Annotated in this window: 51 protein-coding genes, 1 tRNA gene, 1 riboswitch and 1 other annotated feature (1 of these 54 running past the window's edge); of the genes, 49 read left to right on the plus strand and 3 right to left on the minus strand. The window is 41.9% G+C overall.

Annotated elements, in window-relative coordinates; translation table 11 throughout:
- Positions 1-176, plus strand: a 176-nt coding sequence (locus L634_RS32540; RefSeq protein ID WP_157452370.1) for a transposase, incomplete at its 5' end; no start/stop codon positions are given.
- Between the two features lie 160 nt (positions 177-336).
- On the plus strand, positions 337-471 hold the full coding sequence (locus L634_RS34620) for a hypothetical protein (protein WP_269521469.1): 135 nt from the start codon (positions 337-339) through the stop codon (positions 469-471).
- Between the two features lie 20 nt (positions 472-491).
- On the opposite strand, the gene rnhC is transcribed toward L634_RS34620, so the two are convergent.
- The gene (gene rnhC, locus L634_RS0106980) at positions 492-1,430 is read right to left on the minus strand and encodes a ribonuclease HIII (RefSeq protein ID WP_026581833.1); all 939 of its coding nucleotides are present in this window, start codon (positions 1,428-1,430) and stop codon (positions 492-494) included.
- Between the two features lie 443 nt (positions 1,431-1,873).
- Here rnhC and zapA point away from each other — a divergent pair, with 443 nt between their 5' ends.
- The 13 genes from zapA (at position 1,874) to L634_RS0107055 (ending at position 18,048) form a co-directional block, all read left to right on the plus strand.
- The gene (gene zapA / locus L634_RS0106985; protein ID WP_026581834.1) at positions 1,874-2,140 is read left to right on the plus strand and encodes a cell division protein ZapA; all 267 of its coding nucleotides are present in this window, start codon (positions 1,874-1,876) and stop codon (positions 2,138-2,140) included.
- Positions 2,141-2,142: 2 nt separating this feature from the next.
- A complete protein-coding gene (locus L634_RS0106990; protein WP_026581835.1) occupies positions 2,143-2,685 on the plus strand; it encodes a CvpA family protein in 543 nt (180 codons plus the stop codon).
- 170 nt (positions 2,686-2,855) lie between these two features.
- A complete protein-coding gene (gene polX, locus L634_RS0106995) occupies positions 2,856-4,574 on the plus strand; it encodes a DNA polymerase/3'-5' exonuclease PolX (protein ID WP_026581836.1) in 1,719 nt (572 codons plus the stop codon).
- Positions 4,575-4,605: 31 nt separating this feature from the next.
- On the plus strand, positions 4,606-6,963 hold the full coding sequence (locus L634_RS0107000) for an endonuclease MutS2 (protein ID WP_026581837.1): 2,358 nt from the start codon (positions 4,606-4,608) through the stop codon (positions 6,961-6,963).
- Positions 6,964-7,089: 126 nt separating this feature from the next.
- A complete protein-coding gene (locus L634_RS0107005) occupies positions 7,090-7,497 on the plus strand; it encodes a DUF350 domain-containing protein (RefSeq protein ID WP_026581838.1) in 408 nt (135 codons plus the stop codon).
- A gap of 351 nt (positions 7,498-7,848) precedes the next feature.
- Positions 7,849-9,552, plus strand: a complete 1,704-nt coding sequence (locus L634_RS0107015) for a long-chain-fatty-acid--CoA ligase (protein ID WP_026581839.1) — start codon at positions 7,849-7,851, stop codon at positions 9,550-9,552.
- Between the two features lie 406 nt (positions 9,553-9,958).
- On the plus strand, positions 9,959-10,543 hold the full coding sequence (locus tag L634_RS0107020; RefSeq protein ID WP_026581840.1) for a TetR/AcrR family transcriptional regulator: 585 nt from the start codon (positions 9,959-9,961) through the stop codon (positions 10,541-10,543).
- 38 nt (positions 10,544-10,581) lie between these two features.
- Positions 10,582-11,355, plus strand: coding sequence for an enoyl-CoA hydratase (locus L634_RS0107025; protein ID WP_026581841.1), 774 nt, complete (start codon positions 10,582-10,584; stop codon positions 11,353-11,355).
- A gap of 520 nt (positions 11,356-11,875) precedes the next feature.
- Positions 11,876-12,649: an electron transfer flavoprotein subunit beta/FixA family protein gene (locus L634_RS0107035; RefSeq protein WP_026581842.1), complete on the plus strand. Its 774-nt coding sequence runs from the start codon at positions 11,876-11,878 to the stop codon at positions 12,647-12,649.
- A gap of 40 nt (positions 12,650-12,689) precedes the next feature.
- Positions 12,690-13,667 carry an electron transfer flavoprotein subunit alpha/FixB family protein gene (locus L634_RS0107040; RefSeq protein WP_026581843.1) on the plus strand — a complete coding sequence of 326 codons (978 nt, stop codon included), beginning with the start codon at positions 12,690-12,692 and terminating at the stop codon, positions 13,665-13,667.
- Positions 13,668-13,855: 188 nt separating this feature from the next.
- Positions 13,856-14,170 carry a thioredoxin gene (gene trxA, locus L634_RS0107045; protein WP_026581844.1) on the plus strand — a complete coding sequence of 105 codons (315 nt, stop codon included), beginning with the start codon at positions 13,856-13,858 and terminating at the stop codon, positions 14,168-14,170.
- Between the two features lie 316 nt (positions 14,171-14,486).
- Positions 14,487-16,253 (plus strand): excinuclease ABC subunit UvrC, encoded by a 1,767-nt coding sequence (gene uvrC, locus L634_RS0107050; protein ID WP_442852690.1) that lies wholly within the window; start codon positions 14,487-14,489, stop codon positions 16,251-16,253.
- Positions 16,254-16,395: 142 nt separating this feature from the next.
- A riboswitch (Lysine riboswitch) is annotated at positions 16,396-16,575 on the plus strand.
- Positions 16,576-16,818: 243 nt separating this feature from the next.
- Positions 16,819-18,048, plus strand: coding sequence for an aspartate kinase (locus L634_RS0107055; RefSeq protein ID WP_026581846.1), 1,230 nt, complete (start codon positions 16,819-16,821; stop codon positions 18,046-18,048).
- 82 nt (positions 18,049-18,130) lie between these two features.
- Here the strand turns inward: L634_RS0107055 and L634_RS0107060 are convergent, their stop codons facing one another.
- The gene (locus tag L634_RS0107060) at positions 18,131-18,583 is read right to left on the minus strand and encodes a YslB family protein (protein WP_026581847.1); all 453 of its coding nucleotides are present in this window, start codon (positions 18,581-18,583) and stop codon (positions 18,131-18,133) included.
- Positions 18,584-18,932: 349 nt separating this feature from the next.
- Here L634_RS0107060 and L634_RS0107065 point away from each other — a divergent pair, with 349 nt between their 5' ends.
- The 29 genes from L634_RS0107065 (at position 18,933) to L634_RS0107220 (ending at position 52,545) form a co-directional block, all read left to right on the plus strand.
- Positions 18,933-19,541, plus strand: coding sequence for a succinate dehydrogenase cytochrome b558 subunit (locus L634_RS0107065; RefSeq protein WP_026581848.1), 609 nt, complete (start codon positions 18,933-18,935; stop codon positions 19,539-19,541).
- 226 nt (positions 19,542-19,767) lie between these two features.
- Complete coding sequence (gene sdhA, locus L634_RS0107070) at positions 19,768-21,528, plus strand: succinate dehydrogenase flavoprotein subunit (protein WP_026581849.1); 1,761 nt, start codon at positions 19,768-19,770, stop codon at positions 21,526-21,528.
- Between the two features lie 3 nt (positions 21,529-21,531).
- Positions 21,532-22,299, plus strand: a complete 768-nt coding sequence (sdhB, locus tag L634_RS0107075; protein ID WP_026581850.1) for a succinate dehydrogenase iron-sulfur subunit — start codon at positions 21,532-21,534, stop codon at positions 22,297-22,299.
- Between the two features lie 269 nt (positions 22,300-22,568).
- Positions 22,569-23,033, plus strand: a complete 465-nt coding sequence (locus L634_RS0107080; protein ID WP_026581851.1) for an acyl-CoA thioesterase — start codon at positions 22,569-22,571, stop codon at positions 23,031-23,033.
- Between the two features lie 145 nt (positions 23,034-23,178).
- Positions 23,179-23,403, plus strand: coding sequence for a helix-turn-helix domain-containing protein (locus L634_RS0107085; RefSeq protein WP_009333184.1), 225 nt, complete (start codon positions 23,179-23,181; stop codon positions 23,401-23,403).
- A gap of 173 nt (positions 23,404-23,576) precedes the next feature.
- Positions 23,577-24,035, plus strand: a complete 459-nt coding sequence (locus tag L634_RS0107090) for a MarR family winged helix-turn-helix transcriptional regulator (RefSeq protein WP_026581852.1) — start codon at positions 23,577-23,579, stop codon at positions 24,033-24,035.
- 10 nt (positions 24,036-24,045) lie between these two features.
- Positions 24,046-24,840 carry a glutamate racemase gene (gene racE / locus L634_RS0107095; protein WP_026581853.1) on the plus strand — a complete coding sequence of 265 codons (795 nt, stop codon included), beginning with the start codon at positions 24,046-24,048 and terminating at the stop codon, positions 24,838-24,840.
- A gap of 268 nt (positions 24,841-25,108) precedes the next feature.
- Positions 25,109-27,253: a DNA helicase RecQ gene (gene recQ / locus L634_RS0107100; RefSeq protein ID WP_026581854.1), complete on the plus strand. Its 2,145-nt coding sequence runs from the start codon at positions 25,109-25,111 to the stop codon at positions 27,251-27,253.
- Between the two features lie 312 nt (positions 27,254-27,565).
- Entirely contained in the window at positions 27,566-28,639 is a 1,074-nt protein-coding gene (locus L634_RS0107105; protein WP_026581855.1) for a GerMN domain-containing protein, read from the plus strand.
- A gap of 215 nt (positions 28,640-28,854) precedes the next feature.
- Positions 28,855-29,625, plus strand: coding sequence for a ribonuclease PH (rph, locus tag L634_RS0107110; RefSeq protein WP_026581856.1), 771 nt, complete (start codon positions 28,855-28,857; stop codon positions 29,623-29,625).
- A gap of 1 nt (position 29,626) precedes the next feature.
- The gene (locus L634_RS0107115) at positions 29,627-30,238 is read left to right on the plus strand and encodes an XTP/dITP diphosphatase (RefSeq protein WP_026581857.1); all 612 of its coding nucleotides are present in this window, start codon (positions 29,627-29,629) and stop codon (positions 30,236-30,238) included.
- Complete coding sequence (locus tag L634_RS0107120) at positions 30,235-30,753, plus strand: metallophosphoesterase family protein (RefSeq protein ID WP_026581858.1); 519 nt, start codon at positions 30,235-30,237, stop codon at positions 30,751-30,753. The genes L634_RS0107115 and L634_RS0107120 overlap by 4 nt, the downstream gene beginning before the upstream one ends.
- Positions 30,754-30,884: 131 nt before the next feature.
- Positions 30,885-30,961 (plus strand) — tRNA-Arg (locus L634_RS0107125).
- A gap of 452 nt (positions 30,962-31,413) precedes the next feature.
- Positions 31,414-31,674, plus strand: a binding site (T-box leader).
- A gap of 77 nt (positions 31,675-31,751) precedes the next feature.
- On the plus strand, positions 31,752-33,473 hold the full coding sequence (gene ilvB / locus L634_RS0107130) for an acetolactate synthase large subunit (RefSeq protein WP_026581859.1): 1,722 nt from the start codon (positions 31,752-31,754) through the stop codon (positions 33,471-33,473).
- Positions 33,470-33,988 carry an acetolactate synthase small subunit gene (ilvN, locus tag L634_RS0107135; protein ID WP_026581860.1) on the plus strand — a complete coding sequence of 173 codons (519 nt, stop codon included), beginning with the start codon at positions 33,470-33,472 and terminating at the stop codon, positions 33,986-33,988. The genes ilvB and ilvN overlap by 4 nt, the downstream gene beginning before the upstream one ends.
- 60 nt (positions 33,989-34,048) lie before the next feature.
- Complete coding sequence (gene ilvC, locus L634_RS0107140; protein WP_026581861.1) at positions 34,049-35,071, plus strand: ketol-acid reductoisomerase; 1,023 nt, start codon at positions 34,049-34,051, stop codon at positions 35,069-35,071.
- Positions 35,058-36,602 (plus strand): 2-isopropylmalate synthase, encoded by a 1,545-nt coding sequence (locus L634_RS0107145; protein WP_026581862.1) that lies wholly within the window; start codon positions 35,058-35,060, stop codon positions 36,600-36,602. The genes ilvC and L634_RS0107145 overlap by 14 nt, the downstream gene beginning before the upstream one ends.
- Positions 36,603-36,961: 359 nt before the next feature.
- Positions 36,962-38,074: a 3-isopropylmalate dehydrogenase gene (gene leuB, locus L634_RS0107155; RefSeq protein WP_026581863.1), complete on the plus strand. Its 1,113-nt coding sequence runs from the start codon at positions 36,962-36,964 to the stop codon at positions 38,072-38,074.
- A 70-nt stretch (positions 38,075-38,144) separates the two neighbouring features.
- Complete coding sequence (gene leuC, locus L634_RS0107160; RefSeq protein WP_026581864.1) at positions 38,145-39,560, plus strand: 3-isopropylmalate dehydratase large subunit; 1,416 nt, start codon at positions 38,145-38,147, stop codon at positions 39,558-39,560.
- Between the two features lie 16 nt (positions 39,561-39,576).
- Positions 39,577-40,170 (plus strand): 3-isopropylmalate dehydratase small subunit, encoded by a 594-nt coding sequence (leuD, locus tag L634_RS0107165; protein ID WP_026581865.1) that lies wholly within the window; start codon positions 39,577-39,579, stop codon positions 40,168-40,170.
- A gap of 97 nt (positions 40,171-40,267) precedes the next feature.
- On the plus strand, positions 40,268-41,299 hold the full coding sequence (locus tag L634_RS0107170; protein WP_026581866.1) for a tetratricopeptide repeat protein: 1,032 nt from the start codon (positions 40,268-40,270) through the stop codon (positions 41,297-41,299).
- A gap of 159 nt (positions 41,300-41,458) precedes the next feature.
- Positions 41,459-42,745 carry a trigger factor gene (gene tig, locus L634_RS0107175; protein ID WP_026581867.1) on the plus strand — a complete coding sequence of 429 codons (1,287 nt, stop codon included), beginning with the start codon at positions 41,459-41,461 and terminating at the stop codon, positions 42,743-42,745.
- A 667-nt stretch (positions 42,746-43,412) separates the two neighbouring features.
- Positions 43,413-44,678 carry an ATP-dependent protease ATP-binding subunit ClpX gene (gene clpX, locus L634_RS0107180; protein WP_026581868.1) on the plus strand — a complete coding sequence of 422 codons (1,266 nt, stop codon included), beginning with the start codon at positions 43,413-43,415 and terminating at the stop codon, positions 44,676-44,678.
- 174 nt (positions 44,679-44,852) lie between these two features.
- Positions 44,853-46,520, plus strand: coding sequence for an ATP-dependent protease LonB (gene lonB, locus L634_RS0107185; RefSeq protein WP_026581869.1), 1,668 nt, complete (start codon positions 44,853-44,855; stop codon positions 46,518-46,520).
- 508 nt (positions 46,521-47,028) lie between these two features.
- Positions 47,029-49,356 (plus strand): endopeptidase La, encoded by a 2,328-nt coding sequence (lon, locus tag L634_RS0107195; protein WP_026581870.1) that lies wholly within the window; start codon positions 47,029-47,031, stop codon positions 49,354-49,356.
- On the plus strand, positions 49,353-49,934 hold the full coding sequence (gene yihA, locus L634_RS0107200; protein ID WP_026581871.1) for a ribosome biogenesis GTP-binding protein YihA/YsxC: 582 nt from the start codon (positions 49,353-49,355) through the stop codon (positions 49,932-49,934). The genes lon and yihA overlap by 4 nt, the downstream gene beginning before the upstream one ends.
- A gap of 322 nt (positions 49,935-50,256) precedes the next feature.
- Entirely contained in the window at positions 50,257-51,039 is a 783-nt protein-coding gene (locus L634_RS0107210) for a transporter substrate-binding domain-containing protein (RefSeq protein ID WP_026581872.1), read from the plus strand.
- 105 nt (positions 51,040-51,144) lie between these two features.
- A complete protein-coding gene (locus L634_RS0107215) occupies positions 51,145-51,792 on the plus strand; it encodes an amino acid ABC transporter permease (protein ID WP_026581873.1) in 648 nt (215 codons plus the stop codon).
- A gap of 15 nt (positions 51,793-51,807) precedes the next feature.
- Entirely contained in the window at positions 51,808-52,545 is a 738-nt protein-coding gene (locus tag L634_RS0107220) for an amino acid ABC transporter ATP-binding protein (RefSeq protein WP_026581874.1), read from the plus strand.
- 31 nt (positions 52,546-52,576) lie between these two features.
- On the opposite strand, the gene L634_RS0107225 is transcribed toward L634_RS0107220, so the two are convergent.
- Positions 52,577-53,062 (minus strand): LiaI-LiaF-like domain-containing protein, encoded by a 486-nt coding sequence (locus L634_RS0107225; RefSeq protein ID WP_026581875.1) that lies wholly within the window; start codon positions 53,060-53,062, stop codon positions 52,577-52,579.
- A 305-nt stretch (positions 53,063-53,367) separates the two neighbouring features.
- On the opposite strand from L634_RS0107225, the gene hemA reads away from it, so the two are divergent.
- From hemA to hemB, 5 genes are all read left to right on the plus strand, one after another.
- Positions 53,368-54,714: a glutamyl-tRNA reductase gene (gene hemA / locus L634_RS0107230; RefSeq protein WP_026581876.1), complete on the plus strand. Its 1,347-nt coding sequence runs from the start codon at positions 53,368-53,370 to the stop codon at positions 54,712-54,714.
- A 287-nt stretch (positions 54,715-55,001) separates the two neighbouring features.
- Positions 55,002-55,835: a cytochrome c biogenesis protein gene (locus tag L634_RS0107235; protein ID WP_026581877.1), complete on the plus strand. Its 834-nt coding sequence runs from the start codon at positions 55,002-55,004 to the stop codon at positions 55,833-55,835.
- A 53-nt stretch (positions 55,836-55,888) separates the two neighbouring features.
- Positions 55,889-56,824: a hydroxymethylbilane synthase gene (gene hemC, locus L634_RS0107240; RefSeq protein ID WP_026581878.1), complete on the plus strand. Its 936-nt coding sequence runs from the start codon at positions 55,889-55,891 to the stop codon at positions 56,822-56,824.
- Positions 56,821-57,606: a uroporphyrinogen-III synthase gene (locus L634_RS0107245; RefSeq protein ID WP_026581879.1), complete on the plus strand. Its 786-nt coding sequence runs from the start codon at positions 56,821-56,823 to the stop codon at positions 57,604-57,606. The genes hemC and L634_RS0107245 overlap by 4 nt, the downstream gene beginning before the upstream one ends.
- Positions 57,606-57,671, plus strand: partial view of a porphobilinogen synthase gene (gene hemB / locus L634_RS0107250; RefSeq protein WP_026581880.1) — the 5' end (the start) only. It continues 912 nt past the right edge of the window; the window shows 66 of its 978 coding nt (coding positions 1-66); its start codon is at positions 57,606-57,608; its stop codon lies off the right edge, out of view. The genes L634_RS0107245 and hemB overlap by 1 nt, the downstream gene beginning before the upstream one ends.

Genomic DNA, 57,671 nt, shown 5'->3' on the forward strand with positions numbered 1-57,671 from the left:
ATAAAAAGTACAGAAGCCGAAAAATAGATGTCGAGCCCGTCTTTGGACAAATTAAACACAACCGAAAATTCAACCGGTTTTCTCTAAGAGGCCTATCCAAAAACACCACGGATTGGGGTCTTATTTGTGTTGCCCACAATTTAAAAAAGTGGGATGATCTTCTACAAAACAGGTAAAAAGAGTGAAGGTTTAGGAGGATAAATNGGGATATCTCTCCTAATTTTGAATAAGTTACTCGAAATTGAGGACAAAATGATCTCAAAATAAAAAACTGACTCAAAAGAGTCGTCGTTCAACGACCTTTTGAGTCAACCTCTTTTTTATGGGGATATGTGCTTGGCCGATAAAAGTGCCATTTCGGCCGATAAAAACGGAAAATTGGCCGATAAACCTCCATTTTTGGCCGATAAACAAACAATTAGAAGGCCTAATTTCTTCAGCAGCTGCAGTTCTACTGATTATTTAGTATAAAATAGCCAATCTTTCTTAGATTATTTATATTTCCGGCTATACAGCTTCATTGCTTTTTCCGTATTGGCAAAATGGAGTTTCACAAATCCGGACAGGGCTTCACGGCCTTTTTCCCTGATCAGCCGGGCCGCAGCTTCATCAACCTTAGGGCCGGCACCTTTCGTAAGCGGAAATCCGGCTTGTTTGCTTAAATTCTCAAAATGGCGCACAAAAGCATAGCGGGCCAATATGGATGCCGCAGCAACTGCAAGATGTATCCCCTCTGCTTTGGTGCTAAAATAGACCCGCTCCCTCTGTATGGTTTGCTGTTTCTTTAAATAGTTAAAGTAAACCTCTTCCTTGGCGAATTGGTCGATCAGAATGGCTTCGGGCTTTTCAGGGGCAATCTTGCCTAATACATGGCCGATGGCCTGGTTGTGAAGCAAAGCTTTGATTTTCCCCTGTGACATGCCTGATTGCTGCAGCTTGTTGTATTTATCATTATGAAGGGTTAATAGGCTATGCGGTACAATATCCTTAATTTGCTTAGCTATTTCTATAATCTTTTCATCACCGAGATTTTTTGAATCCTTTACGCCAAGCTCCTTTAGTAAAGGAATTTGATCCTTTTTTACATAAGCTGCCACAACTGTTATCGGGCCGAAGTAATCTCCAGTACCCACTTCATCAGAACCAATAACTGAAAGAGAGCCGATATTTTCCGGCAAATTAGCAGCGGCCGGACTAGGCTTCTTGCTTGGCTGCGCACTCTGAGTGGTGTTCCCCCATTTTTTGGCTTCTGTATCACATCCGTTCCCCTGGAACAAGACTTTGCCTGATTTATAGGCAGTGATTGAACAGCCGGGAATTTTTGCGGCAAATATGCTTCCTGGAGGCTGTTTATCGTTCAAATACTTGGCATAATAGGTTTTCATTTCCGATATTTCATTTGCTTTTTTTAAAAGTACCACTTGGCTCATTATCATTTCTCCTCTAACTTAAATTTCGGTGCATTCGTATCACTCTAATTGGAAGGCTCGTTTCTCATAGATTGTTGTTTTACTTATAAATTCTAAGGGGCACTCATGCTTTCCCGCGGGGAGGGATGAGAGCATCCTCGGCTTGGCCTGCGGGATTGCCCACTCCCTCTCTTCTGAGCAGGACTTTGGAAGAGCATCCTCGAAAAAAACCCTCGTCGCACGGATATGCGAATGCCTTTTCGAGGAGTTAATTGCCCTCCGCTGCAATCAACTCATTTGGTTAAACTTGGTTAGCTGCCTGAAAAGCAACAAACTTTACGAAAACAGCCAATTGGAAATAGTTTTACATGAACGGAGCTCTTTTGACATGCTTTGACTTCCCACTCATTTGCGTTCATGTTATGATATTGAGTAGGATTCTTTAAAGAAGGAGGGCATGGACGTTGTCAGATTTACAAAAAAATCGAACAAGTGTAGATATATATGGACAGCAGTATGTAATAGTAGGCTCAGAGAGCTCCAGCCATGTTCGCCTCATTGCTTCGCTGGTTGACGATAAAATGCGTGAAATCAGTTCGAAGAATCCTTCACTCGACATTAGTAAGTTAGCCGTACTAACGGCAGTCAATGCTGTTAATGATTATATAAAGCTGAAAGACCGTCTGGAACGGCTGGAAAACGAATTAAATAGAGTAAAGGACGGAAAATAGCCATGCTGGATCTCGCAATTATCATTATTTTAATTTTTGGCTTTTTTATCGGGCTAAAAAGAGGGTTTATCCTTCAATTAATCCATTTAACAGGATTTATTATCGCTTTTATTGTAGCACGTATGTATTATGAAGAACTTGCTCCTAAACTGACCCTATGGGTGCCATACCCTGACTTTAGCAGTGATTCGGCAATTCAAACGCTTTTTGGGAATGCAAACCTTGAAGATGCCTACTATCGCGCCATCGCATTTGTCGTGATTTTTTTTGCGGTAAAAATATTGCTGCAAATTATTGGGAGCATGCTCGACTTTGTTGCCCATCTGCCGATTTTAAAGCAGCTAAACGTTTGGGCAGGCGGCATTCTCGGGTTTATCGAAGTCTATCTTATCATGTTTATTCTATTATACATAGCCGCTCTGGTTCCAATTGAAGTGCTTCAGGGTCCTATTAATAATTCCTTAATGGCAGAATTAATGGTTAAGAACACGCCTATTCTCTCTGACCAGCTGCAAGATATGTGGGTTGAATATATGGCTGAATAACTTCTCTATTTCTAGAGAAGTTTTCTTTTTGAAGTATAGGAAAGTATAAATTAGAACTTCAATAACTGTCTAGCTGCGGGCAGATGCGCTTTTTATAGGCAGTATTTGAAGTTCGGCGGCAAAATAAGAGATAATACGGATATTATTACCGTTACGGGCAGGTGTTTTGAATGAGTGTAAATAAAAAAGATGTGATCAGGCTTTTAGAAACAATCGCCGTTTATATGGAATTAAAGGGTGAAAACCCTTTTAAAACAGCAGCATTTCGCAAGGCAGCGCTTGCACTGGAATCAAATGATGAAAGTCTATCTGAAATTGAGGATTTTACCAAGCTGTCCGGAATTGGAAAAGGGACAGCATCCGTAATAGAAGAGTACATTCAAGAAGGAAAGTCATCCGTGCTGGATGAACTTAAAGAAGAGGTTCCTTCTGGATTAATCCCTCTGCTTCAGCTGCCAGGTTTAGGAGGCAAGAAGATTGCCAAGCTTTATAAAGAACTGGGTGTGGAAAATGCAGCAGATCTAGAAGATGCATGCCGCAATAAAAAGGTTCAGGGTCTTGCGGGTTTTGGGAAAAAGACAGAGGAAAAGATATTGGCTGCTTTGGAGAATGCTGGATCAAGGCCGGAAAGGCTTCCGCTGGCTTTTATGCTGCCAATAGCAGAGGGCATTGAGGATGCGCTGGCTAATCTGAAGGATATAAAAAAATACTCCAGGGCAGGAAGTTTAAGAAGAATGAGAGAGACAATCAAGGATCTCGATTTTATTATTGCTACTGAAAATCCTGCTTCTGTAAAAGAACAGTTATTAAATCTGCCTGGAATTAAAGAGGTTATTGCTGCAGGAGATACTAAAGTTTCTGTTGTATTTGAGGAATCATATGATATTTCGGCTGACTTCCGTTTAGTGGAGCCGCAAGAATTTGCGACAACTCTCCATCATTTTACCGGCTCAAAGGACCACAATGTCAGAATGCGGCAGCTTGCCAAAGAGCGTGGGGAAAAGATCAGTGAATACGGTGTTGAAAATACCGAAACTGGTGAAATTCTTACTTTTTCAACAGAAGAAGAATTTTATGAACATTTTGGACTTCCTTTTATCCCGCCTGAAGTAAGGGAAGATGGAAAAGAAGTGGATGATTATAAAGAAGATATAGAACTGATATCACTTGAAGATATCAAGGGCGATCTTCATATGCACTCTACATGGAGCGATGGGGCTTATTCAATTGAGGAAATGATTGAAGCCTGCCGTGCCCGTGGCTATAAGTACATGGCTATTACTGATCATTCCCAATATTTAAAAGTTGCTAATGGTTTAACTGCTGAAAGGCTTCGCCAGCAAAAAGAAGAAATTAAGCGCCTTAATGAACAATTCGATGATTTTACGATATTATCAGGAGTAGAAATGGATATACTGCCTGACGGTACGCTTGATTATGATGATGAGCTTCTGGAAGAGCTGGACATTGTCATAGCTTCCATCCATTCTTCTTTTTCACAGCCAAAGGAAAAAATCATGGATCGCTTGAAAACTGCTTTGCAGAATGCCCATGTTGATATTATTGCCCATCCTACCGGAAGATTGATTGGCCGGAGGGAAGGCTATGAAGTAGACATGGATATGCTCATCGAGCTGGCTAAAGAGACGAATACAGCACTTGAGCTGAATGCAAACCCGCATCGGCTGGACCTTGCCTCAGAGCATATCAAAAAAGCGCAGGAAGCTGGCGTCAAGATTGTGATTAATACGGATGCACATAAAATAGACACACTAAACCATATGGAAATTGGCGTTTCCGCGGCCAAAAAAGGATGGATTAAGAAAGAATCTGTCCTCAATGCCATGGAGACAGAAGATCTGCTCAAATTTCTGAAGGAACGCATTTAGGGAAGTTGGGCATTGAAAGGGGAAAATCCTCATGCAAGAACGAGTTTTAAAGATTCTTGAATTCAATAAAGTAAAAGAACAGCTGCTTGAACATGTTTCTTCTTCTTTGGGAAGAAAAAAGGCGGAAAGTATTCTTCCCTCATCAGATTATGAAGAGGTAATCCGCAGGCAGGAAGAAACGGATGAAGCTGTAACAGTCCTTAGAATAAAAGGGAATGTACCGCTTGGAGGCATTTTTGATATTCGCCCGCATGTAAAAAGAGCAGCTATTGGCGGGATGCTCAGCCCTCATGAGCTGACACAGGTTTCAAGCACAATCCATGCCAGCAGGCAAATGAAAAGGTTTATCGAGGACTTTGCAGAAGAAGAAAGCAGCCTGCCAATTTTGCAGGAATATACCGATAAAATCATTGTCCTTGCAGAATTGGAATCATCTATCCGAAATGCTGTTGATGATAATGGTGAAGTGCTCGATGGCGCCAGTGAGACGCTCCGTTCTCTCCGCAATCAGCTGCGGACAAAGGAATCACGTGTCAGGGAACGCCTTGAGAGCATGATCCGCTCATCGAATGCGCAAAAAATGCTTTCTGATGCCATTATTACGATTCGCAATGATCGATTTGTCATTCCAGTAAAGCAGGAGTACCGCGGCCATTATGGCGGCATCATCCATGACCAGAGCTCATCCGGACAGACGTTATTTATTGAGCCGCAATCGATTGTCCAGCTGAATAATGAACTCCAGGGAATCAGGGTTAAAGAGCAGCAGGAAATTGAACGCATTTTGATTGCACTTTCAGGGCTCGTAGCGGAACAAAGCGGTGAATTGGAAACCATTGTAGATGTGCTTGGAGAAATCGACTTTATGTTTGCAAAAGCGAGATACAGCAAACGAATTAAAGCTTCCAAGCCCAAAATAAATAATGAAGGCAGAATTTCTTTGTTTAAGGCACGGCATCCGCTTATTGCTGCTGACGAAGTGGTCCCAAATGATATCGCATTGGGGGATGACTACTCAACCATTGTTATTACCGGTCCAAACACAGGCGGTAAGACCGTTACATTAAAAACGGTGGGCCTTTGTACATTAATGGCTCAGGCAGGTCTGCAGATTCCTGCTCTTGATGGGTCTGAAACAGCCGTTTTTGGTGCAGTTTATGCAGATATCGGGGATGAACAATCCATTGAGCAAAGCTTAAGTACCTTCTCATCTCATATGGTCAATATTGTAGATATCCTGAATCACGTTGATTTTAACAGCCTTGTCCTATTTGATGAGCTTGGAGCAGGAACAGATCCCCAGGAAGGAGCTGCCCTGGCGATTTCCATTCTGGATGAAGTCTATAAACGTGGAGCCAGGGTTATTGCCACTACCCATTATCCTGAGCTCAAGGCCTATGGGTATAATAGAGAAGGAGTTATTAACGCAAGTGTAGAATTTGATATTGAGACGCTAAGCCCAACTTATAAACTGCTTATAGGTGTGCCAGGGCGAAGCAATGCTTTTGAAATATCAAAACGGCTGGGGCTAAATGATAAAGTAATCGATACAGCAAGATCCTATATTGGAGCAGATACAAATCAAGTTGAAAAAATGATAGCTTCTCTTGAAGAAAGCCGAAAGCAGGCTGAGGCTGACCGGGAAGAAGCTCACGATTTATTAAAGAATGCAGAAAAGCTCCACAAAGACCTTCAGAAGCAAATGATTGAATTTTATGAGCAGAAAGATACAATGCACGAAAAAGCAGCAGAGAAGGCGGCAGATATAGTAGAAAAAGCTAAAGCTGAAGCAGAGCAGATAATCCGTGATTTAAGAAAGATGCGCATGGAAAAGCATGCGGAGGTTAAAGAACATGAGCTGATCGAAGCAAAGAAACGGTTGGCTGAGGCGGCTCCCAAGGCTGGCAAAACATCAAATAAAGCCAAACCAAAGAATAATAAACATGTCTTTGAAACTGGTGATGAAGTAAAGGTTCTCAGCTTTGGCCAAAAAGGCCATTTGCTCGAAAAGGTATCCGATAATGAATGGCAGGTCCAAATCGGAATTTTAAAAATGAAGGTTGCGGAAAAAGATTTGGAATACATTAAGAGCCCTAAGCCAGTGGAGACAAAACCAATGGCGACAGTAAAAGGCAAAGATTTTCATGTCAGCCTTGAACTGGATTTACGCGGCGAGCGCTACGAAAATGCACTTCTAAGGGTAGAAAAATATATTGATGATGCCCTTTTGGCTGGATATCCGCGTGTATCGATTATCCATGGCAAAGGTACCGGAGCCTTGAGGCAGGGTGTTCAGGAATATTTAAGGAACCACAGAGCCGTTAAAAAAATAAGATTTGGCGAAGCTGGCGAAGGCGGTACAGGTGTTACGGTCGTTGAATTTAAATAAACGCCTGCTATCAAACCCACTTCAATTTGAGCAGAGGGGACAGGGGCATTTTCCTGACGCTGCTTGATGTCTATCACCTGATGCCTTCCAAAGAAAAAGCCTTAAAATCCAATGGGGAGAATGGAAATGAACCAATTTTGGGAAAATGAATTTATTCAGACAGCTGCATATTACAGTGTTGTTATTCTATGTATGATTGTCTTTTTGGCTATTTTTGAATTGGTTACCAAGTATCGAAACTGGGAAGAAATCAAAAATGGCAATATAGCGGTTGCGATGGCAACTGGTGGCAAGATATTCGGGATTGCCAACATTTTTAGGCATTCTATTTTGCATAATGACACATTATTGACGATGATTACTTGGGGAGTTTTTGGGTTCGTCCTCATGTTAATTGGGTATTTTATCTTTGAATTTTTAACGCCGAAGTTTAAAATCGATGATGAAATTGAAAATAATAACAAGGCGGTCGGTTTTATTTCAATGGTGCTATCCATTGGTTTATCATACGTTATCGGGGCAGGCTTATCTTAAGGAGAGGTATTTACAGTGGAAAAATTAGCTAAAGTTCTCCTGGTTCTTAGCGGAATATTTCTTCTCATAGGAGCCATCTATATATTTTTTATTGCATAATGTTTTAGTGATATAGATTATATAACAAAAACGCCATTGATATATGGCGTTTTTTTGTTGAACAAAATTTACAGGGAATTCCCAAAGCAGTGGACAACCTAAAAAAATAGTCCTTTTCTAAGTGACTGGTTTTATTCTAATTGTCATAGAGTCAGCATTATATTATAATAAGAACGAACAGTTAGAATGTTCTAAAAATTTCAAGGCTATGTCCAGCTTTTCCTTATGGACATTCAATAAAGGAGGGACAAAATGGCAGAAGCAAAACCATGGATAGAACAGTATCCGGCAGAAATCCCCTCAACCTTGTCATATCCCAGCCAGCCGGTACAGGATTATTTAAAACATGCGGCAGATGAATTCCCGGAAAAAATAGCCGTCCATTTTATGGGGAAGGAATTTACTTTCAAATATGTTTATGATTCTTCTCTTAAACTGGCAGCTTATCTCCAAAGCATAGGGATTGAAAAGGGAGACCGAGTCGCGATCATGCTCCCAAACACCCCGCAGGCTGTGATTAGCTATTACGGAATTTTGATGGCTGGCGGCATCGTTGTCCAAACGAATCCATTGTATATGGAACGTGAACTTGAATATCAAATGAAGGATTCGGGGGCAAAGGCAATCATCACGATGGACATATTATTTCCAAGAGTCACTAAGGTAATGCCTCAAACAGATTTAAAACACATAATTGTATCCGCTATCAAAGACTTTCTACCATTTCCTAAAAATTTGGTTTATCCATTTATACAGAAAAAGCAGTATGGCATCTCAGTAAATGTGAAGCATGGAGGAAATAACCATTTGCTTGCAGAAATATTAAAAAGGCCATCAGAGCCTCTTAAAATCCATAAATTTAATTTTGAGGAAGATTTGGCATTATTGCAATATACTGGGGGTACTACAGGATTTCCAAAGGGTGTTATGCTATCGCATAAGAACCTGGTCTCCAATGCAGCAATGTGCAAAGCATGGCTGTATAAATGCAGGCGGGGCGAAGAAGTAGTACTTGGCATTTTGCCGTTTTTCCACGTGTATGGTATGACTACCGTTATGATTTTATCTATAATGGAAGCACATAAAATGGTGCTCCTGCCTAAGTTTGACCCTGAAACGACATTGAAAACCATACAAAAGCAGCGTCCTACATTATTTCCTGGCGCACCTACTATTTATATTGGCTTATTGAATCATCCGGATTTGAAAAAATATGATTTATCATCTATTGATTCTTGCATAAGCGGGTCTGCAGCCCTGCCTGTTGAAGTCCAGCAGAAATTTGAAGAAGTAACAGGAGGAAAGCTTGTTGAAGGCTATGGTTTGACTGAATCGTCTCCGGTAACGCATGCGAATTTCCTGTGGGACCGTCCACGGGTTAAAGGAAGCATTGGTGTGCCTTGGCCGGATACGGATGCAGCTATATTTTCACTGGAAACAGGAGAGCCCCTCCCGGCTGGCGAAGTAGGTGAGATTGCAGTAAAGGGTCCTCAGGTAATGAAAGGCTATTGGAACCGACCCGAAGATACTGCACATACATTAAGGGATGGGTGGCTTTTGACCGGTGACCTTGGATACATGGATGAAAATGGATATTTCTATGTCGTAGATAGAAAGAAAGATATGATCATCGCTGGCGGTTTCAATATTTATCCAAGAGAAATTGAAGAGGTCCTTTACGAGCACCCTGCAGTGCAGGAAGTAGTAGCTGCCGGAATTCCGGATCCGTACCGGGGAGAAACTGTAAAAGCCTATATTGTGCTGAAAGAAGGAGCAAAAGCTACGAAAGATGAATTGAACGAGTTTGCGAGAAAGCATCTTGCAGCCTATAAGGTTCCAAGGCTTTACGAATTTCGGAAAGAACTGCCAAAGACTGCAGTTGGAAAGATATTAAGAAGGACGCTTGTGGATAAGGAAAAAAAGAAGTTAAAGGAAGAAGAGGAAAAGCGGGCTTAATGCAGAGACCGATTCCTATCGGCTCTTTATTTTTGGTGTATAAGACTTGTCCAGGCTTCTTATGAATGTCATAATGTATATTAGGTTTCGGCGGATAATTCTTGACAGGAATAAATTGTCCTACTATTATAAAAATATGAATGATTATTCATTCATTTTAAAACAGGAATTGAAAAAACACCAAGTTAAACGCTCTAGGCTTGCTGATTTTTATTTAAGGATGTGTTAATGCTAAATGTTGATTTAGCACCGTGTTGATTGGAGCGGAAATCAACATTCAAGTTTATCAGAGCCTTATTTAAAGATTTACCAGCGGGGATGGGTCTGTGGCCCATCCACCTGCTGCATAAGAAAATGATGGCACTGCCGTTTAGCTGGTTTTTAATTCTTGAAAGGAGGGAAAAGCTTGAAGAAAACGAAACCCAAATACCGGCAAATTATTGATGCGGCGGTGGTGGTGATTGCGGAAAATGGCTATCACCAGGCACAGGTATCAAAAATTGCAAAGCAGGCAGGCGTCGCTGATGGCACCATCTACTTATATTTTAAAAACAAAGAAGATATCTTAATATCCCTCTTTCAGGATAAAATGGGTTATTTCGTTGAGAGAATCGAGGAAAAAATTGCAGGAAAAGAGAAAGCTGCAGAGAAACTATTAGTGATGGTAGAATCGCACTTTAAGATGCTTTCAGAAGACCGGCACCTGGCAATAGTCACCCAGCTCGAACTAAGGCAATCCAATAAAGATCTCCGCCATAAAATTAATGAAGTCTTAAAGGGATACCTTGCATTAGTTGATAAGATACTGGCTGATGGGAAGGAGAGCGGAGAGTTTTCAAGTGACCTGGATATAAGGCTTGCCCGTCAAATGATCTTTGGCACAATGGATGAAACAGTAACGACATGGGTGATGAATGAGCAAAAATATGATCTGACTGCTCTGGCAGAACCTGTGCATAAATTGCTCATCAATGGGTGCGGAAAAGCATAATCCAAAAGTGCTTTTAGAATATATTGAGGAGGGATAGGATGGAATACTTGAAATGGTCTCACCAGGATATGGTTGCGACAATCACGATTGAACGTCCGCCGGCAAACGCTCTTTCATCCGGCTTGTTAAAAGAGCTTTCAGCTGTTCTGGATGAAATTGAACCAAATGAAGAAATTAGGGTGGTTCTAATTCACGGTGAAGGCAGATTTTTCTCTGCCGGTGCAGATATTAAAGAATTTACGACAATCGAAAGCGGAGAAGATTTCTCCAACCTGTCAACCTATGGCCAGGAACTTTTTGAAAGAATGGAATACTTCCCTAAGCCAATTATTGCGGCTATTCATGGTGCTGCACTCGGCGGCGGATTGGAACTGGCGATGGGCTGCCACTTCCGGCTTGTTTCCGAAACTGCCAAACTTGGGCTTCCTGAGCTTCAGCTAGGCTTGATACCAGGGTTTGCTGGCACACAGCGTCTGCCTCGCTTTGTTGGAACAGCCCGTGCGGCTGAAATGTTATTTACAAGTGAGCCGATTACAGGTCTTGAAGCTGTTCAATATGGTTTGGCGAATCATGCTTATCCGGAAGAGGAGCTGTTGGAGAATGCCTATAAAATGGCAAAGAAAATTGCCAAAAAGAGCCCAGGCTCAATCAAGGCCGCCATTGAACTTTTAAATTACGGGAAAACAGGACAGTTCTACGAAGGCGTAAAAAAAGAAGCTGAATTGTTTGGTGAAGTTTTTATTTCAAAAGATGGCAAGGAAGGAATATCTGCCTTTATTGAAAAACGTGAGCCGAAATTTACCGGACAATAGTATTTTTAAAGATTTTCGCTGAAAGATTACATTCATCCTCATAATCTATTATAATAGACTTGTATGCGGATGATTTAATCTTCAGAAGATTCATTGGTTAAATTTTGGTCTGCGAACGAGCGCCCGCTCAATTTTAAATGCTGTCTTCGTAGAGTTGTTGCTTTTCTATAACTCAATTTAAATTGCTGAGTTGATTGGAGCTTAGGGCACTTGATCCTCGAAAATGCTACCGCATTTCCTTCGTGCGTTGCTGATTCAAGGAAGCTTATTCAATGTCCTGCGGGAGGAGAGGGAAGTGCGAGACCCCACAGGCGAAGCCGAGGAGGCTCGCATTCCTCCCCTCGGAAAGCAAGTGCCCATAGCGGAAATCAACGGGCATAATTCATAAGTAAAACAATCTATAAGAAAAGAGCTGTATTAAAAATAGATGGGCGTTAGCAGCAGATTAACCTTTCTGTATGCCTTGAATATTTTCAATCTTTCGAAGTGAAGAAATGTTTTTATTACTAGGAGGGAAATCATGAACATCTACGTATTAATGAAGAGAACATTTGATACTGAAGAAAAAATTACAATCTCCGGCGGCAAAATCAATGAAGATGGTGCTGAATTTATCATTAATCCTTATGATGAATATGCGATTGAAGAGGCCATTCAGGTCCGCGATGCACATGGCGGAGAAGTCACAGTCGTATCTGTTGGAACGGAGGAAGCTGAGAAGCAGCTTCGAACAGCCCTTGCCATGGGTGCAGATAAAGCTGTTTTAATCAATACTGAAGATGATCTTGAAGACGGTGACCAATTCACAACCGCAAAGATTTTATCAGAATACTTAAAAGATAAAGAAGCTGACTTAATTATCGGAGGAAATGTAGCCATTGACGGCGGCTCAGGACAAGTTGGACCGCGTGTAGCAGAACTTCTGGGCATTTCTTACGTAACGACTATCACAAAGCTCGAAATTGATGGCAGCTCTGCAACTGTAGTTCGCGATGTTGAAGGCGATTCCGAAGTAATTGAAACATCCCTTCCATTATTAGTAACTGCACAGCAAGGTTTGAATGAGCCTCGCTACCCGTCCTTGCCTGGAATTATGAAGGCAAAGAAGAAGCCTCTTGATGAGCTGGAGCTTGACGACCTTGACCTTGATGAAGACGATGTTGAAGCAAAAACAAAGACAATTGAAATCTACTTGCCGCCTAAGAAAGAAGCAGGAAGGGTTCTTGAAGGCGAATTGGAAGATCAAGTTAAAGAGCTTGTAAACCTTCTTCATACCGAAGCTAAAGTTGTCTGATTGTCAATAACTGATAATAATAACGCAGGGGGTAAAACATATGGCTAGAAAAGTATTAGTATTAGGTGAAGTCCGTGACGGTTCATTGCGTAATGTATCCTTCGAAGCGGTAGCAGCAGGGAAAACTGCAGCAGAGGGCGGAGAAGTTGTAGGTGTTTTAATTGGTGATTCTGTAAGCGCTTTAGCGATTGAGATGATCCAGTATGGAGCGGACCGTGTTGTGACGGTTGAAGATGAAAAACTAAACCAATATACTCCTGACGGCTTTTCTCAGGCTTTAATGGCCGTAATTGACTCAGAAAGTCCTGATGGCCTTATTTTTGGACATACTGCATTAGGAAAGGATCTTGCGCCAAAGATCGCTGCCAAGCTGGAATCAGGTTTAATCTCAGATGTTACTAACCTGGAAGAAGCAGGCGGCAACCTGGTGTTTACACGGCCAATCTATTCAGGAAAAGCGTTTGAGAAGAAAATTGTAACAGATGGCCTGCTGTTTGCGACAATCCGTCCAAACAATATTGCTCCACTTGATAAAGATGAATCAAGATCTGGTGACGTTTCATCTGTATCTGCTGATATCAAAGACCTTCGTACCATTATAAAAGAAGTTGTCCGCAAAGCTAGCGAAGGTGTTGATTTGTCTGAAGCAAAGGTTATTATTGCAGGCGGGCGCGGTGTTAAGAGCGAGGAAGGATTTGAGCCATTAAAAGAGCTTGCTTCTGTTTTAAATGGAGCTGTGGGTGCTTCCCGCGGTGCATGTGATGCAGATTATTGCGACTACTCACTTCAAATTGGCCAAACAGGCAAGGTTGTTACTCCAGACCTTTATATTGCATGCGGCATCTCTGGGGCAATCCAGCATTTAGCTGGTATGTCAAACTCAAAAGTAATTGTGGCCATTAATAAAGATCCTGAAGCAAATATCTTCAAAGTGGCGGATTACGGCATTGTTGGCGACCTTTTTGAAGTTGTCCCAATGTTAACGGAAGAGTTTAAGAAACTTAAAGTAAACGCATAAGAATCACCTGATTGGCTATTGAATGGGCGGCTTTGGGCCGCCCTTTATACATAATCACAACTGCAGGCAATGATGAATAATTCGCATAAAATAGGGTATATTACGATCGAGCAAATCGTTAGCAACATAATATAAACGATGATATACTGTCGTTAGTATTTGAGTTGAATTTTTAGGAGGCATATCAAATGGCTATTACACATGCAACTGATCAAAACTTCACTACGGAGACTGGCTCAGGTTTAGTATTGGCTGACTTCTGGGCTCCATGGTGCGGCCCTTGTAAAATGATCGCTCCTGTATTGGAAGAGCTTGACGTTGAAATGGGCGATAAAGTTAAAATCGTAAAAATCGATGTTGACGAAAACCAGGAGACTGCTGGCAAGTTTGGCGTAATGAGCATCCCGACTCTAATCGTTCTTAAAGACGGTGAAGTTGTAGATAAAGTAGTTGGATTCCAGCCTAAAGAAGCTCTTGCTGAACTTCTTTCAAAACATGCATAATGTTTAAAGGGGTCCCGATGTCCAATAAAGGCATCGGGATTTTTTTGTGCAGATTATGATGAGCTCTCATGCATATGTACCCCAATATTTCTTGCTTCTATACTAATACTGTCATACTATACCCCATCTCCATTACACGTTATAATTAGATTGTGATACTTGCCCAGAAGACATAGGGCATTAATAGGAAAGAAGCAGGATGAAAAGTGCGCTTTGAGACGTTAACTTGTCAATTCAGGTCAGGCCTGTTAACCATATCGTTATATAGAACATCCGGGAGGTGAATCAAGTGAATGACACTATCAAAAATAAGCTAATGCTGCTTCCGGCACAGCCTGGCTGTTACTTAATGAAGGATAGGCAAGGCACCATTATCTATGTGGGAAAGGCAAAAATTTTAAAAAACCGCGTCAGATCCTATTTCACTGGTTCGCATGACGGGAAAACCTTAAGGCTTGTCAATGAAATCGAGGATTTTGAATATATTGTAACTTCCTCAGATATGGAAGCGCTGGTTCTTGAGATGAACCTGATCAAAAAGTATGATCCGAAATATAATGTGATGCTAAAGGATGATAAGAGCTATCCGTTTATTAAACTGACATCTGAAAGGCATCCGCGCCTGATTACAACCAGAAAGGTTAAAAAGGATAAAGGAAAGTACTTTGGGCCTTATCCAAATGTCCAGGCTGCAAATGAAACGAAGAAACTTCTCGATAGGATTTATCCGCTCCGCAAATGCTCAACCCTTCCTGACCGAGTGTGCCTTTATTATCATTTGGGCCAGTGCCTGGCTCCATGTGTGAAGGACGTTAGTGAAGAAGAATATAAACAAATGACAGATGAAATTGCCAGGTTTTTAAACGGCGGGTATAAAGATATAAAGAAAGATTTGACTGAAAAAATGGCAGCGGCAGCAGAAGAGCTGGATTTTGAGAGGGCCAAAGAGCTCAGGGACAAAATCGCTCATATTGATGCTACGATGGAAAAGCAAAAAATGACGATGACAGACTTTACCGACCGCGATGTGTTCGGCTACGCGGTTGATAAAGGATGGATGTGTGTTCAGGTCTTTTTTATCAGGCAAGGGAAACTTATCGAGCGGGATGTATCCATGTTTCCGATTTATAATGAGCCTGAGGAAGAAATCTTAACCTTCCTGGGCCAATTTTACTCAAAGGCCAACCATTTTAAGCCGCGTGAGATATTAGCACCAGATTCTGTGGACACAGAAATGGCAGAACATCTTCTGGGTGTAAAGGTCCTTAAGCCGCAGCGCGGCCAAAAGAAAGACCTCGTAAAGCTTGCCTATAAAAATGCGAAAATTGCCCTGCAAGAGAAGTTTTCCTTAATTGAACGGGATGAGGAACGGACAATCAAGGCTATTGAAAATCTTGGACAGCAGCTTGGCATTTATACTCCCCATCGGATTGAAGCATTTGATAATTCCAATATTCAGGGAACCGATCCTGTATCTGCCATGATTGTCTTTATTGACGGCAAGCCTGAAAAAAGGGAATATCGGAAATATAAAATTAAATCCGTCAAGGGCCCTGATGATTACGACTCCATGAGGGAAGTGGTACGGCGCAGATACACAAGGGTACTTAAAGAAGAACTGCCCCTGCCTGATTTGATTATAATTGATGGCGGCAAGGGACATGTGGAAGCGGTAAGGGATGTGCTTGAAAATGAATTGGGCCTTGATATCCCTCTCGCCGGATTGGTTAAGGATGAGAAGCATCGGACATCTCAGCTTCTTTATGGCAGTCCCCTTGAAATCATACCGCTTGCAAGAAATAGCCAGGAATTTTATTTGCTGCAGAGAATACAGGATGAGGTGCACCGGTTTGCCATTACCTTTCATCGCCAGCTTCGCGGAAAAAGTGTTTTTCAGTCCATTCTTGATGAGATTCCTGGCATAGGGGAGAAAAGAAAAAAGCAGCTTCTGAAAACTTTCGGTTCTGTGAAAAAAATGCAAGAAGCTTCCCTTGAAGAGTTCAGGGAAGCAGGGATTCCTGCAAACGTAGCTGAAGAATTGAGGCAGCGTCTAAAGGGGCAAAATGGAAAGCGTTCAACGTAAATTGGATATAGACAGCCAATTTCTGATATGTTATACTAATTGAAACTTTATAACAATATCACTTTATAGCGATAAAGTGTGTGTTCAAAAGGGTTAAAAGAGCAAAATGCTCTTTTTGTCCAGTTTTTGAACTGCATCGTAAAGTGAAGGTAGAGGTGCGAACTTCATCAGTAAAAGCTTGGAGAAGAATGAGCTTCAGTGAAAAGCTTTGAAAGGGAATGTTTGCCGAAGTGGAGAAAATCTCATCATTTTCTTTGCTGGTTCTGCATTGAATAAATGCAGGATTGTCAGGACCATGCCGTCCTGGAGAGCTATCTCACTGTGTTTGCTTATTTTTATTTACATTTGGCTGCACAGCAATGGGATAGTATTATTCCATTGCTTTTTTTATTGCCAAAAAAGGGCTGTGTTACTGTATGGTTACTCCAGCACCTGTGTACGGAGTGAAAGGCTCTGAAGCAGAATAACAAGGCTTATGCAAATAAATAGAAGCAAACTGGTAAAGGGTAATTTACATAGGGACGGCAAACAATACAATAAGATTGTTAGGAAAGAAGGAGAAGCTGTGGGTATCATTGTACAAAAATTCGGAGGCACCTCCGTAGGCACTGTTGACAGAATTCAAAATGTAGCCAATCGGGTGATTGAAGAAAAGAAAAGAGGAAATGATGTGGTCGTGGTTGTTTCAGCCATGGGGAAAACGACTGATCAGCTAGTAGGTATGGCTAAGGAAATTTCTCCTGCTCCAAATAAACGGGAAATGGATATGCTGCTTACAACCGGTGAACAAGTAACCATTTCTTTGCTGGCCATGGCTTTAGGGGCGAAAGGGCACCCTGCCGTTTCATTTACTGGCTGGCAGGCGGGAATTAAGACTGAGCCGGTCCATGGAAATGCAAGGATATTGGACATCAATACCAATAAAATCCAGACAGAATTGAAGGAAGGCAAAATCGTTATTGTTGCCGGATTCCAGGGAATGACGGAGGATGGTGCGATCACGACCCTTGGCCGCGGAGGATCGGATACAACGGCAGTTGCATTGGCAGCTGCGCTTAAAGCAGATAAATGTGATATTTATACAGATGTAACAGGGGTATTTACAACAGATCCCCGCTATGTCCAAAATGCCAGAAAGCTTCATTCTGTGTCCTATGATGAAATGCTGGAACTGGCAAATTTAGGGGCTGGTGTATTGCATCCAAGAGCTGTAGAGTTTGCAAAAAACTATGGGCTTCCGCTTGAAGTGCGTTCAAGCCTTGAAAGAGAATCGGGAACTATTATTGAGGAGGAAGTGAAAATGGAACAAAACCTAGTTGTGCGCGGTGTGGCGTTTGAAGATGATATTACAAGAGTGACAATACTTGGACTCCCTAATTCACTAACTGGATTATCCACCATTTTTTCAGCACTCGCAAAAAATCACATCAATGTCGATATCATTATTCAAAGCATGACAGAAGCGCAAACGACCAACTTGTCATTCTCGATTAAAAATGAAGATTTAACTGATACAGTAAAAGTGCTTGAAAAGAACAGAGACAGTTTGAATTATGATCGCATTGAATGGGAATCAGGCCTTGCTAAGGTTTCGATTGTAGGTTCAGGAATGATATCCAATCCTGGTGTAGCAGCTGAAATGTTTGAAGTGCTATCAGCAAATGAAATTCAGGTGAAGATGGTAAGTACATCAGAAATAAAGGTTTCTGCTGTTATTGAAAACGGAAAAATGCTTGAGGCTGTTGATGCTTTGCATGATGCTTTTGAGCTATCCAGTTCTGCTGTAAAAGCTTAATTGAATGTCAGATGCGTAAGAGTGCATAAACAAAAAGCTTTCAAAAGGCGGCTTTTGAAAGCTTTTTGTCCTGCATATCACATCACATCGGTGTGTCTTTTTTATCCCATTTTACTGTTATATGGATTTTGCCGGTTTTTTTGCGGGGGTGTTCAAAGGCTTCGCAAATGACTTCTTTTTGAAATTCGATTTGCTGGGCTATAAAACCGGCTTCAAGCTGAAATGTGCAGCTATCATTCTTTTTGCAGCGTTCAGCGATCAGAGGACTGGTCAATTCCATTTCAATTTCATTTTTTGTTTCATTTTTTATCGAAAGGCTGCCCCATCCTGCGTTTTGAAAAAACTCGGCAATATGTCCGGCTGATTCAAGAGGATATTTCCGTGCAAGCCTCTTGCCGGCCCAATATAAAATTTCAGGTGCATCATTGCCTAAAAGGTCCTGAAGCAATACTTCCCGTATGAGTTCATAGCCAAATACCGGGACGGACTGTATGTGATCTTCGTTGGTTGATTTCGCAGTTGCTAATTCGCTCATTGGTCTCCCCTCTTTCTATTATTCTATTATATACAATATGAAGAGGGTTTTAATATCCATTCAAGAAAAAATAGAACGATTTGCACAGAAAATATTACTATTTTAATATAGGTGATGCTTAGAAAATACAGAAAAAGAAAGTGCAGTTAAGGTTGATTTAAAGCATTTAATATTTTTTAAAAATTTTATTAATATGGAACATTTTATGTATCCGTTTTCTTGACGCTCTTTTATCTTGGGAGTAAAATGGACATGTCACATAATTGTAAGAAAATGAATAACATTTTCGAGATGATGTCCTGAGCGGGGGCTCAGCATCATTCTTTTACAAATCAGGGGGGGAAAGTTTATGGCAGGTAATCGAGAGTTTTTTAATCGCAGATTGCATTCATTACTTGGAGTTATACCGGTTGGACTGTTTTTGGTTCAGCACCTTGTAGTGAACCATTTTGCAACAGGGGGAGAGGAATCGTTTAATAATGCTGCGCATTTTATGGAAAGTCTTCCTTTCAGGATTTTCCTAGAAACGTTTGTTATTTATCTACCTTTGTTGTTCCACGCAATTTATGGCCTTTATATTGCTTTTACTGCGAAAAATAATACGAGCAGATTCGGGTACTTCCGTAACTGGATGTTTATGCTTCAGCGTGTATCCGGTGTAATCACTTTGATTTTTGTTGCTTGGCATGTTTGGGAAACTCGTGTTGCTGCTGCTTTTGGAGCAGAAGTTAATTTCCAGATGATGGAGAATATTTTATCTAATCCTTTCATGTTCTGGTTCTATATTGTTGGTGTTATCTCTGCAATTTTCCACTTTGCCAATGGCCTATGGTCATTCCTTGTAAGCTGGGGAATCACAGTTTCACCTCGTTCTCAAGTCATCTCTACTTACGTAACGATCGGCATTTTTATCGTATTATCAATTGTTGGCGTACGTGCACTTACAGCATTCATTTAAATAAACATTAAAAGACTATAAGAGTAGATTCGGATAGTAAAAATAAAAGATTTAAGCTTTGAAGTTAGACACCAGTCTAGCTCTTGGCGCAATCGGCTCGGGTTATTAAGCCACGCGCTTCGGAAGGCAAAGAGAACGCCTTCTTCGAGTGCTCATCTTTAGCTTTTTGCCGATAAGCGGGCGCCTTGCGCTTTTCTTTGTACTAGGATTAAGGGAGTGAGTCACGATGGGTAAAGGAAAGGTTATAGTTGTCGGCGGCGGATTAGCCGGATTAATGGCGACAATTAAAGTTGCAGAAACAGGGACTCCGGTTGAGTTATTTTCTTTGGTGCCGGTAAAACGTTCTCACTCTGTTTGTGCCCAGGGCGGTATTAACGGAGCGGTAAATACTAAAGGGGAAGGCGATTCTCCTTGGATTCATTTTGACGATACAATTTATGGCGGGGACTTTTTGGCAAACCAGCCGCCTGTTAAAGCAATGGCAGAAGCAGCACCGGGAATTATCCATTTATTTGACCGTATGGGTGTTATGTTTAACCGTACACCTGAAGGATTGCTGGACTTCCGCCGCTTTGGTGGAACACAGCATCACCGTACAGCATTCGCCGGTGCTACGACTGGCCAGCAGCTGCTTTATGCAATGGACGAGCAGGTTCGCCGCCATGAAGTTGCCGGCTTGGTAACAAAGTATGAAGGATGGGAATTCCTTGGAGTAGTGATTGACGATGATGGAGCTTGTAAAGGTGTCGTTGCCCAGAACCTGACTTCAATGGAAATCAAGTCATTTGCCGCAGATGCCGTTATTATGGCGACTGGCGGACCAGGAATTATCTTCGGAAAATCAACTAACTCCGTCATAAACACTGGTTCAGCTGCTTCAATTGTTTATCAGCAAGGTGTTTATTATGCAAATGGAGAATTTATCCAAATTCACCCAACAGCTATTCCGGGCGATGATAAGCTTCGCCTTATGAGTGAATCAGCCCGCGGTGAGGGTGGACGAGTATGGACATATAAAGATGGTAAACCATGGTACTTCCTTGAGGAGAAATATCCTGCATATGGAAACCTGGTGCCTCGTGACATTGCAACACGTGAAATCTTTGACGTATGTGTTAACCAAAAGCTTGGTATTAATGGGGAAAACATGGTTTACCTGGATCTTTCCCATAAAGACCCTAAAGAGCTTGACATTAAGCTTGGCGGCATCATTGAAATTTATGAGAAATTCCAGGGAGAAGACCCTCGCAAAGTTCCAATGAAAATTTTCCCTGCTGTCCATTATTCAATGGGTGGTCTTTGGGTTGATTATGATCAAATGACGAACATTCCGGGATTGTTTGCCGCAGGTGAATGTGATTATTCTCAGCACGGTGCGAACAGACTGGGTGCCAACTCACTTCTTTCAGCTATTTATGGAGGTATGGTAGCAGGCCCTAATGCCGTAAAATACATAAGCGGTTTGGAAAAGAGTGCAGAGGATCTGCCATCATCTCTATTTGATCGCTATGTTAAGCAGGAAGAAGAGAAATGGAATAATATCATGTCTCTTGACGGAACAGAGAATGCCTATGTGCTCCATAAAGAGCTTGGCGAGTGGATGACAGACAATGTAACAGTTGTTCGTCATAATGACAGGCTTTTAAAAACAGATGAAAAGATCGTTGAGCTTATGGAGCGATATAAAAATATCAACATAAATGACACAGCGAAATGGAGCAACCAGGGTGCAAGCTTTACCCGCCAGCTGGCAAATATGCTGCAATTGGCACGTGTTATCACAATCGGTGCTTATAACCGTAATGAAAGCCGCGGTGCGCACTATAAGCCAGATTTCCCAGAGCGTAATGATGAGGAATTCCTAAAGACGACCATGGCGAAGTTTGTCGATGAAAATTCAGCGCCTGAATTCCATTATGAAGATGTTGATGTAAGCTTAATAAAGCCGCGTAAGCGCGACTATTCCAAAAAGAAAGGGGAGAACTAAGCAATGCAAGAAACCAAAGCAAAAACTGTCCGTTTTATAATCAGCCGCCAGGATTCTCCTGATTCAGCCCCTTATCAGGAAGAGTTTGAGCTTGAATACCGTCCTAATATGAACGTTATCTCTGCCCTTATGGAAATCCGCCGAAATCCGGTTACAGCGAAAGGTGAAAAGACAACACCAATCGCATGGGATATGAACTGTCTTGAAGAAGTTTGCGGCGCCTGCTCTATGATTATTAACGGAAAACCGCGCCAGTCCTGTACGGCGCTGGTCGATCAGCTTGAGCAGCCAATCCGCCTTGAGCCTATGCGAACTTTCCCTGTAGTCCGCGACTTGCAGGTAGACAGAAGCCGTATGTTCGATTCACTGAAAAAAGTCAAGGCGTGGATTCCGATCGACGGAACTTACGATTTGGGACCGGGACCTCGTATGCCTGAAAGAAAGCGCCAATGGGCTTATGAACTATCAAAATGCATGACTTGCGGAGTATGTCTGGAAGCATGTCCGAATGTAAACAGCAAATCTGATTTTATCGGTCCAGCGCCTTTATCACAGGTTCGCTTATTCAATGCCCACCCAACAGGGGAAATGAATAAGGCGGAACGCTTGGAGCAAATCATGGGTGATGGCGGATTGGCAAACTGCGGTAACTCTCAAAACTGTGTGCAGTCTTGCCCTAAAGGGATTCCTTTAACAACATCAATTGCGGCATTAAACCGTGATACAACATTCCAGTCCTTCAAAAATTTCTTTGGAAGCGACAGAATCTAGACTGAAAGCCGAAATGATAAAACAAAATTAATCATTTTTGTACCTGTTGATAGCGGGCTCCCGGAACGCTTGCGGAAAGCGGGCTTTGTGAGTGAAAATCAACAGGCCAGTTAACAGATCAAAGATTATTTAGAAGCCCTCTTTCCTTTTTGGAAAGGGGGTTTTTGTATAACTTTGGAATCCAAAAGGTTTTCAAACAATTCGAAAAACATTATAATGAATGAAAACAGAGTGAGCGCTCATTCATAATTTGCCGGGAGGAATACAACATGGGAAAATTAAGTTATATAGAGGATTTTAAAACATGGGAAGAAGAATTTATTTTTTTTCATCCAGTTAAAGTGCGTTTTTCTGAAACAGATATGTTTGGACATTTGAACAATACCGTTCCATTTATATATTATGAAGAAGCAAGGATTGAGTTCTTTAAAAGCAAGGGCTTTATGCAAAACTGGGTAAAGCAAGAGAATGAAACAATTCCTGTCGTTGCAGATCTTCAATGTGATTTTTTAAGCCAGGTATTCTTTGATGAGGAAATTAAAATATATGTAAAAGCTGCTTCCATTGGGAATTCCTCTGTTGATCTTCACTATATGGCCAAGAAAGCAGATGGTTCAATATGCTTTACCGGCAGGGGAACTATGGTGCAAATATCGAAGAAGACGGGCAAAGGTGTCCCTTGGACTGAGGAAATGAAAGAGTTGCTGAAAAGCGGAGTGAAGGTACGGGCCTAAGGCACAAATGCACATTTTTGAAAATAACTTTCTCCTTTATACAATTATAGTCACTTCAAATCTTTTGCTGACATATGATATGGTGACTAAATATATACCCATCCCACGGTTCATAGCTGGCGAAAGGCAAGGAGGGTTACAATACTTGAAGGAGAATGAATATACTCACAAGCCGTTACTCACCAAACGAGAAAGAGAAGTATTCGAATTGTTAGTACAAGATAAAACAACAAGGGAAATCGCTGGTGAATTGTTTATAAGCGAAAAAACAGTTCGGAACCACATTTCCAATGCCATGCAAAAGCTTGGTGTAAAGGGGCGTTCACAAGCTGTTGTAGAGCTCCTTCGAATGGGAGAGCTAGAACTTTAATCTAGACCGGCTATCCTTCTGGGATGCCGGTTAACACATTTATAATGGGGATTTTTAGTGATGGAATTAATTCTATCTTGAAATTTATGATGAAAAAGGTGAAAATAAATGCACAAGGGCAAAAAAATCGTTTTTTGTATATATCGTAAAAGCTTAAATGGGAGTGTTTATGAATGAAGCTTGAAGATCCTAAAACAAATGAAATAAATGATGTTGTGGCTGACATAGAAAAAGACCTCAGATACATATCTGGCATAATCAAGCAAAAGGGAAGGGAAATCCTTAGTGATTTCACTATTACACCTCCACAATTTGTAGCATTGCAATGGCTTTTTGAAGAAGGTGACATGACCATTGGCGAACTTTCTAATAAGATGTATCTTGCGTGCAGCACGACAACAGATCTTGTCGACCGTATGGAAAAGAACAATCTTGTGAAAAGGGTTAAAGATCCCAATGACCGAAGAGTCGTCCGCATCCACCTGCTTGAAGAAGGCGAGCGGATAATAGAAGAGGTTATTAAGAAACGCCAGGAATATCTGAAAGAAGTTCTTAAGGACTTTTCACATAATGAGGTACTGTTTCTTAAAGAAAATTTAATGAAATTACACCATGATATGCGCGTAGAATGAGGCGGTATGCTTGAAACAACCTATAGGAATTATTGACTCCGGGGTAGGAGGACTAACAGTCGCAAAAGAAATTATGCGGCAGCTGCCAAATGAAGATATTGTTTACCTTGGAGATACGGCTCGCTGTCCATACGGTCCGCGGACTGGAGAAGAGGTAAAGGCTTTCACTTGGCAAATGACTCAATTTTTACTTGGAAAAAACATTAAAATGCTTATTATCGCATGTAATACAGCTACAGCAGTAGCTCTGGAAGAAATTCGCCATGAACTTTCCATACCTGTCATCGGCGTTATTTTTCCGGGGGCGCGAACTGCCATAAAAGTAACCAAGAATCATACAATCGGTGTGATTGGTACAGAGGGTACGGTTAAAAGCAAGGCCTATGAAAAGGCATTAATTCAGATAAACAATCGATCCATTGTGCATAGCCTGGCATGCCCCAAATTTGTACCGCTTGTTGAGAGCGGAGAATATGAAGGGCCGGTTGCGAAAAAGATCGTGGCTGAAACGCTGCATAGCTTAAAGGGCAGGGGGATGGATACACTTATTCTTGGGTGCACACATTATCCTCTTTTAGAACCCATTATTAAAAATGTTATGGGCAAAAACGTAAAAGTAATCAGTTCTGGTGAAGAAACAGCACGAGAAGCCAGTACAATCCTGCATCATCACGGATTATTGAAGGAGAATGCCGAAGGGCCGGAATATACATTCTTCACAACCGGTTCAACAGCGATCTTTTCAAAAATTGCTTCTAAATGGCTTAATTCGCCTGTTAAAAACGTAAAAAAAATTTCGCTTTAAGAGCGATTGACACCTTCTGATCATTTCTTTCGGAAGGTGTTTTATTTATCCCGCATTTGCAGGCAGGAAGCCTCCTATTCTCAAAAATACGGGAGCCCCTAAAGAAATGTTACGAGGGGCAACTGCTTTAAAGGTCGATTGGCAAGACCGCACTAGTGAAAAAACCACCTAATGGATGTTCTTTCGCTTTGTTTATGGTTACAAATTAAAATTGGCTCTGGTATTATGAAGGGTGCAGGACAAAAAATTTAAAAAGTTGGTGATTGATTTGCTGGCACAAGCCGAAACTTATTTGAATGAATACTTTGGCTATACCTCTTTCCGCCCAGGACAAAAAGAGATTATTCAAAATATCATCGGACAAACGAATACTCTAGGAATTCTCCCAACAGGAGGCGGAAAGTCGATCTGCTTCCAAATTCCCGCACTTGTACTCCCCGGAACGGCCATCGTCATATCTCCGTTAATCTCCTTAATGAAAGACCAAGTAGATGCTCTCCTGACAGCCGGCATCCCGGCTGCATATATCAATAGTTCGTTGTCCTCCGATGAATACCATCACATCATGGCAGGAATCCGGCATGGTGAGTATAAACTCGTCTATGTTGCTCCCGAACGGTTTGGGTCACTGGCATTTTTAGAGCTGTTAAACGATGTGCATGTCAGTGCTATCGTCTTTGATGAGGCGCATTGTATTTCGCAATGGGGACACGACTTTAGGCCAAGCTACCGCTCTGTTGTCAGCCAAGTTGAGAGCATGGATCAGAAGCCTGTGGTCGCAGCTTTGACAGCAACAGCTACACGGGATGTAGCGGATGATATACGAAGGCTTTTAAATATAGGCGAGGAAAATACTTTTATTACTGGTTTTGCACGTGAGAATCTGGCATTTCATGTAATGAAAGGTGTAAACAAAAGGGATTTTATCTTACAGACCATTGGAAAACACAAAAATGAAGCGGGCATCATTTACACATCCAGCCGCAAGGAAACAGATCAGCTTTATCAGTTTTTAATAGGAAAAGGCTATTCTGCTTCTAAATATCATGCCGGGCTGAAGGAAGCGGAGCGGAAAAAATCACAAAATGCGTTTGTATATGATGAAGCAGACATTATGATCGCTACCAATGCATTTGGGATGGGGATTGATAAGTCAAATGTCAGGTATGTGATCCATTACAATCTTCCCCGAAACATAGAGGCTTATTATCAGGAAGCAGGAAGAGCAGGAAGAGATGGGGACGAAAGTTTCTGTTATCTGCTGTTTTCCCCGCAGGATATCCAGCTTCAGAAATTCTTAATCGAAGAGAGCAGTATGGATCCTCAGAAAATGGAGCAGGAATATAGCAAATTAAAGGATATGGTAAATTATTGCCATACGGAAAAGTGCCTTCAATCCTACATTGTTGATTATTTTGATGAAAATGCAGGATTCGCTAAATGCGGTAAATGCAGCAGCTGTCTGGATGACAGGACAAGCATGGATATTACGCAAGAAGCTATGATGATTTTTTCGTGCATTAAGAGAATGGGGGAAAGGTTCGGAGTTACGTTAACTGCCCAGGTTTTAAAAGGTTCGAATAATAAACGAATCCGAGACATGAAGTTTAACGAGCTATCCACATTCGGGCTATTAAAAAACCGCAAGGAAAAAGATATTGTGGATATCATGAATTATTTGCTTGCTGAGGGCTTTTTAGCTTTAACAGATGGAAAATATCCAACAGTGAAACTATCAGCTAAAGCCGTTCCGGTGCTGAAGGGACAGGAAAAAATCGGAATGAAGATAAAAGAGCCTGAGGTTGTCCGCGAAGAAGAAGAAAATAGTGAACTCTTTGAGTTGCTTAGAACTTTAAGAAAGAAGCTGGCAGATGAGGAAAGAGTCCCTCCTTATGTAGTATTTGCAGATACCGCTTTAAAAGAAATGAGCCGCTGCTTTCCGATTACGAAGGATATGATGCTAAACATTAAAGGTGTAGGGCAAATGAAGTTTGATAAATATGGTGAGCATTTTATTAAAGAAATCCAGGGCTTTGTTGAAGAAAATAATATATCTATTGAAACCCCTGTGACGGAAAAAACGGCAAAGGAAGACGAACCTTTGGATGATCGCTCAAGCTACCAGATTTCATATGATTATTATCTGGATGGGGTTCCAATAAGCGAAATTGCAAAAAGGCGAAATTTTTCCCCTATAACCATACAAGAACATATTCTTCGTTCTGTAAGAGAAGGCTATAAGATTGATTGGTCGGCCATTTTTGATGAAGCAGAAGAAAAACTGGTCCTGCAGGCAGCGGATAAAGTCGGAAGGGACAAGCTTAAGCCCATTAAGGAAGAACTTCCGGATGGAATCGATTATTTTAAAATAAAAGCCGTCCTCGTTAAAAATGGGATGAAGGAACAGCGGTGAAAGAGTCTGACTCAAAAGGTCGTTGAAAAACGACTCTTTTGAGTCAGTTTTTTGGCCAATTTTATAAAGGAAAAAAGAGGGTGCCCGAAAGTCATACTTTTGGGACACCCTCTTTTATATTTCTGCTAAAGATTGGTTTAGCTTAAACATTTTTGACCTGCAATAGAAAAAAATGCCCATTTGTCTTGCCCATTATTATGCTGTTTGTCCAAATTTGTCAAAAATCTATTATTACTTTTCTTCCGAAAGGCGGTCTAAATTACAAATAGGCTCGTATACATGTAGTACAAACTGTCTCAGGGGGGATTAAATATGTCTATAAATAAAAAAACTACTATAGTTTCAGCTGTACTCGTATCATCCGTTTTATTATCAGGCTGCGGGTTGTTTGGGAGCCAGGGCAAGGAAAAGGTAGATCCGCCAAAAGCGGTAACATACTCGGATGAGGAAGAAAGCGCTGCTGAAGAAACAAACGGCACGGAAACAGAAGCAACAGAGAAAGAAGAGGGTGTCGTGGCAAACCTTAAAACAGAACTTTATTTAATTGATAAAAATGGCTATGTCGTGCCGCAGACTCTTGAGCTTCCAAAAACAAATTCTGTTGCTACACAGGCATTGGAATACCTTGTAGAAAATGGGCCTGTAACAGACATGCTTCCCAATGATTTTAGAGCTGTCCTTCCAGCGGATACAAAGGTGTCGGTAAATATCAAGGATAAAGTAGCGACAGTCGACTTCTCGAAAGAGTTTCAGGAATACGCTCCTGAAGATGAAATGAAAATCCTTGAATCGATTACATGGACGCTGACACAATTCGACGCTATTGATAAAGTCAAACTTACATTGAATGGGCGTGAATTGAAAGAAATGCCTGTAAACGGAACACCGGTCAGCGCAGCATTAAGCAGGGCAAATGGCATTAATATGGATACCGCAGAAGTAGTAGACATAACGAATACAAAGCCTGTTACAGTATATTATCTTGGCGGAGATGAAGAAAACTATTATTATGTTCCTGTCACGAAGCGTGTCAGCAACAAAATGGACAATAACGCCGAAGCTGTTGTAAAAGAATTGGTTAAAGGCCCTAATTATGCATCAAACCTGGTAACAGACTTCCTGCCGGATGTTGAGCTTTTGGAGGCTCCAAAAGTAGAGGACGGAAAGGTCACTCTAAACTTTAATGAAAATGTCTTCAGCAGCAGTGAAGAGAAAATAATTTCCCAGCATCTGTTAAATGCCCTTGTTCTTTCTCTGACAGAACAAAAAGGTATTGAGAGTGTTGCGGTGACAGTTGATGGCGAGGCAGAAATAGTGAGTGAGGACGGCGAAAAGCTGACGGAACCAGTTACACGTCCTGAAAATGTGAATACAGGAAGTTTTTAAAAAAGAAGATTTTGTTATACTATATAGTAACAGGAAAGAGGTAGGCAAAATATTTGCCGCCTCTTCTTTGTTGCAAAAAAACTTAGGGCGCATGAAAGAATCCTCCTGTGAAAGAGGAGCCGGTATATGGAGCCCGCCTATTATTGATATTAGAGGTGTTATGCCCTAATCGCTAACATTTTATTGCTATTGAAAATTGAAGGGGGAATCAGCTCGTGCGTACAGATGGACGAGAACCAATGCAGCTAAGGCCTATACATATTGAAACAGAATACTTAAAGCATCCAGAGGGCTCAGTGCTTATTACGGTAGGAGATACAAAGGTGATTTGTACTGCGAGTATCGATGAAAGGGTCCCGCCTTTTATGAGAGGGCAGGGAAAAGGCTGGATAACTGCAGAATATTCAATGCTTCCAAGAGCGACAGAACAAAGAAATATCAGGGAATCAGCAAAAGGAAAAATTTCAGGGAGAACGATGGAGATTCAGCGCCTGATTGGCAGGGCTCTCCGTGCAGTTGTAGATTTGGAGGCGCTTGGCGAAAGAACGGTATGGCTGGATTGCGATGTTATACAGGCAGACGGGGGTACGCGTACAGCTTCCATCACAGGGGCATTTATTGCAATGGCACAGGCGATGGACAAGCTTTATAGCAATAAAAAGCTTTCTCAATACCCGGTTAATGATTTTCTTGCTGCAACCAGTGTTGGGATTCTTGAAAATAAGCAGGCGGCAGTAGACCTGAATTATATTGAGGACTCTTCTGCACAGGTTGACATGAACGTAGTCATGACGGGCAGCGGTGAATTCGTAGAATTACAGGGGACTGGTGAAGAGGCGACATTTTCTTATACCCAGCTTCATGAGATGCTAAGTGCTGCCCAGGGAGGCATCTCAGAACTCTTTGAACTTCAGAAGGCTGCCCTTGGTGAGGAAATTACGTCAAGCATTCAAAGCAAAAGAAAAAAGCTGGAGGGGAAGGCATAGTATGCAGGAAGTAATTATCGCAACGAAAAATGCTGGCAAAGCAAGGGAGTTTGAGCGGATGTTTAAGCCTCTTGGATACGAGGTTAAAACTTTATTGGACTATCCGGGCTTTCAGGATGTGGAAGAAACCGGCAGCACCTTTGAAGAGAATGCGATACTAAAAGCTGAAACGGTTTCGAAGGAATTAGGAAGAATGGTGATTGCGGATGATTCAGGTTTGATGGTGGATGCGCTTGGTGGAAGGCCAGGCATTTATTCGGCGCGTTATGCGGGTGAAGAAAAGAATGATCAGAAAAACATGGATAAGATTCTAAAGGAAATGGAAAATACGCCTGAAAACAGCCGCCAGGCAAGATTCTACTGCGCTTTGGCAATTGCTGCACCTGGAAGGGAAACATTAACGGTAGCAGGGACTTGTGAGGGCTCCATTTTAAGAGGAAAAAGAGGCACCCATGGGTTTGGCTATGATCCTATTTTCTTTGCAGAGGAGAAAGGAAAAGCAATGGCAGAGCTAAAACCTGAAGAAAAAAGCGAGATTAGCCATCGTGCAAAGGCACTGAAAAAACTGGAAGAAGTACTTCCTGCATTTCTTGCCGGAGCTGAAAAACGATGAAAATTCTGATCGTAAGCGACAGCCATGGATTAACCTCAGAACTGACGCAAATACGCGAAAGGCACTCTGATGTGGATTTGATGATTCATTGCGGTGATTCTGAGCTGCAAGCCGGTGATGAATCTATTAAAGGCTATACTGTTGTAAGAGGAAATTGTGATTTTCATGCTGGGTTCCCGGAAGATGTGATCGAAGAGGCTGGAGGGCTGCGCATATTTGTTACACATGGTCATAGGTATTCTGTTAAATCCAGCCTTATGAATCTCTCATATCGCGCACGTGAAGCAGGTGCAGATATTGTTTGTTTTGGGCATTCCCATTGTCTTGGAGCCGAAGTAGTTAATAACACATTATTTATTAATCCTGGCAGCATCAGGCTCCCGAGAGGAAGAAATGAAAAGACATATGTAATCCTGGAGACAAAAGAAAAAGATATTATTCTTGAGGTTTATGATCTAGCAAATGGAGAAATTCCGGAACTGGCACAAAAATTTTCTCTGGCAAAAACGCTATAATTTGAATATAATAACTGAGGGGAGCAAAGCTTCCCTCGTTCACAAAAAAAATAAAAAAAGTGTTGACTTTGGAATGTTTGTCTAATATAATAAAACTTGTCCTTGAGATAATATCTCAAATTAATTAATACGTCCCAGTAGCTCAGCTGGATAGAGCAACGGCCTTCTAAGCCGTCGGTCGGGAGTTCGAATCTCTCCTGGGACGCCATTTACACACCCAGCAACACTACATATCTTACCGAATTTTACTCACCAATTTTGGTGAGTTTTTTTGTGTCCTTAAATGCTTCCCTCTCCTCCTAAAAAAGCGACCATCAATCTTAATAGGCTAAGAAAATTTTTTAAAAATTTTTGTCCCAAGGAATGTGAATATATCAACAATGTAAGCGGATACAGAAAAACAGACTAATCTAAATTATCAAATAATTCTCGAAAAGGGTGTTGACGGCAGATGAAAATCGGCGTAAGATAGTCCTCAATATAAGAAATTCAAACCTGAATTAAAGAAAAACACTGCTGCTTAAATGGAATTTTGTCAATAACATTTGCAGATTTTTTTAACATAAAAATTCAGTGGTTTAAAGTGTTAAAACATAACTTGCTAAATTGTCACCTGAAAACCTTTGTTTAAAAACAGAATTCATTGAACTTCACTAAATAGGAAAAGCGTGGAAGAGGATAAGTAGTTTTATGACCAGGCATTCACAGAGAGCCGGAGCTGCTGAAAACCGGCAATGCCCTCATAAAATGAACTCACCTCAGAGCGCAGGCCTGAAAGATGATCGTCAAGTAGGGGCTGCCGGGTGTGATTCACCCGTTACCAAAAACGGATGGCAGTTTTGCTATCCATGAGTGCACGCATAAAGCGTGAATCAGGGTGGTACCGTGGAACAGGTTTATCAAAGCCTTTTCATCCCTTAAGCCTAGGATCAATAGGCATGTATGGGGATGGAAAGGCTTTTTATATTGGAGTAAAAACAAGAGGAGGTTATCAACAAATGTTGCAGGAAGCTGCCTTAGCAGAAACAAAAACGGAGACCGAACCGGTTACCGGCGCAGATCTGTTATTAAGAGCCTTGGAGAAGGAAAATGTTGAATTGATTTTTGGCTATCCGGGAGGAGCTGTTCTTCCAATCTACGACAAGCTGTACGATTCAAAAATTCTTCATGTCTTGCCCCGCCATGAACAGGGAGGAATACATGCAGCCGAAGGATATGCCCGCATCTCAGGAAAGCCCGGAGTTGTCATTGCCACTTCTGGACCGGGAGCTACAAATATTGTAACAGGACTTGCGGACGCAATGATGGATTCACTTCCTTTAATTGTTTTTACAGGCCAGGTGGCGACAGGCGTCATTGGATCGGATGCCTTTCAGGAGGCAGATGTCCTTGGGATAACAACTCCTATTACTAAATATAACTATCAAATCCGCAGCATCGAAGATATCCCGAGAGTTGTAAAGGAAGCATTTTATATAGCATCAACTGGAAGGCCAGGACCAGTGCTGATAGATATTCCCAAAGACATCGCAGCTTCTGCAGCAGTAGAGCCAGAAGAGGAGAAAGAAGTTAATTTGCCAGGGTACCAGCCAACAATTAAACCAAATTATTTGCAAGTAAGGAAATTAACAGAAGCAGTAAGCAGATCCAAAAAGCCTGTCATTTTGGCAGGAGCGGGCGTTCTTCATGCAAGAGCTTCTGAGGAGTTAAAAGAGTACGCAGAACAGCAGCAGATACCGGTTATCCACACATTATTGGGGCTGGGAGGTTTCCCGGCGAATCATCCGCTGTTTGTCGGAATGGCAGGTATGCACGGGTGCTATGCAGCAAATATGGGATTAACAGATTGTGATTTGCTGATAAATATCGGAGCTCGCTTCGATGACAGGCTGACTGGAAATTTAAAGCATTTTGCACCTAATGCAACAGTAGCCCATATTGATATCGATCCTGCAGAAATTGGAAAAAATGTCCCAACATCGATTCCGATTGTAGCTGATGCAAAAGAAGCCCTGGAGCAGCTGATCCAGCAGGATGGTAAGCCGCCAGCCCATAAGGAATGGATTCAAACCATTCAGCAATGGCAGGAGGAATATCCATACTTTTACGATAAAGAGGCAGAAGGATTGAAGCCTCAAAAGGTGATGGAGATGCTCCACACAAAAACAAATGGAGAGGCCATTGTAGTCACCGATGTTGGTCAGCATCAGATGTGGGCAGCCCAGTATTACCGCTTTAATAGAGCAGACAGATGGGTAACTTCAGGCGGGCTCGGAACGATGGGGTTTGGCTTCCCGGCAAGTATCGGTGCTCAGCTTGCAGATCCTGATGCATGTGTCCTTGCTGTTTGCGGGGATGGCGGTTTCCAAATGTCCACACAGGAGCTGGCAATTATAAAGGAATTGAATCTGCCAGTGAAAATAGTTATTTTGAATAACATGGCACTTGGAATGGTTCGTCAATGGCAGGAAATTTTTTATGAATCACGTTTCTCGCATAGCAAGATACCTATTCAGCCATCATTTGTTAAACTGGCAGAAGCATATGGCATTAAAGGATATGTCATCCAGTCAGAAGAAGAGGCAGAAGCTGTCCTGGATGAAGTTCTCCATAGCCGTGAACCGGTGCTTTTGGATTTCCGAGTCGATCCAGATGAAAATGTTTATCCAATGATCGCCCCTGGAAAAGGACTTCACGAAATGGTAGGTGTTAAACCATGAAAAGAGTAATTTGCCTGACTGTTATGAACAGGCCGGGTGTCCTGAATAGAGTTACAAACTTGTTCTCAAAAAGGAATTTTAATATAGAGAGCATCTCAGTCGGACTCTCTGAACATGAAGGGATGTCGCGAATTACCTGTGTCGTGCATGTAGAAGATGGAAGGGCCAGCGAACAAATTACAAAACAATTAAACAAACAAATAGACGTTATTAAAGTAACGGATATTACAGATCAATCTATTGTGGCAAGGGAACTTGCTCTTATCAAAGTCCAGGCAGTTCCATACACAAGAAACGAAATATATTCTTTGATTGAACCATTCAGGGCTTCGGTTATAGATGTAAGCAAAGACAGCATGACCATTCAAATTACCGGAGAATCTGATAAGGTTGAAGCCTTCATAGACTTGATTAGACCTTATGGCATCAAGGAGCTTGCACGGACTGGAACGACTGCTTTCCCTAGGGGAACACAGCGGCCTTCCCAGCAGCAAAAGTCCTATTCGATTGTATAACCTAAGAATATTGAAAATTAAAAAACATAAAAATTTTAAAAACAGAAAGGGAGATTTAACATGGCAAAAATGTATTATAACGGAGATGCAAATCCAGCATATTTAAACGGAAAGAAAGTAGCGGTAATCGGTTACGGTTCCCAGGGGCATGCACACGCATTGAATATGAGGGACAGTGGCGTTGATGTTGTAATCGGCCTTCGTAAAGGGAAGTCATGGGAGAAGGCAGCAGAAGACGGATTCCAAGTTTTTACAGTTGGTGAAGCAACGGCCCAGGCGGATGTGGTTATGATTTTGTTGCCGGATGAACTTCAGCCAAAGGTATACAAGGAAGAAATAGAGCCGAATTTAACAAATCAGGCACTGATGTTTGCCCATGGCTTTAATATTCATTTTAATCAGATCGTACCACCTAAAGAATGCGATGTATTGCTTGTGGCTCCTAAAGGCCCAGGACATCTTGTCAGAAGGACTTATGAACAGGATGCAGGTGTACCGGCGCTCTTCGCAGTTTACCAGGATGTTACAGGAGAAGCACAGGAATTGGCGCTTGCTTATGCTCAAGCTATCGGAGCCCTTCGCGCAGGTGCTTTGGAAACAACCTTTAAAGAAGAAACTGAGACGGATCTATTTGGAGAACAGGCAGTTCTTTGCGGTGGCTTGACATCACTTGTAAAAGCTGGTTTTGAAACCTTAACGGAAGCGGGTTATCAGCCTGAATTGGCATACTTTGAGTGCTTGCATGAATTAAAACTTATCGTAGACCTTATGTATGAAGGCGGACTTGAAGGAATGCGCTACTCGATTTCTGATACTGCTCAATGGGGAGATTTCGTCAGCGGTCCGCGCGTAGTAGATGCAAGGGTAAAAGAAGAAATGAAGGCTGTTCTAAAAGATATCCAGGAAGGAAAGTTTGCAAAAGGATGGATCCTGGAAAACCAGGCGAACCGCCCAGTATTTAATGCTGTGAACCAAAGGGAGAATGAGCATCCAATTGAGCAGGTGGGAAGAGAGCTTCGTAAAATGATGCCATTTGTAAATAGCGGCAAAAAGAAAGAAGTGGCTGTCAGTGCGAAAAATTAAAATTTTTGATACGACTTTAAGAGATGGTGAACAGTCAGCTGGTGTGAATTTAAACTTCTCAGAAAAGCTGGAAATTGCGAGACAGCTGGAAAGGTTAAATGTTGATATTATTGAAGCTGGTTTCCCAGCTGCTTCAAAGGGTGATTTCGCATCTGTGCAAAAAATTGCCCAAACAATTAAAAACTGCTCTGTAACAGGGCTGGCAAGAGCTGTTATTTCTGACATAGATGCTGCATGGGGAGCATTAAAGGACGGAGCGGAGCCAAGAATACATACATTCCTGGCAACCTCCCCGATCCATAGACAATATAAGTTGAAAAAATCCAAAGAGGAAGTAGTCGAAACGGCCGTTGAAACAGTAAAGTATGCTGCGTCCATGTTTCCAATCGTCCAGTGGTCAGCCGAGGATGCTTCAAGGACTGAATTGCCTTTCCTTGCTGAAATAATTGAAAAAGTAATCCAGGCAGGAGCAAGGATTATCAATATTCCGGATACTGTCGGATATACGACATCTCAGGAGTACGGAGAGATTTTTCAATATTTAAGAAACAATGTTCCTTCTATTGATAAGGTTTCCCTTTCAGCACATTGCCACGATGATCTGGGGATGGCCATAGCCAATTCTCTGGCAGCCATTCAAAACGGGGCAACACAAATCGAAGGCACTATTAATGGCATTGGTGAAAGAGCTGGAAATGCAGCTTTGGAAGAATTAGCGGTGGCCCTTTATATCCGAAATGACCACTATCAGGCATCAACTCGCTTAGATCTTCATGAAATCAGCCGCACCAGCAGCCTGGTAAGCAAACTTACCGGTATGGTGGTGCCAGCCAATAAAGCGGTTGTTGGACGAAATGCGTTCGCCCATGAATCAGGCATACACCAGGATGGCGTATTAAAAGAAAAGACAACTTATGAAATTATTTCTCCGGATTTGGTTGGTTTCCAATCCAATTCCATGGTGCTCGGAAAACACTCAGGCCGGCATGCATTTAAAAATCGCCTGATGGAACTGGGTCTTGAGGTTTCAGATGAAGAAGCTAATCGATTATTTGTAGTTTTTAAAGATTTGGCTGATCGCAAAAAAGAAATGACGGATGATGATCTGGCGGCCATCGTCTTAGAAGAAAAGCTTTCCAAAGAGCAGCGCTTCTATGAGCTGATCGGAATTCAAATTCAATATGGCACAAACTCTGTTCCAACTGCAACTGTTACGCTGTCAGGTTCAAACAATGAGGTTATACAGGAAGCTGGCACTGGGGCGGGAAGCATTGAGGCGCTATATAATACATTGGAAAAATGTGTAAAAGGAAAAGTAAACCTGCTTGATTACCGGATTCAATCTGTCGGCGCAGGAAGAGATGCTTTAGCCCAGGTATATGTGAAACTAAAATATGATGGAATTGAGACCAGCGGACGTGGGTTAGCCCAGGATGTGCTTGAAGCATCATCAAAGGCCTATTTGAATGCTGTTAATAGGGTCATCTACATGAACGAGAAAGCCCCAGTGCCTGCAGTTGAGGCTAAATAAAAGGCTGTTTTCGTAAAGTTTTCTTTTTTTCATAGCAAAACTTAGCTAAACAAACTGAGTTGATTGCAACGGAGGGCACTTGATCCTCGAAAATGCTACCGCATTTCCTTCGTGCGGTGCCAGGTCAGGGAAGCTTATTCAATGTCCTGCGGGAAGTGAGGGAATTGAGAGACCCAACAGGCGAAGCCGAAGAGGCTCGCATCCCTCCCCGCGGAAAGCAAGTACCCGCAGTGGAAATTAACGGGCAGAATCCATAAAGAAAAGCAATATTTATGAGAAAAGAGGCAAATAAAAAATAAGAAAGAGGCGTCTACTATGGTGGCACCTTTCAAACTATAAAACTAGGCGGAGGGATTAAAATGAAAAAACGTATCGCGGTACTTCCTGGAGATGGAATCGGCAAAGAAGTGGTGAAGGGGGCAATTGAAGTCCTGCAGGCTGTGGGGGAACGTTTCGGGCACCAATTTTACTTTTCGCACGGAAAGATTGGCGGAACGGCAATTGATGCAGCGGGGTCACCACTGCCCGATGAAACATTAGAGCTTTGCAAAGATAGCGATGCGGTCTTGCTGGGAGCGGTTGGCGGGCCTAAATGGGATCGCCAGCCTCCCCACCTTCGTCCAGAAAGGGGCCTCCTTAAGCTCCGCAAAGAATTAAGATTATATGCAAATCTAAGGCCGACTCAATATTATTCAAGCCTTTCTGATACCTCTCCATTAAGGAAGGAAGTGATTGAAGGTGTAGATATGCTGATGGTCCGGGAACTGACCGGCGGCCTGTATTTTGGGAAGCCAAGCGAACGTACTCAGCAGAATGGGGAAGATGCAGTAGTTGATACATTATTCTATCAAAAAGAAGAAATGCAACGTGTCATTAAACTGGCTTTTGAGCTTGCCAGAAAGCGGAGAGGAAAGGTTACATCCGTTGATAAAGCGAATGTACTTGAATCCAGCAGAATGTGGAGAGAAGTGGCAGAAGACATTTCAAAGCAATATCCGGAAGTAGTTTTAGAGCATATGCTTGTCGACAATGCTGCCATGCAGATGATTAAAAATCCGAAGCAGTTTGATGTTGTGGTAACAGAGAATATGTTTGGAGATATTCTCAGTGATGAGGCATCCGTATTGACAGGTTCTTTAGGAATGCTGCCTTCTGCAAGCATCTCTGAAAACGGCCCGTATTTATATGAACCCATCCATGGTTCAGCCCCTGATATCGAAGGCCAAAATGCTGCGAATCCAATTGCCATGATTTTGTCAGCCGCGATGATGCTTCGTTTATCCTTTGGTATGGAAGAGGAAGCAGAAGCAATTGAAAATGCCGTAAATCAAGTATTGGATGCAGGCTACCGCACAAGAGATATCGTCTCATTTGGCAAAAAGCAGGTATCTACTTCAGAAATGATCGAAGAAGTGAAGGCCACTCTTTTGGATAATGAAGCAATCCTAAATATTATGGGGGCATATGCATAGAATTAAAATCTTAAAACTGAAACACGGCCATCAGCGGCCGTGTTTCTTTTAAAAGGGAGTCGAGCGGAAAATGGGAAAATCAATTATAGATAAGATTTGGGAAAAACATGTTGTCCATAGGGAAGATGGAAAGCCGGATTTAATGTATATTGACCTTCATTTAGTGCATGAAGTTACCTCGCCTCAAGCTTTTTCAGGCTTAAGAATGAAAAAACGAAAGGTCAGAAGGCCTGATAAAACGTTTGCCACTGTCGATCACAATATTCCTACAGATAACCGAAAAGTAATAAATGATCCAGTTGCATTAAACCAGATGTCCACTCTTGAAAAAAACTGCATGGAGTTCGGGATTACGCTTGCCGGACTTGACAGCCCCGAACAGGGAATCGTGCACGTTATTGGACCAGAGCTGGGTTTGACTCAGCCGGGAATGACTATTGTGTGCGGGGACAGCCATACCTCAACTCACGGTGCTTTTGGATCTATTGCCTTTGGGATTGGGACTAGTGAAGTGGAGCACGTCATGGCAACCCAGACTTTATGGCAAACAAAGCCTAAAACCCTAAAGTTAGAAATAAGCGGAAGGCTAAATAAGGGTGTAACAGCTAAGGATGTCATCCTTTATGTAATTGCCCAAAACGGGATCGGTTTTGGTACCGGCCATATAATCGAGTATTGCGGGGATACCATCGCCGGTATGTCCATGGAAGAAAGAATGACGATCTGCAATATGTCCATTGAAGGAGGGGCCAGAGCAGGCCTGGTTAGCCCGGATGAAACGACCTTTGCCTACCTTGAAGGCCGAAAATATGCTCCAAAAGGAGAAATGTTTGCACAGGCAGTTGAAAGCTGGAAAGAGCTTGCTTCAGATTCTGATGCTGCCTATGACAAAACAATCAAAATAGATGCTTCCGATATTGCCCCTATGGTCAGCTGGGGAACAAACCCATCGATGACATCAAAAGTGACGGAGCAGATTCCATTACTGGAGGATTGTGAAACAGAGCTTGAGAAAAAGTCATTGTCCAGAGCCTTAGCGTATATGGGTTTACAAGAAGGACAAAAGATTGAAGACATTCAAATACAGCATGTTTTCATCGGATCATGTACAAATTCCCGGCTGGAGGACTTAAGGCAGGCTGCTGAAATTATCAGAGGGAAAAATGTTCACCCGCAAGTTAGAGCTCTAGTTGTTCCTGGTTCACAGCAGGTTAAAAAGCAGGCAGAGGAAGAAGGCCTGGATCTTGTTTTCAAGCAGGCAGGATTTGAGTGGAGGGAATCAGGCTGCAGCATGTGCCTGAGCATGAACAATGATATTGTACCGAGCGGCGAGCATTGTGCGTCAACATCCAACCGCAACTTTGAAGGGCGCCAGGGATCAGGAGCGAGAACACATCTTGTCAGCCCTATGATGGCAGCTGCAGCTGCGTTATACGGACATTTTGTAGACGTGGGGGCTTTACTTGCAGCGGAAACAGTTCAATAAGATGGAGGAGAGCGGAATGAGCGGATTTAAAACTTTACATGGCAAAGCTGTTGCTCTAGATAGAGCGAATGTGGATACAGATCAAATTATCCCAAAACAATTCCTGAAAAGAATAGAAAAGACAGGATTTGGACAATTTCTTTTTTACGATTGGAGATTTACGAAAGAGGGGAAACCAAACCCGGATTTTGAATTGAACAAGGAAGAAAACCAGGGGGCGCCTATTCTGATTGCAAATGAAAATTTTGGATGCGGATCTTCACGTGAGCATGCCCCGTGGGCACTGGGGGATTATGGATTTAAAGTAATTATCGCCCCTTCTTTTGCTGATATTTTTCACCAAAACTGCCTGAAAAATGGCCTTTTGCCTATCAGTTTGCCTCCTGAAACAGTAAATTATTTGCTGGATCGTGCAAAGAACCAGCCGTATGAATTGAAGATTGACCTTGAAAATGAAAGAATTGAAGATGATAAGGGCTTTGCCGCCCAATTTATTATTAACGATTATTGGAAAAAGATGCTGATTAATGGCTGGGATGAAATTGAGATAACGCTTCAGCTGGAAGATCGCATTGCAAATTATGAAAAACAAGAGCTTGCAGGACAATAATAATAGAAAGATTCATGGCTTATGCCCGTGAATCTTTTTGTTTTTTTGTTAATTCATGCTAAACTAACTTCAAAAATAAAGTTGAGGCGGTACTTGCATGGACAAACGGGAACGGAAAAAACAAAATAGTAAAATCATTCTATTTCCCGGCCTTGAAAAACGATTGATGGAAAAAGGGCTTGAGAGCTTTCAGCAGAAAAAATACCAGGAATCCATCCGTTTTTTTGAAGAAGCGATGGAGATTGAACCGGATAATCCAGATATACACATAGGCCTTGTTTTGGCTTATTTCGAAGCTGGCGCTCTCCAAAAAGCAAAAGCGTTCGCTAATAAAATGCTCCAAACAGGCATTGGGGATTACATACAAGTAATGGATTTATATTTAATGATCCTTGTCCAGCTGCATCAATATAGTGAGATTGTTACAACCATCGAGGCTTTGCTGGAAGAAAGGGAAATACCGAAAGAGAAATTTGAGCATTTTAGCAGAATGCTTGAATTCAGCAGAAGAATGGCGGGGTCAAGTCAAGAGGAACAGGAGAGTGAACCGCCCCCTATAGAAGAATACCCAAACAAAAAGATTAACCTATTTTCCTATCAGGATCAGAATGAACAGATAATGCTGGCAGCACGGCTGGCAGAACATAATATAAGGCCCTATATAGATGAGATTCAAGCATACCTTGAATCTGATGAGGGCCACCCCTTTTTTAAAACAATGCTTTTAAATGTGTTGTCAGAGCATGAATATGATAAAGAAGTGGTGCTGAGGAAGTTTGGAGATTGCATTCATGTTAAGCCCGCGGAGCTTCCCCCTGTACATCAGCAGCCGAAGCTGACAGCTATTGTTAGTGAGCTGGGCAAGAAGCTGGAGCAGGAAGATCCTATTTTATATGAAAATACAAAAAGCCTCATTGAAAGACATTTCTTCTTAATATACCCGCTTGAGGCAGCGCCAGCAAATCCAGCATCCTGGGCAGCAGCATATCATACCCTTGCAAATGAATACCATGGCCTAGATGATTCTAATGGCAAGCTTGGACAGATATATGGAGCTCCTGGGGAGGAAGTAGAACAGGTGCTAGCATTCATCAGAAAGATAGAAGAAATTTCTTATCCCAATATTTAGCCTTCAATGTTGAAAGACCAGACACGTATGTTATAATATAATGGTTGTATTATGTGTATATATACATTTAATCCATGGATATGGCTTGCAAAACAAGAGATATTCATAACATTCTGCTGTGAATGAAATGATAATAGATTTTTGGAGGGAAATGATTGTATGTCTGCTAAATTTGAAAAGTTAGAAGGGAACCGCGGGGTTCTTACAATTGAAGTAGATGCAGAGAAAGTAAACGAAGGTTTGGACGCTGCATTTAAAAAAGTAGTTAAGCAAGTAAACGTACCAGGATTCCGTAAAGGAAAAATGCCTCGCGGGATGTTTGAAAAGCGTTTCGGAGTTGAATCTTTATACCAGGATGCAGTAGATTATCTTCTTCCTGAAGCTTATGCAAGCGCAATTGATGAAACAGGCATTGAGCCGGTAGACCGTCCTGAAATTGATGTAGAGCAAATCGAAAAAGGCAAGAGCCTGATCTTCAAAGCTACAGTAACAGTTAAGCCAGAAGTTAAGCTTGGTGAGTACAAAGGCCTTGAAGTAAAGCCGCTTGATACAAACGTAACAGACGAAGATGTTAACAGTGAGTTAACTTCACTTCAAGAGAGACAAGCTGAGCTAGCTGTTAAAGAAGAAGGCAAAGCGGAAAACGGCGACACAGTTGTTATGGACTTTGAAGGATTCGTTGACGGGGAAGCGTTCGAAGGCGGAAAAGCTGAAAACTATTCTCTTGAACTTGGTTCAGGGCAATTCATTCCAGGCTTTGAAGATCAATTGGTTGGAACTGCAGCTGGAGAATCCAAAGATGTGGAAGTTACTTTCCCTGAGGAATACCATGCTGCTGAGTTAGCTGGCAAGCCTGCAACTTTCAAAGTAACTGTACATGAAATCAAAACAAAACAGCTTCCTGAGCTGGATGATGAGTTTGCCAAGGATGCGGACGAAGAAGTTGAAACTTTGGATGCATTAAAAGAAAAAATTAAAACTCGTTTAGAAGAAAGCAAGAAGCATGAAGCTGAGCACCATGTTCGTGACACAGTGGTTGAAGCATCTGCTGCAAATGCAGAAGTTGAAATTCCATCTGTTATGGTTGACACGGAAGTTGACCGCATGATGCAGGAATTCGAGCAGCGTCTTCAAATGCAAGGCATGAACCTTGAGTTATACTTCCAGTTCTCTGGACAGGATGAAGCTGCATTGCGTGACCAAATGAAAGAGGAAGCTGGAAAGCGTGTACGCGTTAATCTTACTCTTGAAGCAATCGCAAAAGCGGAAAACATCGAAGTATCTGACGAAGAAGTTACAGAAGAACTAAACAAAATGGCAGAAATGTACAACATGTCTGCTGACCAGATCAAACAAGCTCTTGGAAGCCTTGAAGGCCTAAAAGCTGATCTGCAAATTAAAAAAGCAGTAGATTTCCTTGTGGAAAATAGCAAAACTGTTGCATAATAAAGAAAAGCGGAGCCGACTGTTCTGCCCTGACAAGCATAAGACGAATTACGGAGGAGGTTGCTAAACCTCAGTAGTAATTTGGCTTATGACCTCGAGGGGCAAGGAGGCGGAGCTAGACAGTTGTCTAACTCCGAAGGCAGAAACTTTTTCCTTCTTAATAGAAACAAGGCGCGAGTTTATCGTGCCTTGTTTTATACAATCAGGACCCTACATAATACAACGGCCCTTATATCTTTTGCCAAGTGAAAAGTTTCGCGACATATTGAACATGGACAGGAATACAAATACATATATATAGTTAATTCAATAATCGGCTTATGAGGCCGACTTAATTTAGCCATTTTTGGTTAAGCTTATGGAAGTACATATAAATTCAGCCTGTTTTATTTGGAATTGCCATCGCATGCATGCCTTCATAATGGACTCGTTTTCTGAGAGTTATCATTTCCTGTCTACTGTAAAAATGTGTTACAATGCAATACATAACTGCTGAAGGTTTTGATTTTTACGAAAGTGTGAATTATTAAAGATAGGCTTTTGTCAGGAATATAGCGCCTTATTATAAATATTTCCGCTTTTATTATGGCTGAAGATTGAATTGTCTGCATGTGATATCGCAAGCTTAATATATCGGTTTGAAGTTTTTTTTCAAGGGGTGAAGGATTTGTTTAAATTTAATGATGAAAAAGGGCAATTAAAATGTTCTTTCTGTGGAAAGACACAGGACCAGGTCCGCAAATTAGTTGCCGGGCCAGGAGTTTATATATGTGACGAATGCATCGAGCTCTGCACAGAAATTGTTGAGGAGGAGCTTGGCACAGAAGAAGAAGTTGAGTTTAAGGATGTGCCGAAGCCGGCCGAAATCCGTGATATTCTCGATGAATATGTTATCGGGCAGGATCAGGCAAAGAAATCTTTGTCTGTAGCGGTCTATAACCACTATAAGCGCATTAATTCCAATAGTAAAATTGATGAAGTAGAACTATCAAAAAGTAATATTGCCATGATTGGGCCAACTGGAAGCGGTAAAACATTACTTGCCCAGACACTGGCTAGAATTCTTAATGTTCCGTTTGCTATTGCAGATGCAACATCATTGACTGAAGCCGGTTATGTAGGGGAAGATGTTGAAAATATTCTCTTGAAGCTGATCCAGGCAGCAGATTATGATGTAGAAAAGGCTGAAAAAGGAATTATTTATATCGATGAAATTGATAAAGTGGCTCGAAAGTCAGAAAATCCTTCCATCACTCGTGATGTTTCCGGTGAAGGTGTACAGCAGGCCTTGCTGAAAATTCTGGAAGGTACAGTTGCGAGCGTTCCGCCACAAGGCGGCCGCAAACATCCGCATCAAGAGTTCATTCAAATCGATACTACAAATATTCTATTCATTTGCGGCGGTGCGTTTGATGGCATCGAGCAAATTATTAAGCGCCGTCTTGGCCAGAAAGTAATTGGCTTTGGTTCAGATCAAAAGCAAAAAGAAATTGAACCAAAGGAGCTTTTATCAAAAGTACTTCCTGAAGATTTGCTGAAGTTTGGCTTGATTCCGGAATTCATCGGACGACTTCCGGTTATTGCAAGCCTATCCCAGCTTGATGAAGCAGCATTGATTGAGATCTTAACAAAACCGAAAAACGCGCTTGTTAAGCAATATCAAAAAATGCTCGAGCTTGATGACGTTGAGCTTGAATTCGAAGAAGGCGCCCTTGAAGAAATTGCCAAAAAAGCAATTGAAAGAAAGACAGGGGCACGCGGACTTCGTTCAATCATTGAGGGCATCATGCTTGATGTTATGTTTGATCTTCCTTCACGCGAAGATATTAAAAAGTGTATTATTACAAAAGAAACAGTTATCAACAACGGTAATCCTAAGCTTATTTTAGAAGATGGAACAGTTGTTGAAGAAGAGCGCAAAACTTCTGCATAATGGAATGGCCAGCCCTTCAGGGTTTGGCCATTTTTATATGACAATAGAGAATCATAGAGACTTTTTCCTCCTTCCCTTCTTTCCATACTTTTAAGCGAATTCCTTGTTTATTCCAACAAAGTGAGGGAGATACTAGCATTATCAGCGAGAACTAATAATGCAGGAGGGAACACAATGAGTTGGACGGGGATAGCTTTATTTATCCAATTGTTTTTTGGAATTGTCATCGGGCTTTATTTCTGGAATTTGCTGAGAAGCCAGCGGACACAAAAGGTCTCTATTGACCGGGAATCAAGAAAAGAAATGGATGTATTAAAAAAGATGCGCTCTATTTCACTGACAGAGCCTTTAGCAGAAAAAGTGCGCCCATCCAGCTTCGCGGATATTGTCGGGCAGGAAGACGGAATTAAGTCTCTGAAAGCTGCATTGTGCGGACCCAATCCTCAGCATGTTATTATCTACGGTCCTCCCGGTGTGGGAAAAACGGCAGCAGCCAGATTGGTATTGGAAGAAGCCAAAAAAAATGAGAAATCACCATTTCAGCCATCCTCCGTTTTTATTGAGCTGGATGCTACGACTGCCAGATTTGATGAAAGGGGCATTGCTGATCCGCTCATAGGCTCTGTGCACGATCCGATTTATCAAGGGGCAGGTGCAATGGGCCAGGCGGGTATACCACAGCCGAAACAAGGAGCAGTTACAAATGCCCATGGGGGAGTGCTATTTATTGATGAGATCGGGGAACTTCATCCAATTCAAATGAACAAGCTTTTAAAAGTCCTAGAGGACCGAAAAGTGTTTCTTGAGAGTGCGTACTATAATGAAGAGAATACCCAGATCCCGAATCATATCCATGATATTTTCAAAAATGGGCTTCCGGCAGATTTCAGGCTGATTGGAGCAACGACCAGAACACCTAACGAAATTCCTCCTGCCATCCGCTCAAGATGTATGGAGGTATTTTTCAGGGAGCTGGCTGAAGAAGAAATAGCGGCTGTAGGTAAAAAAGCTGCAGAAAAGGTCAACCTGAAAATTAGCGAAAATGCGTTAGGGATTCTTGCCAATTACGCAAGAAATGGCCGTGAAGCCGTTAATTTGATTCAAATTTCTGCAGGACTCGCCATCACTGAAGACAGGGATTACATAAAAGATGAGGATATTGAATGGGTTATTCAATCAAGTCAGCTAACACCGAGGATGGAGCGGAAAATCAATTCCAATTCAGCAGTCGGTCTTGTAAATGGATTGGCGGTTTATGGACCAAATACAGGTGCCCTGCTTGAAATTGAAGTGACGGTTATACCAGCAAAAGAAAAGGGCAGCATTAATATAACGGGAATTGTTGAAGAAGAAAGCATTGGCGGACAAGGAAAATCAATTCGCAGAAAAAGTATGGCAAAAGGGTCAATAGAAAATGTCATAACTGTCTTAAGGTCAATGGGGGTACCGGCTGATGAATATGATATACATGTTAATTTTCCAGGAGGCGTTCCAATTGATGGGCCTTCAGCCGGCATAGCCATGGCGACTGGCATTTATTCTGCAATTTATAAGCGCCCGGTAGATAACACAGTGGCAATGACCGGAGAAATTAGCATACATGGTTATGTAAAGCCTATCGGAGGAGTATATCCAAAGGTGAAAGCTGCTAAAAAAGCGGGCGCCCAAACAGTGATTATTCCGAAAGAAAATATGCAGTCCATATTAAAAGAGATTACCGGCATAAAAATTGTACCTGTAAGCCATTTAAATGAAGTATTTGATTTGGCCTTACAAAAGGATTTTCATAAAGAGCAAGCCATCACTGCTTCAATCGAATTATCGAAAAAAGAGAGCATCTAAAGTGGCATGGCTCAAGTCTAAGGATGCATCTTTAATCGTCCTTTGACAGACGCCTCCCGCTAATCGCGGTAAAAAACTTCGGTTTGCAGTTTAGGCTACAAACCGAAGTTTTATTTGCGTAAGGCTCTTTTCTCATAGATTGTTGTTTTTACTTCGTTGATTTTCGCTGCGGGCACTTGCTTTCCGCGGGGAGCGATGCGAGCCTCCTCGGCTTCGCCTGCGGGGTCTCCCATTCCCCTCTTTTCTGAGCAGGAGTCAGTGCCCTCCACTGCAATCAACTCAGTTGGTTTAACTTAGTTTGCCATTGTAAAGCAACAAACTTTACGAAAACAGCCTTGCGTAAAGAAGAATAAAGTTTAATTATCAGGTAATGTTCTTAATTCTTTGTACTTGCTTTAGTATCCTTTTCTCTTTAATAGACACTCTAGTGTAAATAAGTTAGAATTGACAAAGAAATTATTAGCAATTTGGGGTAAATTAAGTAAAATGCATTTGGAGGTGCAAAGGAATGGCGAAAAAGAAAGAAATCATCGTCCCCCTCCTGCCGCTTCGGGGTTTGCTTGTATATCCGACCATGGTTCTGCACTTGGATGTAGGCCGTGAAAGATCAGTTCAAGCCCTTGAAAAAGCAATGGTAGATGACCATTTAATTTTTCTGACAACACAAAAGGATATCTCTATAGATGAACCATCTGAAGATGATTTGTACCACATGGGTACGCTTACACGCGTTAAACAAATGCTTAAGCTTCCAAACGGAACAATCCGTGTACTTGTTGAGGGATTGAAAAGAGCTGAGATTCTTGAATTCAAGGAAGAGGATGAACATTATTCTGTCAGCGTAAAGGTCTTTGAGGATCCCGATACGAAGGATGTAGAAGATCAGGCCCTGATGAGAACCATGCTGGAGTATTTTGAGCAATACATAAAGGTATCGAAGAAAATTTCTGCAGAAACATATTCTTCAGTTGCAGATATTGAAGAGCCTGGCCGAATGGCAGATATCATCTCTTCACATTTGCCTTTAAAGCTTAAGGAAAAGCAGGAAATTCTTGAAACGATTGATGTAAAAGACCGTATGAACCAGGTAATTGAAATTATCCATAATGAAAAGGAAGTTCTAAACCTGGAAAAAAAGATCGGCCAGCGTGTAAAAAAGTCAATGGAAAGAACGCAAAAGGAATATTATTTGCGTGAACAGATGAAAGCAATCCAAAAAGAGCTTGGCGATAAGGAAGGAAAGACGGGTGAAATCGCTGAGCTTACAGATAAAATTGAAAAAGCAGGCATGCCGGAGCATGTCCAGTTAACAGCTTTGAAAGAATTGGACCGTTATGAAAAGGTTCCTTCAAGCTCTGCAGAAAGTGCTGTTATCCGTAACTATATTGAATGGCTTGTCACATTGCCGTGGTCAAATGCAACAGAAGATGACCTGGATATCCGGAAAGCAGAGAAAATACTAAATGAAGACCATTACGGGCTGGAAAAGGTTAAAGAGCGGGTTCTTGAATACCTTGCTGTCCAAAAACTGACTAATTCCCTTAAAGGCCCTATATTATGTCTGGCTGGACCTCCAGGCGTCGGAAAAACAAGTCTTGCACGTTCAATAGCAACATCCCTTAACCGGCATTTTGTCAGGGTTTCTCTTGGCGGGGTACGGGACGAGTCTGAAATCCGCGGCCATAGAAGAACGTATGTAGGAGCTATGCCGGGACGCATTATACAGGGGATGAAAAAAGCGGGTACCATAAACCCAGTATTTTTGCTGGATGAAATAGATAAAATGTCTTCCGACTTCCGAGGTGATCCTTCGTCCGCCATGCTGGAAGTTTTGGATCCAGAGCAAAACCACAACTTTAGCGATCATTATATAGAAGAGACGTATGACCTCTCAAAGGTTATGTTTATTGCGACTGCCAATAATCTTGGCACCATTCCAGGCCCTCTGCTTGACAGAATGGAAGTCATAACAATCGCAGGGTATACCGAGCAGGAGAAAATACACATTGCAAAAGACCACTTGCTTCCAAAGCAAATAAAGGAACACGGTCTTACCAAATCTCAGCTGCAAATACGTGAAGATGGGCTGCAAATGGTTGTCCGCTATTATACCCGAGAAGCCGGGGTCCGCGGATTGGAGCGCCAGCTTGCAACCATTTGCAGAAAAACAGCCAAGATCATTGTTTCGGGTGAAAAGAAGAAAGTTATCGTATCTGCGAAGAATGTTGAAGAGTTTCTTGGAAAACGAAAATTCCGGTATGGGCAGGCTGAACTGGAAGATCAGGTTGGTGTTGCCACAGGGCTGGCATATACAACGGTCGGAGGCGACACACTGCAAATTGAGGTTTCGCTTTCTCCTGGAAAAGGAAAGCTTGTGCTGACAGGCAAGCTGGGGGATGTTATGAAGGAATCTGCCCAAGCGGCTTTCAGCTATGTAAGGTCAAAGGCAAAAGAACTGGGCATTGATGAAAATTTCCATGAAAAACATGACATCCATATCCATGTTCCTGAAGGGGCGGTTCCAAAGGATGGTCCATCTGCCGGTATAACAATAACAACAGCATTGGTTTCTGCCTTATCAGGCAAACCCATCCGAAAAGAAGTCGGCATGACAGGTGAAATCACATTAAGGGGACGGGTTCTCCCTATTGGCGGCTTAAAAGAGAAGTCTTTAAGTGCCCATCGTGCCGGACTGACAAAAATTATCCTTCCAAAAGATAATGAGAAGGATATTGAGGATATCCCTGAAAGCATAAGAGAAGAACTTGATTTTGTTTTGGTGTCGCATGTAGATGAGGTACTGAAGCATGCACTGAACGGCGGTGCACAAGCATGAAAGTAACCAGCTCAGAAATTGTCATCAGTGCTGTAAAGCCAGATCAATATCCTGATAGTGATTTGCCGGAATTTGCCCTTGCTGGCCGTTCAAATGTCGGCAAATCCTCTTTTATCAATAAAATGCTGAATAGAAAAGGGCTTGCTAGAATTTCTTCCAAGCCTGGAAAAACACAAACACTAAATTTCTATCTTATAAATGAGATGCTGCACTTTGTAGATGTGCCAGGATACGGGTATGCAAAAGTGTCCAAAAAAGAACGTGAAGCATGGGGGAAGATGATTGAAACGTATTTAACAAAGAGAGAGCAATTAAAAGCTGTTGTTCTCATTGTTGATTTGCGGCATCCTCCTACAAGTGACGATGTCATGATGTACGACTTTTTAAAGCATTATGAAATTCCTTGTGTAGTAATTGCCACGAAAGCGGATAAGATTCCAAAGTCCAAATGGCAAAAGCATATGAAAATAACAAAGGAAACACTGGATATTGACCCGGACGATCAGATCATTATGTTTTCCTCTGAAACAGGATATGGAAAAGATAAGGCTTGGTCAGCATTGCTTAGTTATATGTAAGAAAATCCCGCTGTATAATGCAGCGGGTTTTTTGTGTGTTCAGCAACTAGGAAATTTTGGTTACAGGTAATTATAAAACCAAAACTCCAGTTTAACTTATGGTGGGCAGTGGATGGGGAATTTGTCGAATGGAAAGGAATCAGAAGGACGGAAGAGGATTTGGGGTCATAATGGAGGACAAGGCTTGTCAGTTCATGAGAGCCCGCTTTTTCCGTTCATATCATAAATTATCATAAAATATGAATTTTGAGAATATTTTAAAATGATGCTAAAGTTAAAGGGGCTTTATAAAAGAGAGAAACTAAAGGGGGATTTTAGACTAGTGAGACATTGGCTAAAAGGAATTATAGCAGCGGCTTTCGTTTTGGTCCTGGCTGCATGCGGATCAGAGGAAGCGTCTAAAGATGGAATGGACCTTGTAGAAGATGGGAAATTTACGTACGCGGCATCAGGTGAATTCAAACCTTTTAGTTTTACAAACGATGATGGCAGCATGAGCGGCTTTGATATTGATGTAGCTGAAGCTGTAGCAAAAGAGCTCGGACTTGAGCCGGCTCAGAATAAATTTAAGTTTGGCGGTATTGTGGAAGGCGTGAAATCTGGCCGTTTTGACGCAGCCGTAGCCAGCCATACGATTACGGAAGAACGTCTAAACGCTGTTAACTTCTCAACGCCTTACTATTATTCAGGACCGCAAATCTATGTGCGCCCAGATAGTTCAGTTGAAACGCTGGAAGATTTGGAAGGCATGGAAATTGCGGTATCTAAAGGTTCTACATACACGGCAAATGCAGAGGAAGTTACGGATAATATTCAGTTTTATGACAGTGATGTTGTAGCTCTGGAAGCTTTGAGCAAAGGGAAGCATGATGCTGTTATTACTGACTTCGTAACAGGTAAAGAAGCAATTGGAGCAGGCATGGACATAGAGGGAAAAGAGCTTCTTGGCCGCAGTGAACAGGCAATTGCTGTTGCAAAGGATAATGAAGAGCTGCTTGAAAAAGTAAATGAAGCTCTTGAAACACTTCGCGAGAATGGAACACTCACAGAAATCAGCAAAAAATATATCGGTGAAGATATAACGGTTGATCCTGAGAAGGAATAACATTGCGGGCGGATGTGTGTTGAATGCATTCGCCTGTTTTACTTTAGGTTTAACTAAACTAAATAGAATATCAGACATAATAAGCACCTGATAGGGGGGATCCATGTGGATTTGCTGACTAAATTCATTGATACATATCCCGTATTTTTAAAGGGAATGGTGTTAACTTTTCAATTAACAGTGGTAGCGGTTTTTATTGCTATTTTTATAGGATTGTTTTTTGCTTTTTTAAAGATATCAAGAATAAAAGTTTTGGAATGGATTGCTGATGTTTATGTCTTCCTTGTTAGGGGAACACCGCTGGTTGTGCAAATATTCATTTTCTATTTTGGGTTGACGGCTTTGGATATTTCGCAGTTTTGGTCTGTTGTGCTTGGACTTGCCTTCCACAACGGAGCTTATATTGCCGAAATTTTTAGAGGTGCCATTCAATCCATTGACAAGGGACAGATGGAAGCAGGCCGCTCCCTTGGCATGACAGCCGGTTTGGCGATGAGAAGGATTATACTCCCCCAGGCTTTCCGCCGTGCCATGCCGCCGCTTGGCAACCAGTTTATCATTGCTTTGAAGGATTCTTCGCTGGCTTCCTTCATCGGCATGTACGAGCTCTTTAATGTGGCGACAACATATGGGTCAAACGAATATGACTACATGAGCTATTTGCTGATCGTAGCTGTTTACTATTTGGTACTTGTACTTATTTTCTCTGTCCTTGTAAATATGGTTGAGAAAAAAATGGCAAGCAGTGATTAAGGAGGAAGGATGCACATGAGTAAATCGTACATGATAAAAGTTGAAAAGCTTAATAAATCTTTCGGTGATTTGCATGTTTTAAAAGATATAGATATGACGGTAAAAGAAAGTGATGTAGTTTGCTTAATCGGGGCAAGCGGATCCGGCAAAAGCACGTTGCTCCGCTGCTTGAACTTTCTTGAATTAAAGGATAGCGGAAGCATCATTTTTGAGGGAGAAAAGGTTGAAAAAGAAACCCATGATTTAAACAAAGTCAGGGAAAAAGTGGGGATGGTATTTCAGCATTTTCATCTTTTCCCTCATATGACCGTTCTCGAGAATGTGATGGAAGCGCCTTTGCAGGTAAAAAAACGCCCTAAAGATGAAGTTAAGAAAGAAGCTCAAGAGCTTTTACGAAAAGTAGGGCTCTCTGAAAAGGAAAACGTGTACCCATCAAAGCTTTCGGGTGGACAGAAGCAGCGTGTTGCAATAGCCAGGGCGCTGGCGATGAAACCTGATATCATGCTATTTGATGAGCCTACCTCTGCCTTGGACCCCGAGCTGGTAGGAGAAGTTCTTTCAACAATGAAGGAACTGGCTGAAGAAGGGATGACGATGGTAGTTGTTACCCATGAAATGGGATTTGCCAAGGAAGTCGCAGATTGGGCGGTCTATATGCATGATGGAAGAATAGTGGAAGTAGGGCACCCGGAGGATCTGTTTAATAACCCAAAGGAAGAAAGAACCAAGAACTTTTTAGATTCTGTTTTATAGAAGAAAAGACAGGGGAGAAGCCCCTGTCTTTTTACTTTTTCTTTATGATTAGGAAATACAGGCCCAGAAGAATTAAAAGAACCGGCCAAAAGCGCCAGGCAGCCGAAACTCCGTTTTCGAGAAGGCCCAACCATTCAATGACCCTGTCATAAAAAAGCAGCATGGCGGCAAGAATTAAAAATAAGATGCCCTGGAACAGGCCAGTTCCTGTTTTTTGATGGCGAAGCAGAAAACCCAGTGCAATAATCAAAATGAAAATTCCTATATGATCCGGCCATATATCAAGGCGGTTCACGACATGGAAATGCAGGCCAAATCCAGCTAAAATAACACCTGGCAGAATGGCTTCATAGTCTCTGGCTCCGTATGCCTGAAATAAAAATGCGGCCCCCACGATGATAAGAAGCGTTGGCCACGTATAAAATGGCTGCAGGGCATCAAAATTAGTTTGCTGGAGGAAGAAGTATGCTCCAAAGCCGATTAAAATGATTCCCGGGAAAATACGCTGATTTTTCATAAAAACACCACTTCCAATAAGGTTCACTTGAATCTGGCAAGTTTTTTTGTTACTGTACTTAAGGGACTATTTGTCTTTTAAGAAGATAAGAAAGAATTAAATTTGAACTCCGTGAACTGTCTATCTCCAGCGCCTACCCACTCGAGCTTGTCGGGGGCGGGCAAGGCGCTTGCGCTTTTCTTATCACAAACATATTAACATATGTGTTCAATTTCTGTTCACATTTTAGCATTAAATGAAAAAATAGAAATGTTATAATTATAATTAGTTGAACTATGCAATCTATCTGGGGGTGTCAATTTCAAATGCATATATTGGTCGTCGGTCTAAATTATAAAACTGCCCCTGTTGAAATTCGTGAACGTCTAACCTTTAATTCTTCACAATTGGGCGATGCGATGAAGACACTGAATAATAAAAAGAGCATTCTTGAAAATGTAATCCTGTCTACTTGCAATCGTACCGAAATTTATGCAGTGGTAGACCAGCTTCATACTGGCCGTTATTATATAAAGGAATTTTTGGCTGAGCAATTTAATATAGATCAAAGCGAATTTTCACCTTTCCTGTTCATCTATGAAGAGGATGGGGCTATTGAGCATTTATTTAAAGTTGCATGCGGCCTTAATTCCATGATTCTAGGCGAAACACAAATTTTAGGACAGGTTAGGTCAAGCTTTCTGGAAGCGCAATCAGAAAACACGACGGGTACAGTATTCAACCAGCTGTTTAAACAAGCGGTAACACTTGCAAAGCGTGCTCATTCAGAAACTGAAATAGGAGCCAATGCCGTTTCTGTCAGCTACGCAGCTGTAGAGTTGGCTAAAAAGATATTCGGTACACTTGAAAATAAACATGTCCTAATATTAGGAGCCGGCAAAATGGGTGAACTTGCAATCCAGAACCTTCATGCGAATGGGGCAAGCAAAGTCACTGTCATTAACCGTACGTATGAAAAAGCCAAAGGCCTTGCAGACCGCTACGCTGGAGAAGCAAAGACATTAGCTGAGCTTCAGTGTGCCCTTATTGATGCTGATATTTTAATCAGCTCAACTGGTGCAAAAGATTTTGTTATTACCAAGGACATGATGGCAAACGTAGAAAAAATGCGCAAGGGCAAGCCGCTGTTTATGGTGGATATTGCCGTACCTAGGGACTTGGATCCCAAGCTTGCCGAATTAGATAGCATATTCCTGTATGATATTGATGATCTCGAGGGAATTGTCGAAGCAAACCTTCAAGAACGCAAAAAGGCGGCTTCAAAAATTCAGCTAATGATTGAAGGGGAAATTGTTGAGTTTAAACAATGGCTGAATTTGCTTGGCGTTGTCCCAGTTATTTCTGCACTGCGTGAGAAAGCACTGGCTATACAGAGTGAAACTATGACAAGCATTGAAAGAAAGCTGCCGCACTTGAGTGATCGTGATAAAAAGGTGTTAAATAAGCATACAAAGAGCATTATCAATCAGCTATTAAAAGATCCTATTTTACAAGCTAAAGAAATGGCTGGACAGAAAGATTCCGATCAGGCATTAGATTTATTTGTAAAAATCTTTAATCTAGAAGAACTTGTTTCAGAGCAGCAGAACGTGTACGCAGCTAAACCAAAGCACGCAATCGCTCAAACGCCGCAGGCTTCCTTTCAATCATAAAGTGAAACTAGCCATCAGCAGGGGGTTCTTTCGTCCCCGCTGATGGCTAGTTGAGGCCCGCGCGATGCGGGTCACTCAGACGCTGCCACAGGACAAGGAAGGCTACAGCAGCGATACATCGCACAACCGAAAGCGATTGCTTTTGGGAGGACTTGGCGTCTTTAGTCTGAGTTCTGATCATCGGGCTTTTACGGGCAGTTGAACCCCCGCTTTCCTTTATTGTCCCCTCAAAGTCTTGAAGTGGGGGTCTTACTGCCCGCTAATGTGGGATAAAAGGGGTTCTGTCCATGTCTGATATATTTATGACACGGCTGCATGAATTTACGGTGGTTCTGTATGCCTTGTGTGTCCTTTTATATTTTATCGATTTTCTTCATCATAACCGGAAGGCGAACCGAATTGCCTTCTGGTTACTTGCATTTGTATGGGTATTGCAAACTGTTTTCCTTGTTTTATATATGATCAATACAGGCAGATTCCCTGTATTGACCATTTTTGAGGGTCTTTATTTTTATGCCTGGGTGCTAATTACACTCTCACTTGGGATAAACCGGCTTCTCAGGGTCGACTTTATCGTCTTTTTTACAAATGTTCTTGGCTTCATTATTATGGCCATCCATACATTCGCACCGGTACAGATTGATTCGGCAGTAAAGGCACAGCAGCTGATCTCGGAACTTTTGCTGATCCATATAACCGTTGCGATTCTTTCATATGGGGCTTTCTCGCTTTCCTTTGTTTTTTCCCTACTCTATTTAATTCAATATGACTTGCTTAAAAGGAAAAAATGGGGAACAAGATTGCTCCGGATAGCAGATTTATCAAAGCTTGAACATATGTCGTATGTATTAAACGTCATCGGGGTACCTATGCTGATGATAAGCTTAATATTGGGCATTCAATGGGCGTATCTGAAAGTGCCCGATATGATATGGTACGATTCAAAAGTAATCGGATCCTTCATTGTCCTTGCTTTATACAGCATTTATCTTTATATGAAGGTTGGAAAAGGCTTGTATGGAAAATCATTGGCACTTTGGAATTTAGCTTCTTTTCTGATTGTGTTAATAAATTTCTTTCTCTTTGGTAAACTTTCATCTTTTCATTTTTGGTATTCTTAAAGACCGGCTGCCATTCGTTTTTATGGCCAGCTGGACAAAAGCAGGAGGCTGTCATGAGAAAAATAATTGTAGGTTCAAGACGAAGCAAGCTAGCGCTTACACAAACAAAATGGGTCATCAATCAATTGAAAAGCATCGATCCTTCCTTTGAATTTGAAGTAAAAGAAATCGTAACGAAGGGAGATAAAATACTTGACGTTACACTCTCCAAGGTTGGAGGAAAAGGACTATTTGTTAAAGAAATCGAGCAGGCTATGCTTGATAAAGAAATTGATATGGCAGTACATAGCATGAAGGATATGCCGGCTGTTCTTCCAGAAGGACTTGTCATTGGCAGCATCCCTGAAAGGGAAGACCATCGCGATGCTCTTATATCAAAAGGGCATGTAAAACTCAGTGAATTAAAAGCCGGATCAGTAATCGGTACAAGCAGCTTGCGCAGAGGGGCACAAATACTAGCCCAGCGCCCTGATTTGGAGATTAAATGGATCAGGGGGAACATAGATACGAGATTAGCCAAGCTCGAGACAGAAGAATATGATGCCATCATTCTTGCAGCAGCCGGTCTTTCCAGAATGGGATGGGCTTCTGATGTCGTCACAGAATTCCTTGAGCCGGCTGTATGTGTGCCTGCTGTCGGCCAGGGTGCCCTATCTATTGAGTGCCGGGAAAGTGATGAAGATCTTCTTGCCTTGCTTGAAAAGTTCACATGCAGTGAAACAAGCCAAACAGTACGGGCGGAACGGGCGTTTCTTCATAAAATGGAGGGCGGATGCCAGGTGCCGATCGCAGGTTATGCCACGCTGGATGAATCTGGTGAAATTCATTTAACCGGCCTAGTCGGTTCTCCTGATGGAAAGGTTATTTATAAGGAGACACTTAAAGGCTCAAACCCGGAAGAAGTTGGGGTTAAAATGGCTCAGAAGTTAACTGAACAGGGGGCAAAAGGGTTAATTGACAGAGTGAAAGAGGAGCTTGACGGGCAATGACCCTTGCCTCCCCTTTAAAAGGCATGACTGTTTTGGTGCCAAGAGGGAAGAAGCAGGCACAAACCTATTCCAAGCTGATCAAAAGCTATGGAGGGATACCGGTTGAGATTCCCTTGATTGCTTTTATGCCTTTGCGGAATTCGGAATCCTTTTCTGAAGCCTGTAAAAGGATTCACACATATGACTGGCTTATTTTTACCAGTAAAACAGCAGTTGAAGCTTTTTTTGACCATGACTTGCCTATTAGTAAACCTTTGCCGAAAGTAGCGGTTATAGGTGAAAAGACGAAAAGCAGCCTTCTTGATAGGGGAATTAATGTTGATTTTTCACCCAGGCAGTATGTTGCTGAAGGATTTGTTGAGGATTTTCTGCCTTTCATAGAAAAAGGAATGAAAGTACTGGTTCCCAAGGGTAACCTTGCGCGTGACTATATAGCCTCTTCCCTTTCCGAAAAAGGCGCCAAGGTTGATGAAATTATCGTTTATGAAACGATTTTCCCAAAGGACAGCATCGGCCTGTTAAATAATCAGCTTTCAGGGAAAGGGATCGATATCCTGACATTTACAAGCCCTTCGACTGTAGATCATTTTATGAGGGCTGTAAAAGAACTCGGATATCAAGATGCATTAAAGAACAGCTTGGTAGGCTGCATTGGCCCCGTTACAAAAGAACGAGCAGAGGATTATGGCCTGCATGTTCATGCAGTTCCAGAAGAGTTTACAGTATATAGCATGTTGAAATCCATTATTGAATATTTGGAAGAAAACAGGAGGGGAAATTAATGGATCTACAATTCACCAGGCATAGACGCCTTCGCCAAACTTCTAATATGAGAGCGCTTGTCCGT

The sequence above is a fragment of the Bacillus sp. J33 genome (genome assembly GCF_000518885.1).
Taxonomy (GTDB): Bacteria; Bacillota; Bacilli; order Bacillales; family Cytobacillaceae; genus Cytobacillus.

What these genes read in the sequence shown, in the direction of transcription:
- rnhC (WP_026581833.1), bottom strand. Translation starts at nt 1,430, where the DNA reads ATGAGCCAAGTGGTACTTTTAAAAAAAGCAAATGAAATATCGGAAATG.
- L634_RS0107090 (WP_026581852.1), top strand. Translation starts at nt 23,577, where the DNA reads ATGAAGCTTGAAGATCCTAAAACAAATGAAATAAATGATGTTGTGGCT.
- sdhA (WP_026581849.1), top strand. Translation starts at nt 19,768, where the DNA reads ATGGGTAAAGGAAAGGTTATAGTTGTCGGCGGCGGATTAGCCGGATTA.
- L634_RS0107035 (WP_026581842.1), top strand. Translation starts at nt 11,876, where the DNA reads ATGAACATCTACGTATTAATGAAGAGAACATTTGATACTGAAGAAAAA.
- leuC (WP_026581864.1), top strand. Translation starts at nt 38,145, where the DNA reads ATGGGAAAATCAATTATAGATAAGATTTGGGAAAAACATGTTGTCCAT.
- tig (WP_026581867.1), top strand. Translation starts at nt 41,459, where the DNA reads ATGTCTGCTAAATTTGAAAAGTTAGAAGGGAACCGCGGGGTTCTTACA.
- hemA (WP_026581876.1), top strand. Translation starts at nt 53,368, where the DNA reads ATGCATATATTGGTCGTCGGTCTAAATTATAAAACTGCCCCTGTTGAA.
- L634_RS0107080 (WP_026581851.1), top strand. Translation starts at nt 22,569, where the DNA reads ATGGGAAAATTAAGTTATATAGAGGATTTTAAAACATGGGAAGAAGAA.
- lon (WP_026581870.1), top strand. Translation starts at nt 47,029, where the DNA reads ATGGCGAAAAAGAAAGAAATCATCGTCCCCCTCCTGCCGCTTCGGGGT.
- uvrC (WP_442852690.1), top strand. Translation starts at nt 14,487, where the DNA reads ATGCTGCTTCCGGCACAGCCTGGCTGTTACTTAATGAAGGATAGGCAA.
- L634_RS0107060 (WP_026581847.1), bottom strand. Translation starts at nt 18,583, where the DNA reads ATGAGCGAATTAGCAACTGCGAAATCAACCAACGAAGATCACATACAG.
- L634_RS0107170 (WP_026581866.1), top strand. Translation starts at nt 40,268, where the DNA reads ATGGACAAACGGGAACGGAAAAAACAAAATAGTAAAATCATTCTATTT.
- L634_RS0107025 (WP_026581841.1), top strand. Translation starts at nt 10,582, where the DNA reads ATGGAATACTTGAAATGGTCTCACCAGGATATGGTTGCGACAATCACG.
- L634_RS0107005 (WP_026581838.1), top strand. Translation starts at nt 7,090, where the DNA reads ATGAACCAATTTTGGGAAAATGAATTTATTCAGACAGCTGCATATTAC.
- L634_RS0107115 (WP_026581857.1), top strand. Translation starts at nt 29,627, where the DNA reads ATGCAGGAAGTAATTATCGCAACGAAAAATGCTGGCAAAGCAAGGGAG.
- L634_RS0107220 (WP_026581874.1), top strand. Translation starts at nt 51,808, where the DNA reads ATGAGTAAATCGTACATGATAAAAGTTGAAAAGCTTAATAAATCTTTC.
- trxA (WP_026581844.1), top strand. Translation starts at nt 13,856, where the DNA reads ATGGCTATTACACATGCAACTGATCAAAACTTCACTACGGAGACTGGC.
- leuD (WP_026581865.1), top strand. Translation starts at nt 39,577, where the DNA reads ATGAGCGGATTTAAAACTTTACATGGCAAAGCTGTTGCTCTAGATAGA.
- L634_RS0107015 (WP_026581839.1), top strand. Translation starts at nt 7,849, where the DNA reads ATGGCAGAAGCAAAACCATGGATAGAACAGTATCCGGCAGAAATCCCC.
- L634_RS0107245 (WP_026581879.1), top strand. Translation starts at nt 56,821, where the DNA reads ATGACCCTTGCCTCCCCTTTAAAAGGCATGACTGTTTTGGTGCCAAGA.
- L634_RS0107120 (WP_026581858.1), top strand. Translation starts at nt 30,235, where the DNA reads ATGAAAATTCTGATCGTAAGCGACAGCCATGGATTAACCTCAGAACTG.
- hemC (WP_026581878.1), top strand. Translation starts at nt 55,889, where the DNA reads ATGAGAAAAATAATTGTAGGTTCAAGACGAAGCAAGCTAGCGCTTACA.
- L634_RS0107225 (WP_026581875.1), bottom strand. Translation starts at nt 53,062, where the DNA reads ATGAAAAATCAGCGTATTTTCCCGGGAATCATTTTAATCGGCTTTGGA.
- ilvB (WP_026581859.1), top strand. Translation starts at nt 31,752, where the DNA reads ATGTTGCAGGAAGCTGCCTTAGCAGAAACAAAAACGGAGACCGAACCG.
- L634_RS0107000 (WP_026581837.1), top strand. Translation starts at nt 4,606, where the DNA reads ATGCAAGAACGAGTTTTAAAGATTCTTGAATTCAATAAAGTAAAAGAA.
- L634_RS0107065 (WP_026581848.1), top strand. Translation starts at nt 18,933, where the DNA reads ATGGCAGGTAATCGAGAGTTTTTTAATCGCAGATTGCATTCATTACTT.
- yihA (WP_026581871.1), top strand. Translation starts at nt 49,353, where the DNA reads ATGAAAGTAACCAGCTCAGAAATTGTCATCAGTGCTGTAAAGCCAGAT.
- leuB (WP_026581863.1), top strand. Translation starts at nt 36,962, where the DNA reads ATGAAAAAACGTATCGCGGTACTTCCTGGAGATGGAATCGGCAAAGAA.
- L634_RS0107040 (WP_026581843.1), top strand. Translation starts at nt 12,690, where the DNA reads ATGGCTAGAAAAGTATTAGTATTAGGTGAAGTCCGTGACGGTTCATTG.
- L634_RS0107235 (WP_026581877.1), top strand. Translation starts at nt 55,002, where the DNA reads ATGTCTGATATATTTATGACACGGCTGCATGAATTTACGGTGGTTCTG.
- L634_RS0106990 (WP_026581835.1), top strand. Translation starts at nt 2,143, where the DNA reads ATGCTGGATCTCGCAATTATCATTATTTTAATTTTTGGCTTTTTTATC.
- lonB (WP_026581869.1), top strand. Translation starts at nt 44,853, where the DNA reads ATGAGTTGGACGGGGATAGCTTTATTTATCCAATTGTTTTTTGGAATT.
- ilvC (WP_026581861.1), top strand. Translation starts at nt 34,049, where the DNA reads ATGGCAAAAATGTATTATAACGGAGATGCAAATCCAGCATATTTAAAC.
- ilvN (WP_026581860.1), top strand. Translation starts at nt 33,470, where the DNA reads ATGAAAAGAGTAATTTGCCTGACTGTTATGAACAGGCCGGGTGTCCTG.
- sdhB (WP_026581850.1), top strand. Translation starts at nt 21,532, where the DNA reads ATGCAAGAAACCAAAGCAAAAACTGTCCGTTTTATAATCAGCCGCCAG.
- L634_RS0107105 (WP_026581855.1), top strand. Translation starts at nt 27,566, where the DNA reads ATGTCTATAAATAAAAAAACTACTATAGTTTCAGCTGTACTCGTATCA.
- polX (WP_026581836.1), top strand. Translation starts at nt 2,856, where the DNA reads ATGAGTGTAAATAAAAAAGATGTGATCAGGCTTTTAGAAACAATCGCC.